61 protein-coding genes and 7 tRNA genes (2 of these 68 only partly in view) are annotated in these 56,551 nt (G+C 46.8%); 56 read left to right on the top strand and 12 right to left on the bottom strand.

Annotation, left to right across the window (positions count from 1 at the left end; all coding sequences use genetic code 11):
* From IT398_01915 to IT398_02030, 24 genes are all read left to right on the top strand, one after another.
* Positions 1–87, top strand: the end of a protein-coding gene (locus tag IT398_01915; GenBank protein ID MCC6290801.1) for a response regulator. It extends 306 nt beyond the left edge of the window; the window shows 87 of its 393 coding nt (coding positions 307–393); its start codon lies beyond the left edge, outside the window; the stop codon is at positions 85–87.
* The gene (locus IT398_01920) at positions 84–1,148 is read left to right on the top strand and encodes a type IV pilus twitching motility protein PilT (protein ID MCC6290802.1); all 1,065 of its coding nucleotides are present in this window, start codon (positions 84–86) and stop codon (positions 1,146–1,148) included. Before IT398_01915 ends, IT398_01920 begins: the two co-directional genes overlap by 4 nt.
* Before the next feature lie 7 nt (positions 1,149–1,155).
* Positions 1,156–2,367 carry a type II secretion system F family protein gene (locus tag IT398_01925; GenBank protein MCC6290803.1) on the top strand — a complete coding sequence of 404 codons (1,212 nt, stop codon included), beginning with the start codon at positions 1,156–1,158 and terminating at the stop codon, positions 2,365–2,367.
* Between the two features lie 152 nt (positions 2,368–2,519).
* Entirely contained in the window at positions 2,520–2,972 is a 453-nt protein-coding gene (locus tag IT398_01930) for a prepilin-type N-terminal cleavage/methylation domain-containing protein (GenBank protein MCC6290804.1), read from the top strand.
* 100 nt (positions 2,973–3,072) lie between these two features.
* Positions 3,073–3,588 carry a prepilin-type N-terminal cleavage/methylation domain-containing protein gene (locus IT398_01935; protein ID MCC6290805.1) on the top strand — a complete coding sequence of 172 codons (516 nt, stop codon included), beginning with the start codon at positions 3,073–3,075 and terminating at the stop codon, positions 3,586–3,588.
* Positions 3,589–3,636: 48 nt separating this feature from the next.
* Positions 3,637–4,227, top strand: coding sequence for a prepilin-type N-terminal cleavage/methylation domain-containing protein (locus IT398_01940; protein MCC6290806.1), 591 nt, complete (start codon positions 3,637–3,639; stop codon positions 4,225–4,227).
* A 27-nt stretch (positions 4,228–4,254) separates the two neighbouring features.
* Positions 4,255–5,031 (top strand): prepilin peptidase, encoded by a 777-nt coding sequence (locus IT398_01945; protein ID MCC6290807.1) that lies wholly within the window; start codon positions 4,255–4,257, stop codon positions 5,029–5,031.
* Positions 5,012–5,683 carry a type II secretion system protein gene (locus IT398_01950; protein ID MCC6290808.1) on the top strand — a complete coding sequence of 224 codons (672 nt, stop codon included), beginning with the start codon at positions 5,012–5,014 and terminating at the stop codon, positions 5,681–5,683. Before IT398_01945 ends, IT398_01950 begins: the two co-directional genes overlap by 20 nt.
* The gene (locus IT398_01955; protein ID MCC6290809.1) at positions 5,674–6,237 is read left to right on the top strand and encodes a prepilin-type N-terminal cleavage/methylation domain-containing protein; all 564 of its coding nucleotides are present in this window, start codon (positions 5,674–5,676) and stop codon (positions 6,235–6,237) included. The genes IT398_01950 and IT398_01955 overlap by 10 nt, the downstream gene beginning before the upstream one ends.
* A gap of 3 nt (positions 6,238–6,240) precedes the next feature.
* A complete protein-coding gene (locus tag IT398_01960) occupies positions 6,241–6,819 on the top strand; it encodes a hypothetical protein (protein ID MCC6290810.1) in 579 nt (192 codons plus the stop codon).
* 1 nt (position 6,820) lies between these two features.
* Positions 6,821–7,357 (top strand): pilus assembly PilX N-terminal domain-containing protein, encoded by a 537-nt coding sequence (locus IT398_01965; protein ID MCC6290811.1) that lies wholly within the window; start codon positions 6,821–6,823, stop codon positions 7,355–7,357.
* 6 nt (positions 7,358–7,363) lie between these two features.
* Positions 7,364–9,331 carry an NAD-dependent DNA ligase LigA gene (gene ligA, locus IT398_01970; GenBank protein MCC6290812.1) on the top strand — a complete coding sequence of 656 codons (1,968 nt, stop codon included), beginning with the start codon at positions 7,364–7,366 and terminating at the stop codon, positions 9,329–9,331.
* Between the two features lie 333 nt (positions 9,332–9,664).
* The gene (locus IT398_01975) at positions 9,665–9,907 is read left to right on the top strand and encodes an aspartyl/glutamyl-tRNA amidotransferase subunit C (GenBank protein MCC6290813.1); all 243 of its coding nucleotides are present in this window, start codon (positions 9,665–9,667) and stop codon (positions 9,905–9,907) included.
* Positions 9,904–11,205: an Asp-tRNA(Asn)/Glu-tRNA(Gln) amidotransferase subunit GatA gene (gene gatA, locus IT398_01980; GenBank protein ID MCC6290814.1), complete on the top strand. Its 1,302-nt coding sequence runs from the start codon at positions 9,904–9,906 to the stop codon at positions 11,203–11,205. Before IT398_01975 ends, gatA begins: the two co-directional genes overlap by 4 nt.
* Positions 11,202–11,744, top strand: a complete 543-nt coding sequence (locus IT398_01985; GenBank protein ID MCC6290815.1) for a hypothetical protein — start codon at positions 11,202–11,204, stop codon at positions 11,742–11,744. The genes gatA and IT398_01985 overlap by 4 nt, the downstream gene beginning before the upstream one ends.
* A gap of 45 nt (positions 11,745–11,789) precedes the next feature.
* Positions 11,790–11,863: transfer RNA gene (locus IT398_01990), tRNA-Met, on the top strand.
* A 13-nt stretch (positions 11,864–11,876) separates the two neighbouring features.
* A tRNA-Met gene (locus IT398_01995) sits at positions 11,877–11,950 on the top strand.
* Positions 11,951–11,981: 31 nt separating this feature from the next.
* Positions 11,982–12,058: transfer RNA gene (locus IT398_02000), tRNA-Asp, on the top strand.
* A gap of 28 nt (positions 12,059–12,086) precedes the next feature.
* Entirely contained in the window at positions 12,087–12,482 is a 396-nt protein-coding gene (locus IT398_02005) for an SET domain-containing protein (protein ID MCC6290816.1), read from the top strand.
* 39 nt (positions 12,483–12,521) lie between these two features.
* Positions 12,522–12,596, top strand: a tRNA-Thr gene (locus tag IT398_02010).
* 12 nt (positions 12,597–12,608) lie between these two features.
* Positions 12,609–12,684, top strand: a tRNA-Thr gene (locus tag IT398_02015).
* A gap of 11 nt (positions 12,685–12,695) precedes the next feature.
* Entirely contained in the window at positions 12,696–13,559 is an 864-nt protein-coding gene (locus IT398_02020) for a PCRF domain-containing protein (GenBank protein ID MCC6290817.1), read from the top strand.
* An 11-nt stretch (positions 13,560–13,570) separates the two neighbouring features.
* Complete coding sequence (gene ftsE / locus IT398_02025) at positions 13,571–14,251, top strand: cell division ATP-binding protein FtsE (GenBank protein ID MCC6290818.1); 681 nt, start codon at positions 13,571–13,573, stop codon at positions 14,249–14,251.
* Between the two features lie 11 nt (positions 14,252–14,262).
* A complete protein-coding gene (locus IT398_02030) occupies positions 14,263–15,180 on the top strand; it encodes an FtsX-like permease family protein (protein MCC6290819.1) in 918 nt (305 codons plus the stop codon).
* 1 nt (position 15,181) lies between these two features.
* On the opposite strand, the gene IT398_02035 is transcribed toward IT398_02030, so the two are convergent.
* Positions 15,182–15,922, bottom strand: a complete 741-nt coding sequence (locus IT398_02035; GenBank protein ID MCC6290820.1) for an ABC transporter ATP-binding protein — start codon at positions 15,920–15,922, stop codon at positions 15,182–15,184.
* The gene (locus tag IT398_02040; protein ID MCC6290821.1) at positions 15,912–16,637 is read right to left on the bottom strand and encodes an ABC transporter permease subunit; all 726 of its coding nucleotides are present in this window, start codon (positions 16,635–16,637) and stop codon (positions 15,912–15,914) included. Before IT398_02040 ends, IT398_02035 begins: the two co-directional genes overlap by 11 nt.
* A gap of 49 nt (positions 16,638–16,686) precedes the next feature.
* Between IT398_02040 and IT398_02045 the strand changes: the two genes are divergently transcribed.
* The 11 genes from IT398_02045 (at position 16,687) to IT398_02095 (ending at position 22,027) form a co-directional block, all read left to right on the top strand.
* Positions 16,687–16,760, top strand: a tRNA-Gln gene (locus IT398_02045).
* Between the two features lie 39 nt (positions 16,761–16,799).
* Complete coding sequence (locus tag IT398_02050; GenBank protein ID MCC6290822.1) at positions 16,800–16,991, top strand: hypothetical protein; 192 nt, start codon at positions 16,800–16,802, stop codon at positions 16,989–16,991.
* A 162-nt stretch (positions 16,992–17,153) separates the two neighbouring features.
* A complete protein-coding gene (locus IT398_02055) occupies positions 17,154–17,846 on the top strand; it encodes a hypothetical protein (GenBank protein MCC6290823.1) in 693 nt (230 codons plus the stop codon).
* 15 nt (positions 17,847–17,861) lie between these two features.
* Positions 17,862–18,032, top strand: a complete 171-nt coding sequence (locus IT398_02060; protein ID MCC6290824.1) for a hypothetical protein — start codon at positions 17,862–17,864, stop codon at positions 18,030–18,032.
* 58 nt (positions 18,033–18,090) lie between these two features.
* A complete protein-coding gene (locus tag IT398_02065) occupies positions 18,091–18,744 on the top strand; it encodes a histidine phosphatase family protein (protein MCC6290825.1) in 654 nt (217 codons plus the stop codon).
* A 318-nt stretch (positions 18,745–19,062) separates the two neighbouring features.
* Entirely contained in the window at positions 19,063–19,584 is a 522-nt protein-coding gene (locus IT398_02070) for an NUDIX hydrolase (GenBank protein MCC6290826.1), read from the top strand.
* A 19-nt stretch (positions 19,585–19,603) separates the two neighbouring features.
* A complete protein-coding gene (locus IT398_02075) occupies positions 19,604–19,837 on the top strand; it encodes a hypothetical protein (protein MCC6290827.1) in 234 nt (77 codons plus the stop codon).
* A gap of 42 nt (positions 19,838–19,879) precedes the next feature.
* Positions 19,880–20,029, top strand: coding sequence for a hypothetical protein (locus tag IT398_02080; GenBank protein MCC6290828.1), 150 nt, complete (start codon positions 19,880–19,882; stop codon positions 20,027–20,029).
* Positions 20,030–20,050: 21 nt separating this feature from the next.
* Positions 20,051–20,677 carry a VTT domain-containing protein gene (locus IT398_02085; GenBank protein MCC6290829.1) on the top strand — a complete coding sequence of 209 codons (627 nt, stop codon included), beginning with the start codon at positions 20,051–20,053 and terminating at the stop codon, positions 20,675–20,677.
* A gap of 41 nt (positions 20,678–20,718) precedes the next feature.
* Positions 20,719–21,495, top strand: a complete 777-nt coding sequence (locus IT398_02090) for an SIMPL domain-containing protein (GenBank protein ID MCC6290830.1) — start codon at positions 20,719–20,721, stop codon at positions 21,493–21,495.
* A 64-nt stretch (positions 21,496–21,559) separates the two neighbouring features.
* Positions 21,560–22,027: a hypothetical protein gene (locus IT398_02095; protein MCC6290831.1), complete on the top strand. Its 468-nt coding sequence runs from the start codon at positions 21,560–21,562 to the stop codon at positions 22,025–22,027.
* A 43-nt stretch (positions 22,028–22,070) separates the two neighbouring features.
* Here the strand turns inward: IT398_02095 and IT398_02100 are convergent, their stop codons facing one another.
* Positions 22,071–22,523, bottom strand: a complete 453-nt coding sequence (locus IT398_02100) for a GatB/YqeY domain-containing protein (protein MCC6290832.1) — start codon at positions 22,521–22,523, stop codon at positions 22,071–22,073.
* 36 nt (positions 22,524–22,559) lie between these two features.
* On the opposite strand from IT398_02100, the gene IT398_02105 reads away from it, so the two are divergent.
* Positions 22,560–25,322, top strand: a complete 2,763-nt coding sequence (locus IT398_02105) for an ATP-dependent helicase (protein MCC6290833.1) — start codon at positions 22,560–22,562, stop codon at positions 25,320–25,322.
* A 168-nt stretch (positions 25,323–25,490) separates the two neighbouring features.
* Positions 25,491–26,093 (top strand): hypothetical protein, encoded by a 603-nt coding sequence (locus IT398_02110; protein MCC6290834.1) that lies wholly within the window; start codon positions 25,491–25,493, stop codon positions 26,091–26,093.
* 61 nt (positions 26,094–26,154) lie between these two features.
* Here the strand turns inward: IT398_02110 and IT398_02115 are convergent, their stop codons facing one another.
* The 4 genes from IT398_02115 to secG are packed head-to-tail and all read right to left on the bottom strand — an operon-like array spanning position 26,155 to position 31,063.
* A complete protein-coding gene (locus tag IT398_02115; protein ID MCC6290835.1) occupies positions 26,155–27,330 on the bottom strand; it encodes an MFS transporter in 1,176 nt (391 codons plus the stop codon).
* Between the two features lie 11 nt (positions 27,331–27,341).
* Positions 27,342–29,096 carry a ribonuclease J gene (locus IT398_02120; GenBank protein ID MCC6290836.1) on the bottom strand — a complete coding sequence of 585 codons (1,755 nt, stop codon included), beginning with the start codon at positions 29,094–29,096 and terminating at the stop codon, positions 27,342–27,344.
* 30 nt (positions 29,097–29,126) lie between these two features.
* Positions 29,127–30,824 (bottom strand): ABC transporter substrate-binding protein, encoded by a 1,698-nt coding sequence (locus IT398_02125; protein ID MCC6290837.1) that lies wholly within the window; start codon positions 30,822–30,824, stop codon positions 29,127–29,129.
* Positions 30,825–30,832: 8 nt separating this feature from the next.
* Positions 30,833–31,063, bottom strand: coding sequence for a preprotein translocase subunit SecG (gene secG / locus IT398_02130; GenBank protein MCC6290838.1), 231 nt, complete (start codon positions 31,061–31,063; stop codon positions 30,833–30,835).
* Positions 31,064–31,154: 91 nt separating this feature from the next.
* Here secG and IT398_02135 point away from each other — a divergent pair, with 91 nt between their 5' ends.
* From IT398_02135 to IT398_02175, 9 genes are all read left to right on the top strand, one after another.
* Positions 31,155–31,454, top strand: coding sequence for a co-chaperone GroES (locus tag IT398_02135; GenBank protein MCC6290839.1), 300 nt, complete (start codon positions 31,155–31,157; stop codon positions 31,452–31,454).
* A gap of 9 nt (positions 31,455–31,463) precedes the next feature.
* Positions 31,464–33,125, top strand: a complete 1,662-nt coding sequence (groL, locus tag IT398_02140; GenBank protein MCC6290840.1) for a chaperonin GroEL — start codon at positions 31,464–31,466, stop codon at positions 33,123–33,125.
* A gap of 31 nt (positions 33,126–33,156) precedes the next feature.
* A complete protein-coding gene (locus IT398_02145; protein ID MCC6290841.1) occupies positions 33,157–35,850 on the top strand; it encodes a right-handed parallel beta-helix repeat-containing protein in 2,694 nt (897 codons plus the stop codon).
* 49 nt (positions 35,851–35,899) lie between these two features.
* Positions 35,900–36,448: a LemA family protein gene (locus IT398_02150; GenBank protein MCC6290842.1), complete on the top strand. Its 549-nt coding sequence runs from the start codon at positions 35,900–35,902 to the stop codon at positions 36,446–36,448.
* Between the two features lie 57 nt (positions 36,449–36,505).
* The gene (locus IT398_02155) at positions 36,506–37,345 is read left to right on the top strand and encodes a M48 family metallopeptidase (GenBank protein ID MCC6290843.1); all 840 of its coding nucleotides are present in this window, start codon (positions 36,506–36,508) and stop codon (positions 37,343–37,345) included.
* A gap of 20 nt (positions 37,346–37,365) precedes the next feature.
* Positions 37,366–37,450 (top strand) — tRNA-Ser (locus IT398_02160).
* 127 nt (positions 37,451–37,577) lie between these two features.
* Positions 37,578–38,681, top strand: a complete 1,104-nt coding sequence (locus IT398_02165; GenBank protein ID MCC6290844.1) for a hypothetical protein — start codon at positions 37,578–37,580, stop codon at positions 38,679–38,681.
* A 10-nt stretch (positions 38,682–38,691) separates the two neighbouring features.
* On the top strand, positions 38,692–39,420 hold the full coding sequence (locus tag IT398_02170) for a hypothetical protein (protein MCC6290845.1): 729 nt from the start codon (positions 38,692–38,694) through the stop codon (positions 39,418–39,420).
* 50 nt (positions 39,421–39,470) lie between these two features.
* Positions 39,471–40,193 carry a hypothetical protein gene (locus IT398_02175; protein MCC6290846.1) on the top strand — a complete coding sequence of 241 codons (723 nt, stop codon included), beginning with the start codon at positions 39,471–39,473 and terminating at the stop codon, positions 40,191–40,193.
* A gap of 17 nt (positions 40,194–40,210) precedes the next feature.
* On the opposite strand, the gene IT398_02180 is transcribed toward IT398_02175, so the two are convergent.
* On the bottom strand, positions 40,211–41,527 hold the full coding sequence (locus IT398_02180) for a recombinase family protein (protein MCC6290847.1): 1,317 nt from the start codon (positions 41,525–41,527) through the stop codon (positions 40,211–40,213).
* Positions 41,528–41,636: 109 nt separating this feature from the next.
* On the opposite strand from IT398_02180, the gene IT398_02185 reads away from it, so the two are divergent.
* The 10 genes from IT398_02185 to yidD all read left to right on the top strand — a co-directional run bounded on the left by IT398_02185 (position 41,637) and on the right by yidD (position 52,515).
* Positions 41,637–43,382, top strand: coding sequence for a type I restriction-modification system subunit M (locus tag IT398_02185; GenBank protein ID MCC6290848.1), 1,746 nt, complete (start codon positions 41,637–41,639; stop codon positions 43,380–43,382).
* A 12-nt stretch (positions 43,383–43,394) separates the two neighbouring features.
* A complete protein-coding gene (locus tag IT398_02190; protein ID MCC6290849.1) occupies positions 43,395–44,192 on the top strand; it encodes a hypothetical protein in 798 nt (265 codons plus the stop codon).
* 2 nt (positions 44,193–44,194) lie between these two features.
* Complete coding sequence (locus tag IT398_02195) at positions 44,195–45,301, top strand: restriction endonuclease subunit S (protein MCC6290850.1); 1,107 nt, start codon at positions 44,195–44,197, stop codon at positions 45,299–45,301.
* The gene (locus tag IT398_02200) at positions 45,298–46,581 is read left to right on the top strand and encodes a DUF4263 domain-containing protein (GenBank protein MCC6290851.1); all 1,284 of its coding nucleotides are present in this window, start codon (positions 45,298–45,300) and stop codon (positions 46,579–46,581) included. Before IT398_02195 ends, IT398_02200 begins: the two co-directional genes overlap by 4 nt.
* Before the next feature lies 1 nt (position 46,582).
* Positions 46,583–49,489, top strand: a complete 2,907-nt coding sequence (locus tag IT398_02205; protein MCC6290852.1) for an HsdR family type I site-specific deoxyribonuclease — start codon at positions 46,583–46,585, stop codon at positions 49,487–49,489.
* A gap of 2 nt (positions 49,490–49,491) precedes the next feature.
* Entirely contained in the window at positions 49,492–50,061 is a 570-nt protein-coding gene (locus tag IT398_02210; protein ID MCC6290853.1) for a M48 family metallopeptidase, read from the top strand.
* 1 nt (position 50,062) lies between these two features.
* A complete protein-coding gene (locus IT398_02215) occupies positions 50,063–50,593 on the top strand; it encodes a hypothetical protein (GenBank protein MCC6290854.1) in 531 nt (176 codons plus the stop codon).
* Between the two features lie 294 nt (positions 50,594–50,887).
* Entirely contained in the window at positions 50,888–51,811 is a 924-nt protein-coding gene (locus IT398_02220; GenBank protein MCC6290855.1) for a DUF2939 domain-containing protein, read from the top strand.
* A gap of 1 nt (position 51,812) precedes the next feature.
* Positions 51,813–52,304: a hypothetical protein gene (locus tag IT398_02225; GenBank protein MCC6290856.1), complete on the top strand. Its 492-nt coding sequence runs from the start codon at positions 51,813–51,815 to the stop codon at positions 52,302–52,304.
* Positions 52,297–52,515: a membrane protein insertion efficiency factor YidD gene (gene yidD / locus IT398_02230; protein ID MCC6290857.1), complete on the top strand. Its 219-nt coding sequence runs from the start codon at positions 52,297–52,299 to the stop codon at positions 52,513–52,515. The genes IT398_02225 and yidD overlap by 8 nt, the downstream gene beginning before the upstream one ends.
* A gap of 26 nt (positions 52,516–52,541) precedes the next feature.
* On the opposite strand, the gene IT398_02235 is transcribed toward yidD, so the two are convergent.
* The 4 genes from IT398_02235 to IT398_02250 all read right to left on the bottom strand — a co-directional run.
* Positions 52,542–54,014 carry a hypothetical protein gene (locus IT398_02235; GenBank protein ID MCC6290858.1) on the bottom strand — a complete coding sequence of 491 codons (1,473 nt, stop codon included), beginning with the start codon at positions 54,012–54,014 and terminating at the stop codon, positions 52,542–52,544.
* A complete protein-coding gene (locus IT398_02240) occupies positions 54,004–54,396 on the bottom strand; it encodes a hypothetical protein (protein ID MCC6290859.1) in 393 nt (130 codons plus the stop codon). The genes IT398_02235 and IT398_02240 overlap by 11 nt, the downstream gene beginning before the upstream one ends.
* Positions 54,383–55,747 carry a DNA modification methylase gene (locus IT398_02245; GenBank protein MCC6290860.1) on the bottom strand — a complete coding sequence of 455 codons (1,365 nt, stop codon included), beginning with the start codon at positions 55,745–55,747 and terminating at the stop codon, positions 54,383–54,385. The genes IT398_02240 and IT398_02245 overlap by 14 nt, the downstream gene beginning before the upstream one ends.
* Positions 55,748–56,322: 575 nt before the next feature.
* Positions 56,323–56,551: the 3' portion of a hypothetical protein gene (locus tag IT398_02250; GenBank protein MCC6290861.1), read on the bottom strand. 80 nt of this gene lie beyond the right edge of the window; the window shows 229 of its 309 coding nt (coding positions 81–309); the start codon falls outside the window, past its right edge; its stop codon occupies positions 56,323–56,325.

Raw genomic sequence — 56,551 nt, forward strand, 5'->3', positions numbered from 1 at the left:
GTGAAGGCGACGGCCACCCCCTCGGAGGTGGTGAGCAAAACGGTCGATATTGCCAATAGTAAGCACGCTAAGAATAAAAAAGTATGACCGATTACAAGCGAGATTTAGAGGAACTGGTTGTCACGGTTGTGAAAGAGGGGGCTTCGGATCTCCACCTCACCGTCGGTCGACATCCAACCATCCGCGTGTCTGGTGATTTGATTCCACTAGTTAATCGCCCGGTGTTAAAGCCAGAAGACACCATTGGCTTAATAACCGAGGTACTTTCACCGGAGAATAAGGAAGAGTTTTGGAAGAATAAAGAGATTGATTTTGCTTATTCTGCTTCTGCCAACGCGCGTTTCCGTGGGAATGGCTTCTTCCAACGCGGCTTTGTGGGTGCCGCCTTTCGCCTAATTCCGAATAAAATTTTGAGTCTCAAGGAGCTTAATTTACCCGAGCGTCTCGAGGAGTTTGCTCGACGGGAGCAGGGGTTCTTTCTCGCCGTTGGGCCTGTTGGTCAGGGTAAGTCCACCACGCTCGCTTCGCTTATTCAGATGATCAATCAGGAGAGAGCCGAGCATATTGTCACGATTGAAGATCCGGTTGAGTACCTCTTCCAGAATGACAAGTCCATTATTGATCAGCGCGAGGTTCGCTTTGATACTATGAGTTTTTCCAGAGCAATGCGCGGGATGTTTCGTGAAGATGTGAATGTGCTGATGTTGGGTGAGATGAGGAGTCCGGAGACAATCGCCGCCGCCGTGACGGCCGCGGAGACCGGTCACTTGGTGCTGTCTACTCTCCATACCAACTCTGCTTCACAGACGATTGATCGCATTATCGATTCTTTCCCCGCGAACCAACAGAACCAGATTCGGATTCAATTGGCCGGTTCATTGGCGGGAATATTTTCCCAACGCTTATTGCCCCGTATTTCTGGTGGGCAGGTACCAGCCTACGAACTTCTAATCAACAATAATGCTATTGCCAACCTTATTCGTGAAGGGCGAACAGCTGAAATTGATGTGGTAATTGAAACTGGTTCCGAGAACGGGATGATCAATCTGAATCAGTCTCTATCGGATCTGATTCGTCGGGGCGAAATTACCCAAGAAACAGCTTATCGTTATTCTCTCAATCCCAAAGGTTTGGGGCGAATGATTTAGAAATCTCATGCTATTTAATTATAAAGCGGTAACTAAGGAAAATCAGGCACAAGAGGGAAGCATTGACGCTCCGGGTTTGGAGTTGGCGATCTCCTCACTTCAACGTCGGGGTCTGATTATTCTAGATATCAAGGCGGCCGATGAAAGGGGGCGCGGTTTTCTCTCGCGTTACTTTATCTTTTCTCGTAAACCCAAGATGAAGGATGTTGTCCTGCTTTCGCGTCAGATTGCCACAATGTTTGAGGCGAAGGTCTCGGCCCTGGCCACCTTCCGCTTATTGGCGTCTGAAGTCGAAAGTCCGGTGCTGAAACGCGCCCTCACCGAGATTGCCGATGAGATCAATAGTGGTGTTCTTATCTCCACTGCGATGACCAAGCAGGAAGAAGTCTTCTCACCTTTCTATGTGAGTATGGTGAAGTCGGGTGAAGAATCCGGTAAATTATCGGAGGCGTTTAATTACTTGGCGGCCTATCTTGAGCGTTCTCACGGTCTGGTGAGCAAGGCCAAGAATGCGCTCATTTATCCAGCCTTCATCATCCTCTCCTTCATTGTGGTGATGATTTTGATGCTTGTTTTCGTGATTCCCAAACTTTCAGCTATCCTGAAGGAAACCGGACAGGCTATCCCAATCTATACTCGGGCGGTAATTGGTTTGAGTCAATTTTTCGTAGATTATGGCTTCTTCCTCTTGGCGGGACTTGTGGTCTTGTCCGTCTTCGTCGGCCGTTGGCTCCGGACAGACTCTGGTCGCCGTTCGCTCTCTTCCTTCAAGCTTTCCATCCCGTATGTGGGCAATCTCTATCAGAAACTCTATCTCTCAAGAATTTCCGATAACTTAAGCACAATGCTTACCTCCGGCATCTCGATGGTCCGCGCCCTGGAGATTACCTCTGAGGTTGTGGATAACGATGTCTATAAGGAAATTATGTTGAAATCAGCCGAATCGGTGAAGAATGGTAATCAGGTTTCTGCCGTAATGTCTAAGTATCACGAGGTTCCCTCAATTCTGGTTCAGATGTTTCGGGTTGGTGAAGAAACCGGTAAACTGGGCTCGATTCTAGAGACGATTGCCCGTTTCTACCAACGCGAGGTCTACGATGCCGTAGATACTCTGGTTGATCTGATTGAGCCGGCAATGATTGTGCTTCTTGGTGCGGGAGTGGGAATCTTGCTTACCTCTGTTCTGGTGCCAATTTATAACCTGGCTAGCGGTATTTAGTTGTCCACAGAGGCGTCTTTTGCCCTTATTCTCCATTGCCGTATAATTAAGCCCGTGATGGTCAAGCAATTTCTCGACGTTGACCGTTCGCCCGGTTTTGTTATTATTAGAAAAGTCGAAAGATTATTAAAAGTTAATCATATATGATGAAATTGAATCTTAAGAAAGGTTTTACCCTGATTGAGCTCTTGGTGGTTATCGCCATCATCGGTATTCTGTCAGGTATTGTGTTGAGTTCGCTCAATACGGCGAGAGGTAAGGGTCGGGATGCCGCTGTTCAGGCACAAATGGCAAACATGAGAAGTCAGGCAGAGTTGTTTTACTCAAATAACAACAACTATGGCACGGCTGTTGCTCTGGGTGCTTGTGTAAGTGCCGCTGGAACATTGATTGATTCTGCCAATACGTCCAGCTTGCACGCTCTGGTTCTTACTGGGGCTATTGCCGGGCAGAGTCCACAGTGTGTTGTTAATACAACAAACGCTGCCTGGGCGGTGTCTGCGCTTAAGCCCACCAATGCAGCGGAAAGTTTCTGTGTAAGTAATACTCAAGCAGTCAGCTCTGGGGGTAACCACATCGCCCAAGCTGCTGGGACTTGCTCCTAATTCGTATTCTTTCTGTTTTTCAAACAAAACCCCTTATGGGGTTTTGTTTTTGTCCACACTTGTTGTTGAATGATTTTAATCAGGATGTTAGAATATGGTGATGATTAAAAAAGGTTTTACAATTTTGGAAATTCTCATAGTTATAGCCATTGTTGGTACTTTGTCTGGGATTATACTCGTCTTTGTTTCTAGTGCTCGTACCAGTGCTGCCGATTCAACGATCAAATCTAGCTTGGGTAGCTTACGTAAGGAGGCGAGTATTTATTTCAATGACAGTTCTTTGGGTAACGGTCGTTACAACACAACGACGTTTTTGAAAAATAGCGTATGCCTGATTCCTGGTAATTCTTTCTGGGATGGTACATTTATTGCGAACGGTTCTCAGGGTGAAAAGTTGATAACCCAAGCTTTGAATGGTAGGGCGGCATCTTTGTCGAGATGTCTTATGGATTCTGCTGGTACTGGCTGGGCTGCCGCGGTAACTAGCGCGTCTAGTAACGGCCAGTATTTTTGTGCCGACCATTACGGCACCAATAAGATTACACAGACTGGTTTGTCACTGCTCACACTTCTTCAGGCGGCTTCGGGGAATGGAGGTATTCCCATTTGTCCGTAGTTCTGGGGCTGGTTTTTGTCCGGGGTGCTATTATCTACACACAGTCTTATGTCAGGAAAAGCAGGCTTCACTCTGATTGAAATCCTAATTGTCATTGCGATAATTGGTCTCTTGTCTGGAATTGTCGTGGTGTTCTTGTCGGGTGCTAGGGGTAGAGGATATGACGTGGCTATTAAATCTAGTTTGAAGGAGATTAGAAATCTGGCAGAAATCTATTATTCGGAGAATGGACAGTATGTCAGTATTCCCTGTGGTGTTTCTGGTATAACACCTGGTATCGCTGGGGCCCTAAGAAGTTGCATTCTTTCTACGGTCAGTACTTATTGTCGACATAGTTCCGTGACACCATTTAGCGTTTTCAAGGACGTTAATGTGCTTGCCCGCGCCAGAGAAGCTTGTAATGCAAGCGGAGGGTCAAATTGTGATACTTCTGGTGGGTCAACTGATAATACCTTTTGTAAGGCCAGTAATAATGACTGGGCTGTAGCGGTTAAATTGCGTTCGGATTCCAGTCAGTGGTGGTGTGTCGACAGTAGTGGTGCGAACATCCAAACATCTGGGAGCAATGCTGATAATGGTGGCTCTGGCTCACTAACTCCAATAAATAGGATCAATAGTGGGCCCGCCACCTGTCAGTAGAGTTTTCTTTTGTGTTATAATAATCCCGTGGCGAGCTTTCCTCATCTAACAGTTTTTGTTCTAGGGTTGATCGTTGGCAGTTTTCTTAATGTTGTAATTTATCGTTACAATACCGGAAGGAGTGTGGCTCGTGGTCGTTCGCGATGTCTGGCCTGCTCGCGCAATCTGCACTGGTTTGAACTGGTGCCAGTGGCGAGCTTCATTGCCCTGCGGGGGCGTTGTCGGCGGTGTTTGAGCGGTATCTCGTGGCAATATCCGCTGGTCGAGCTGGTTACCGGCTTACTCTTTCTTCTCGCCAGTTGGCAATTCGGCATCAACCCCGCTTCTTGGCCTCTGCTTGCGGTTTATCTTGTTATCCTCTCGCTCTTGGTGGTGATTACGGTCTATGACTTTCGCCACAAGATTATTCCGGACGGTCTCGTTTACGCCTTCATCATTTTCTCTATTTTACCTGTTCTTTTCACGCGGGAGGGTGTAATAATTTTTAATCATCTTCTTGCCGGCCTCGCTCTCTTTGCCTTCTTCTTCTTACTCTGGGCGGTTTCTCGTGGTCGGTGGATGGGCTTTGGCGACGCCAAACTGGCTCTTGGGGTGGGCTTCTTGCTTGGCTTAACTGGTGGTGTTTCGGCCATTGTGTTTGCTTTCTGGTTTGGAGCCTTGGTCAGCGTCTGCGTTCTCATCTACGGACAATTGTCTGGTCGGGCGAAGTTTGGTTTGAAGAGCGAGGTGCCCTTTGCCCCCTTTATCGTTCTCGGATTATTCCTGAATCTTTTCTTTCATCTCAATGTCATTGCCCTTTTTTAAAAACAAGAATTTACAGAGCGGCTTCACGCTTGTGGAGATGGTTACGGTCGTGGCGATTATTGTCATCATGACGATTGTCGTTCTCGCCAATTTTCCGGAATTTCGAGACCGTTCTTCTCTCGAGTTGGTGGCGCAAGAGGTGGCGTTGGTTGTTCGGCAGGCGCAGGCCTTTGGCACCAATACGAGGGCCGCTTCTTTCTCCACGCTGGAGTTTCCTTCCTACGGCCTTTATTTCAATGTGAATGCGCCACCCGGTGCCGTATTCCAGTCCAATGATTCATTCCGGTTATTTGCCGACGACCCTAGCCAGACTGGCTCTATTGGCCGCTACAGTGATGGAGAGGTTCCTTGTACTCCGGGCACCACCGAGTGTCGGGAGGTGTATCGTCTTCCAACTGGAATAACTTTCACAAAACTGGAAACATGTCAGAGTTCTGGCCCTTGTAGCAATATTACGGCGACCAATGCTCTAAATATTGTTTTCGCCCGCCCCAATCCAGAGGCGGCCTTCGTCAGCGAATCGGGTTCGAATCTCTGCGGTGGTTCTTGCAGTTATGCTAAAATTACTTTGAGTTCCGTTCGAGCTGGTACGACACAGTGCGTCTACATTTGGGCCACTGGCCATATTTATACCAAACCATCATGTCCATAAAAAAATCTGGCTTCACTCTGGTCGAGATAATGGTTGCCGTTTCCATTTTTACCGTTGTGGCGGTGATTGCGACTGGCGCGGTGATAACCGCCAATAATATAAACAAGAGGTCCCAGGCAATTAAGCTGGTGGTGGATAACCTCAACTTCGCTCTCGATAGTCTGACGCTCAAGTTGAAGCAGGGCGGGGGTTACTACTGCGATAGTGATGCCACCAATGTCTATCCGGTTGGAGCTGATTCCCGTAATTGTTCTGGGGAGTCAAGGCTTGCCTTTAGGGTTGAAGATGGTGCCGGTAGCTACGACTATTACATCTATCTTTTCTCTGGAAATAAACTTCAATTTTCGAAGGGTGTTGGATCAAGCGCGTCAATGTCGCCGCTTGTCCCGATTACGGCCGATGACGTGAACATTAATTCCGGTCGATTTTATGTTTTTGACAACGGCTTACCCGATAAACAACCCCGCGCGCTAATTAGTGTTTATGGTACTGCCACAGCGGGGAAGCAATCCAGTAGTTTCGCCGTTGAGACAACCGTTTCAGATCGACGTTAGAATATGAAAAAAATAAAGAAAAATTTGTCCACCGGTCTCACTTTGATTGAAACATTAGTTGCCATCACTATTCTTGTCGTTGGGGTGTTGGGTCCGCTAAATATTGCCTCCCGCGGAATCGGTGACGGTATCTTCGCGGCCAACCAATTAGCGGCGAACTATCTTGCCCAAGAAGCATTGGAAGTGATAATCAACAAGCGCTATGCCACTATTCGTAAGGCGCAATACACCACGATTCCCGACTGGACTATTGATGCTGGTTTAAGCACTTGTATGTCATCTGGTAACCACTGCGGTGTTAATTCTCTTACCGCTGCTCTTACGGCGGATTGTGGTAGTCTCACGGGGCCATCGAATAATTCCTGTGCACTGGTTTTCAATATCACTAATGGGATATATCAATCGCCCACAACTTTGCCGGTTGAGAATCGTGGCACCGTATTCAATCGCTCGGTGAAGATTTCGGCAGTTGACGCGGCGAGCCCCCCCAACGAAATCAAGGTTACGGTGACGGTAAAATGGAACAATAAGAATGTTCCTAGAACGCTAACGATTGTCGAACACCTATTCAGTAAAGGATAATATGGCAAATAATTATCAAAAAAAACAAGGCGTGGTTATTCTATTCGCGATTCTACTCGTCTCAATTGTTTTAACGGTTGGTTTAACATTACTCAACATTACCTTACGACAATTAATTTTGTCATCACTGGCGCGCGAATCGCAATTTGCTTTTTATGCGGCCGATAGCGCTCGAAATTGTGCCAGGTATTACGACAGTATTGATCCCGCCGACCAGAGGCCGTTTGGCTACTTTACTACCAGTGGCGGATTACTCTATGTTCCGCCGACGTCTACTTCTCTAACTTGCGGTGCTTCGTCCACAATGCTACCAGCTGTTGATGGGTCAGACACCGTTACCTTCAAGTTCGTGGTTGCCTTCAATGATGGGGCTAGCCCGGCAAAAGAGAGTTGCGCGAATGTGACAGTTGTTAAGTTTAAGGCTACTGGAAAAACTGATATTAAATCTCGTGGTTACAATAGTTATGGGTCCAACAATTTCGACTGTTACCAGCCGGGGGATCGCACCGTGGAACGAGCTTCCTCTATGGTATACTAGCTCGCGATGAAAGAGCGAATTGAGAAACTTCGGCGTCTAATAGAGCATCACCGTTATCAGTACCATGTTTTAGATCGACAGGAGATTTCGGATGAGGCATTGGATTCTCTGAAGGATGAGTTGGTTAAGTTGGAGGCTCGCCACCCGGAACTGATTACACCAGATTCTCCGACCCAGCGTGTGGCTGGAATGCCACTGCCCCAGTTCAAGAAAGTGCGCCATCTGATATCGCAGTGGTCGTTCAACGACGCGTTTACGGAGGAGGATATCAAAAATTTTGATGAAAGAGTGAGAAAAGTGTTGGGCTCTCAAGTTGGTTATGTTTGTGAGCTGAAGATTGATGGTTTCAAGATTGTTTTAACCTATAAAAATGGTTTATTGGAGACCGCTGCTACTCGCGGTGATGGTGTGGTGGGCGAGGATGTTACCAGTAATGTGCGCACGATCGAATCTATACCGCTAAGACTAAGAGAGAATCTGGATGTGGTTGTGGAGGGTGAAATCTGGCTCAGTAAAGAGAGTTTTGCACAACTGAATAAGGAAAAGAGGAAAAGAGGTGAGGAATTGTATGCCAACCCGCGTAATGTGGCGGCGGGCACGATTCGCCAACTTGACCCCAGAATTGTGGCCACACGGAAACTAGATAGTTTTATCTACGATTTGTCACAGTCTGGTTCCAGCTTGCCCGATACCCAGAGCGAGGAATTAGAAAAACTTAAAGAGCTGGGTTTTAAGGTGAACAAAAATTTCAAATTTTGTCGAGATATTGATGCGGTCATTAAATATTGGCGGGATTGGGAGAAGAGAAAAGATGCCTTGCCGTATAAGGTGGACGGCATTGTGGTGAAGGTAAATAAACGAAACGAGCAAGAGAGGTTGGGTTATACCGGCAAGGCGCCACGATTTGCCATTGCCCTTAAGTTTAGGGCCGAGGAGGCCACGACCGTGGTAGAGGATATTAGATTCCAAATTGGCCGAATGGGAACGGTCACTCCCGTCGCTTACCTGCGTCCAGTTTTCCTCGACGGCTCGACGGTTTCGCGGGCCACTCTGCACAATGAAGATGAAATAAGAAAGTTAGATGTTCGCATCGGCGATACGGTAATCATTCGGAAAGCGGGTGATATTATCCCCGACATAATTCAGGTTTTGCCGGAGTTGCGCCCAAGAGGTTCTCGCTCTTTCGTGTTTCCGAAAAGCTTGCCCGGTGCCGGGAAAATCGAACGCGTATCTGGTCAGGCGGCGTATCGCGTGGTTGGCAATAATTCAAAGGCGCAGATTAAACGTCGTTTCCATCACTTTGTTTCTAAACACGCTTTCGACATTGATCACTGTGGTCCGAAGATGATTGATCTATTGTTGGAAAATAATTTAATCTCTACCTTTGCCGATATTTTTAAATTAAAACAATCAGACCTAATTAAATTACCGAGGCTGGCAGAAAAATCGATTGGTAATTTATTAACAGCGATAGAGAAGAGTCGAAAGGTAACACTGGCTCGTTTTCTCGTCTCTCTTTCTATTCCCCAAGTGGGTGAGGAGACCGCAGAAGATCTGGCGCAGAATTTTGGCAGTCTTGAAAAGATAAAAAATGCTAGCCAGTCTGACTTAGAGAAAATTGAAAATGTGGGCGGAATCGTTGCTCAGGCGGTGGTTAACTGGTTCGGAGAGCCGGAGAACAAAAAGGCCCTCGCTGACTTGTTGGGTGAAGTAAAAATTGCGAAACAAGAGAAGGCAACACAGAGAAAATTAGCCGGTAAAACTTTTGTCCTTACGGGAACGATGAAAAGTCTCTCGCGCGAAGAGGCAAAAATGGAAATTAAAAATTTGGGCGGAAGCGTATCCGGTTCGGTTTCTGAAAAGACTGATTATGTTGTGGTGGGGGAGAATCCCGGTTTGAAAATGAATAAGGCAAGAAATCTGGGTGTGAGTATTTTGTCCGAGAGTGCCTTCTTGAAAATTCTAGGAAAATAAAAAAACAGCAGGGGAATCAACCCCTGCTGTCCGTGGTGGTTTTATCGGCTGAGAAAGACTGTTAAACAGCAGATGACCGAGACCACGAGTCCAATTGTGCCCGCCAAGCTCGATTTGGCGTTATTCCTGCCGAAAGAAAGTGCGGTGTCAAGGCAGAAAACCAGAAACCCCAAAAGACAGACGACAAACAAAAATGTCTCGGCTCCTTCCGTTATCATCCGTTAATCCTCCAAAGTGGAAAGTCCAATTGTCACAAGCCGTTTATATATTTATCAAATTTATTGACAAAAGTCAAATACGAGAATTATCCTGACTTTGTGTTAAAATGAAATAGTGATTACCAATGACGAGGTAAGGAATCTGGCAAACCTGGCGCGGATCGGGCTAACCCCAGAGGAAGAAACAAAACTGACCAGCGAGCTGGGTCAGATTCTTAATTATGTGGGAGAATTAGGTGCCGCCGTGGGTGAGACGGTGAACGACCTAGGCGAGAATAAGAATAATTTACGAGAGGATGGTGAACCATTGCCGGCCCTAGAGAAAGGGGAGTTTGTGAAAGTGAAGAAAATTTTATGAGTTATCCGGAAATAGACAATGCGCAGCTGAACGCTTTCTTGGAAGTTTTTGCTGATGTCGCGGAGCAGAAGAGAGTTCAATCTGGAGAGACGGGTCCACTTGCCGGCTTGAAGATTGCGGTGAAGGATAACATTTTAATCAAGGGAAGGATTAGCTCATCGGGGTCCAAGATTTTGAGTAATTATATAGCAAGCTATGACGCGACGGTAATCAAGAAGTTGCGTGAAGCGGGGGCAGTCTTTGTTGGCCGTACTAATATGGATGAATTTGCAATGGGAGCATCAACGGAGAACTCGGCGTACGGGGTTACGAAAAATCCGCATGATTTGAGTCGCGTGGCGGGTGGATCATCTGGTGGGTCAGCCGCGGTCGTTGCCGCCGGTCTGGCTGATGCGGCTCTTGGTTCTGATACCGGTGGTTCTATTCGCCAGCCAGCCAGTTTCTGTGGAGTAGTTGGGTTGAAACCAACCTATGGTCGCGTATCGCGCTTTGGTCTTACTGCCCTCGCCTCTTCTCTAGATCAAATTGGTCCAATTGCTAAAACCGTGAACATGGTGGAGAAAATTTATCAGGTGATTGCTGGCTATGACGAGAATGATGCCACGAGTGTGGACGCTAAATTTTTTGAAACAAAAAAAGATGAGAAGCTAAAGATTGGTGTACCTAGACACCTGCTCGCGTCTGGGGTTGATCCGGAAGTTCTTCAAAATTTTGAGGATACGTTGAAAAAATTAGCTCGTTTGGGTCACGAAGTGATTGATATTGAATTGCCCGCCGTGAAATATGCCATTGCTTGTTATTACATCATTATGCCAGCGGAGGCATCCACCAACCTCTCGCGCTTTGATGGCTTGCGTTATGGCCTGAAGAAAGAGGGAGAGAATCTGCTTGATGATTATTTGCAAACACGAGGAACAGGGTTCGGCTCGGAGACGCGACGGAGAATAATTCTGGGTACCTATGTTTTATCCTCTGGCTACTATGACGCTTATTATGGTCAGGCGACACGGGTGCGTGGTTTCATCAAGCAAGATTTCGTCCGAGCCTTCCAGCGGGTGGACGCGATCGCTCTTCCAACCGCACCCACCACCGCTTTCAAAATTGGCGAGAAGGCGAATGACCCACTGCAAATGTATCTGGCCGATGTTTTCACCTCTCCCGCCAATTTAGCCGGTTTACCCGCAATTTCTATTCCCTCCGGTAAGGATAGCAACAATTTGCCGATCGGTTTCCAGCTCATCGCTCCACCGTGGCGTGAAGACAGGTTGTTTGCCCTCGGCCTTCAAATTGAATCATGATTATCAAATATTTTAATCTACAATATTTCTACAATCTAATATATCGGCTAATCACCAGTCCGTGGTATTTAGAAGTGCCTGTCTGGTTTCCGCTCGTTTGGCTTCTTGTCATCATTGCCCTGTGGATTGCCATTGTCGCGATTGCCCTAAAAATATATCGACAACGCAAAGAAGAGTCGGCTGATCTAGAGTTTCTCTTGAAAAATAAGTCAGCCGAGCCGGTGGAGAAGAATGACCGGTGGGAGAAGGTTCTGAAATATTTGGAATCAGAAAATCCAGCAGAATGGAAATTGGCGATTATCGAAGCGGATACAATGCTTGACGATTTAGTTAAGTCGCTTAAGCCGGTGGGGGAGAATCTGGGTGAAAGATTGAAAAGTATTGAACCGAGCGACTTCCTGACCATTCAAGAAGCGTGGGACGCACATAAGGTTCGTAATCGTATTGCTCATGAATCCGATTTTCAACTCTCTCGTCACGAGACCTCACGGGTGATCGGTTTATTCCGCCAAGTGTTTGAGGAGTTCAAATATATCTAGTTCACCTAGCCTTTTTCATTCAATGTGCTAGAATGTAGTCCACTCTGCGGGGTAGAGTAACAGTAATTCGCGAGGCTCATAACCTTGAGATCTTGGTGCAAATCCAGGCCCCGCAACCAGCCAGAAAATTAAGTCGGCGTAGCTCAGTTGGTTAGAGCGTGGGACTCATAAGCCCAAGGTCGCTGGTTCGATTCCAGCCGCCGACACCGTTTTTTAATAGAATTTGAAAAACGAAACGCGGCCGTAGCTCAACTGGTTAGAGCACTCGCCTGTCACGCGAGAGGTTGCCGGTTCAAGTCCGGTCGGCCGCGCCAACGATATCTAGACCAACATACTTTTGATATGGATATTACTAATGAGTTCTCGTTTGTGCTAAAGCCATCGCAACATGGTATTGGAGTTTTTGCTGTTCATAAAATCTTGAAAGATACTCATCTTCGTCTTTTTGGAGATAATGAGACATTGGATTTGCGTTCCATTGCTCGTCCAAAAGAAAATGTTCCAAACCCATTTCACTCTTATTGTATGGAAAGAAAAGGTGCATTGATTTGTCCAGAAGATTTTGGGCGGATGCATGTTGGTTGGTATCTGAATCATTCAAAAAACCCGAATACCCGTCGGGACGAAGATTTTAAATGGTATTCTTCAAGAGATATTGAAGCTGGAGAAGAAGTATTGATTGACTACAATTCTCTTGAAGAGCCAGATGAAGCAAAGGAGGATTATTACAAATCCTAAGATGGCTTTTTCTCGCTTTTTATAGTAAATTTGTGGGGCGCCAGAGTAGTTCAGTGGTAGAACGCCATCTTGGTAAGATGGAGGTCGAGAGTCCGATTCTCTCCTCTGGCTCCAGTTTTTTGAAAAGCCACCTTAGCTCAGCTGGTAGAGCACCACTTTCGTAAAGTGGGGGTCCCCGGTTCAATCCCGGGAGGTGGCTCCAGAGTCAGAATTATGAATAAACAAGAAATTAGTCAGAAAATAGAAGAGTTGGAGAGCGAAATGCAGAAAGCCGGTTTCTGGTCCGACAAGATTAGGGCGCAAGAAGTGATTAAGATGGTGGCGGAGATGAAGCAGGATTTATTGGGGGGAGAGAAGTATGATTCGGGTAATGCGGTGATTACCATTTTCTCCGGAGCAGGCGGAGATGATGCTGAAGATTTCTCGGCCATGCTATTACGGATGTATCAACGTTTCGCTGAGAAGCGCGGTTTCGGTATGAGTCTCATTCATGAGAACCAGAATGACCACGGCGGCTATCGGAATATCACTTTCTTGATGCAAGGAAAAGGGGCTTATGGTATATTGAAGAATGAGTCTGGTGTTCACCGACTCGTTCGTGTCTCACCATTCAACGCCAAGCAGGCGCGGCACACCTCTTTCTCGCTGGTGGAAGTAATTCCCGAGATGAAGAAGAGTGAACTGGTGAAAATTTTACCCGATGATTTGAAAATAGAATTCTCTCGTTCAAGCGGTCCGGGCGGACAGAATGTGAATAAGCGAGAGACGGCGGTTCGGATTGTTCATCTGCCCACAGGACTCTCGGCTCACTCTGGGGCGGAGCGTTCTCAGGAACGTAATCGGGAAAGGGCGCTTCAGATTCTCTCTGGTAAACTTTATCGTCGTCAGGAAGAAGAGCGCGAGGCGAAGGAGAAGGGGATGTATATCTCCAAGACGACAGAAATTGAATGGGGGAATCAGATTCGGTCTTACGTTCTACATCCATACAAGATGGTTAAGGATCATCGTAGCGGGGTAGAAACCAATCAAGTTGATAAAGTTTTGGACGGTGAGATTGATTTGTTTTTGTCTCAATAAAAAATTTCCTAATGATTTACTTTGATAAAGTCAGTAAGATTTATCCCGACAGCTCGGTTGGTCTTGAGGAGGCGACCTTTACCGTTGAGCCGGGACAGTTTGTTTCCATTGTTGGTCATTCTGGCGCTGGCAAGTCCACCCTTCTCAAGATGATTCTGGCGGAAGAGAAACCATCGGCAGGTAAAGTCTTCTTCAACTCATTAGATATTCATGAATTGCCGCCAAGAGAGGTGCCAGAATTGCGCCGGCGTATCGGGAGTGTGTTTCAAGATTTCCGTCTCTTACCGAACAAGACCATTTTTGAGAATATCGCTTTCGTAATGGAGACGGCTGGTCGCACCGACGAAGAGATTGCCGCTGATGTGCCCCACGTGCTTGAACTCGTTGGCCTTGAACACAAGATCTGGAGTTTCCCGTCGCAACTCTCCAGTGGTGAAAGACAAAGGGTCGCAATTGCTCGGGCAATTGTGAATCAGCCGGAACTTCTTCTTGCCGATGAACCCACCGGTAATCTTGATCCCATCAACACCTTTGAAATCATCGATATTATGAGTAAAATTAATGCGCTTGGTACGACGGTAATTATGACCACACACAATAAGGGGGTAATTGATAGTCTCGGACGACGTGTGATCACGCTGGAAAAAGGTCGGATTACTCGGGACGACAAATCTGGTAAGTATGTTTTATAAAAAAATAACAAATGCTAACTACTAAACTTCGTCGTATTGCTTGGTCGGGTTTCCTCAATTTCTTCCGGACACCGGTGGTGGCACTGGCTTCGGTGATTACGCTTACGGTTACCCTCTTTGTGATCGGCTCTTTGGTCCTTGCCAACGCTTTCTTCTCCGCCTCGATAGCGGAAGTTCAGAGGAAAGTAGATATAAGTGTATCGTTCAAACAAGATGTGGAGGAAAGCCGGATTCTGGAGGTGAAGAATTCTCTCGAACTTCTACCGGAGGTTAAGGAAGTGGCGTACAGTTCCCGAGAGCAAGAATTGGCCGACTTTCGTTCCCGCAATGCCAGCAATGCCCTAGAGCTACAGTTACTTGATGAACTTGGTAATCCTTTTGGTGCTAGGTTAAATATTCGTGCCGCCGACCCGGTTCATTATGAGAGTATTGCTAAATTTCTTGATAATGAAAGTGGTTCCGCCAGTAACCTCGCGGTGATTGATAAGATTAGTTTCAAGCGTGATGTGGTGGATCGTTTAATTTCTCTCGTCCGTACGGCCAAGAGAATTGGCTTCGCCACGACGCTTCTATTTGTCTTCATTTCGCTTGTCGTTACGTTCAATACAATTTCTCTCGCTATTTATATCTCACGAGAAGAAATTTCCCTAATGAAACTGGTTGGCGCGAGTCCGAACCACATCCGTGGACCTTTTCTCGTCGAGGGGATTATCTCCGGTGTTATTTCGGCCTTGCTCGCGTTGCTCCTGCTTTACCCTGCGACTATCTGGCTTCGAGATATCACTTCTAGTATTTACGGTGGTTTGAATTTGGCAACCTATTTCTCTAGCCACTTTGCGACCCTGCTTGGACTCTTGCTCGTTTCTGGGGTGATTCTCGGGGTGTTGGCAAGTTTTATGGCTACTCGACAGCACTTGAAACGACAATAGTTTATTGCTCAATCTGGGCGGTGATTCGATCTACAAGTCGATAAAACGATTCACTCCGCTTTTCTCGTGGTCGAGGTAGGTCAATAGAGAAGGTTGCCTTCACCCTGCCCGGTTGAGGCGAGAAGACGATTATTTCATCAGCGAGGGACACCGCCTCCTCAATTAAGTGGGTTACTAGTAGTATTGTCATGCCGTATTTCTGCCAAATTCTAGTAATATCTTCTTGCAGGTGTGTCGCATTAAAACTGTCGAGCGCGGAAAAAGGTTCATCCATCAAGAGAATTTCAGGGTGGACGGCCAGTGCTCTGGCAATACCCACTCTCTGACGCTGACCGCCAGATAACTCGCGCGGGTAAGCGTGGGAGAAATTGGTTAAGCCAACCTCTTCAATTTTGTTACGAACAATACGCTCCTGTTCGTGAGATGGGAGATTTCCCCGCATCTTGAGTCCGAATGCAACATTCTCGCGGACGGTTAGCCAGGGGAAAATGGCGAAGTGTTGGAAGACCATTGCCTCGGTCTCATAGTGGCGCACGATTTCACCGTGTTCGGCTTTAATTAGTCCGGCAATAATTCGCAAGAGGGTGGACTTGCCGCAACCGGAGGGGCCGACCAGAGCAACAAGTTTTCCAGATCGTACCTTGAAACTCACATTGAGTAGACCCCTCAATTCCCGGCGGTGTTCATCGTGGAAAGAATGGGATACATTACTAACTTCTAAAATATGGTTTTTATTCTCCATAAGATTGTGCGCGACGAAGCAGTGGTGTCCAAATTGCCCGGTTTATCACGAAGACGAGAAAGAGGATGAGACCAATACCGGCCCAGAGGACAGCCGTTTCACCCTTCTCCCCAGCTTGAGTGAGGAAGACACCGATACCGTTGGGAAAGCCGATAATTTCAATTCCAATGATTGCCTCCCAGCCGACACTGATACCCACCAGAGAACCAGTGATGATGGCGGGAAAGGAAAGGGGGATGAGGTAGTGCCAGATTCTTTTATTTCCCGTGGCGCCGAAGATGGTGGCCGCTTCATTGAGTTCTGCGCGGGCGAGGTGAATTGCGTTTAGGACATAGAAAAGGATTGGCCAGATGATTGCGGTGGCGGCGAAGACAACGGCCATAGTATTGGTATAGCCAAACAATAAGATAAAGACAGGGATGAGGGCGAAAGACGGTACATTTTGGAGGAGATCAAAAAGAGGGAGAAGAAAAGCGCCCAGTCTGGTTCCGCCGATTGTGACCGCGAAGCCGACGGCGATGACTAAGGAAATGGCGTAGGCTAGGATAAGTCGGGAGAACGAAAGCGCAAGACTGGTAAGGAGTTCGATATTTGTCGCCGCACCAAGTCGTCCGAGCCAGAAGAGAAGAGCGAGTGGGACGAAAAGGGCGATGACGATTAGCCACAAATGGAAGCGATGGCGGTAGATTTTTATACCATGTGAAGAGTGGATCATTACTGACATTTTACCACTCTTGTGATATTGTGGAAATGTTTTTATGTATTACCGGTTCGTCTAATGGTAGGACAGCGGCCTTTGAAGCCGTTAATTGGGGTTCGAGTCCCTGACCGGTAGCCAACACTTTTCAAGCGATAATTCATATTGTAAAATAAAAATATGTCAGGACCGTATATTATTGCAATCACCGTTATTCTCGCCATGATTGCTTTGGCGTTGTCATTTAAGCCAATGAGAAAAACCATAGGATTACTCTTAATAATTCTTGGAGGCCTTGCGTGCATGACTTTTATCGGTGTAGTAATTGGTATACCAATGATTATTATTGGGGGTCTGATGATGTTTGTGTAATGACCAGAGAGGTTTCAACTTCGTGCCAGACAGTTAGCAGTCACATGCTAAGTCGAGAGACTGAGACGCAACAGGTCACTATTCCGAAAATTGCATACCTACTGAGAGCAGTAGCCAGGACAAAAAATCACCTTAGGGGTGATTTTTTGTTAGAATCAAGTAGTGTCTACACCATCAACTAAAAAATCACTACGCTTCGGGATTGTAGATGACAGTGGCTTACGAGCTGCTACATGGAATTTGCGATATCAAGTAAGCAATAAAACCGGCCTGCCAGAGGTTTATTTACTTTGTCGAGAACTTCGAGGTGATATACATGCCAGTATGCATCCTTCCGGAAAATGGCATGTTGCATATCCAGAGGAAGTGTTTGCTCGAAACATTAAAGACATCAGTCCTGAGGGGACAGATAGATTTATCCAAAAGTGGATTAGGCCTAAGGAGATAAAGCCAGGAATCACCCTTGCTTTCCGTATCATTACACCTTTTAGTGCAGTAAAAACCAAAATCGCTGAGGATGAGAAAGAATTTTTTCGTATAGCAAAAGCACCCAATGGCAAGGCGACCAACATCATGATTTTGTTTGTGTCGCCCGACGCCAATTTGTATACTATTAAAGGGTCTGAGGTTATCGGCCGGGTTTTACTAAATAATGGCGAGAAGGTTATTGCTATACACGAGGTCATAGATATCGTGCCCCCGTTCACCGAAAAGCATCGAGCCAGTCCTAGGTATCTAAAAGGTAAAAGCAAAAGTGATTTAAGTGGTCCAGATCTGAAGGCCATCATCTTCGGAGATGCTAGCGACGGCTCTAGAGTTATTTGGGATTGTGCTGTAAATAGTAGTCTTGATTAATCTTAGCTTGCGGGGATGTTTATTGGGACCCCAACTTGGGTAGGAAGAAGGATTATTGATTCTCAAAGTACCTACGAAATTAAGACTGTGTATGCTGTGATTTTACTCGCCGGCATACTTGGGTATCTTCTTAATTTACTTTTCCTGGTTGTGGAGAAAAGGGCATTACACTGGAATGGAAAATAAGCTGGTACCGTTTGGTGGAGAATGTTTTCGGTTTTTTTAGAATTAACCACCGTTTTTTATGATCGAAAAAGAAAATAAAGATTTATGTACTTTATACATAATTCGCCACGGAGAGACGGAATGGAATCTAAAGAATATTGTGCAGGGACACTCTGACTCCGAACTCACCGAAGCTGGTATTATACAGGTTCAAGAGGCGGCCGAGGAATTGAAAGAGATTCATTTTGATGCCGTTTTTTCTTCAGATTCTCCTCGTACTGTGCGTACAGCAGAAATTGTTAGACTCGACAGGGAGTTGATAATTGAAACCTCGAAATTACTTAGAGAAAGAAATTACGGAAGGTTTGAAGGAAAACCCTCGTTTGAATTCAAAGAGGTTCTTCGGAAAAAGCTTGCTGAGCGCAAGGAAATGTCAGACGAAGAACACTGGGATTTTAGGCTTGCCGATGACATTGAAACAGATGGGGAACTAATGACTAGATTTATTACCCAAATAAGAGAGATCTCTGTGGCGTACCCCGGCAAGACAGTTTTGGTTGTAACTCATGGCGGGTGCATTAGAAATTTTCTTATCAGGACCGGGTACTTTAACCGGAGAGATCTCCCCTCTGGTTCGTTTAAAAATGCCGGATATGTTAAGGTCCTTTCAGATGGTGTAGATTTCTTTATTCAATTGGTCAGGGGGGTTGAGACACCCGGGGATAGCAAATAAGGGTCCCAACTTCGTATTGGAGGTTAGTAAGTAAGTTTTCTAGTATAATCACAAACATGTCTTTCAAATCAGAAAAGATCTCATTACTAATATTGGGCATAACAGCTATCCTGTGTTCCAGGGCGATGTTCTGGTTTTTCGATGACCCTGAAGGACCAAATCTTCTAATCGTTATGGTGGTGGCCATGGTGGTATATTTTTTATCTTTGGTGGTGTCTTCCGTTTTTTCATTCACGGGCCTCAAGAGACTCTTGTCCACCATTTTAATTCAGATGATGACGGTCACCAGTTTATATTTCTGTCTGTTATACTTTTAAGATGAAGGTTACATCAGATCTCACGAAGCTTTATCCGGAGATTGATATCAACAGCGATGGTGGTCCCGATGCATACAGAGAGGGGTTGCCCATTGTCGAACGTGATCCCGTGGCGGTCATTATCAAACATCCATCTGAAAATCAGTATCTCCTCGCAGAGTGGAAACAAGCGGAATGGCGCGGATTTCTAACTGGCGGCATTGAAAAGGGGGATTCATTGGAGAAGACCGTTCGTAAAGAAATTCATGAAGAGACGGGGTACAAAAATGTTTCCGAAATTATTGCCACAAATTTTGTCTCCCATGCTTTGTTTTTTCATCCGGTAAAGAATGTTAACCGCCTGGCGCACTATCGTCTTGTCTTTGCGAGACTGGCCGATCTTGAGAGGGAGAATGTTTCTGAGGAAGAAGGTAGGATTGCTGACTTTGTCTGGGTTCCCCACGATGAGGTGCTGGAAATACTGACACGTAGGGACATGAAACTACTTTGGAATTTTTATATAAATAACCTAAAAGATTTTTGACTGTGTTATCATACAAACAATGTTGAACGATGAACTTAAAGCGAGGGTTAGAAACCAGACTACTGGCTATATTGCGGCGGCCCTTTCTCTGGTGGCCGGTCTTGCTTGGAATGACGCCATCAGGTCCCTGATTGAGGTTCTCTTTCCTCTGGATACGTCGGGAATTTTGATTAAGTTTGTGTACGCGATCATTATCACTGTGGTTGTTGTGTTTGTGAGCACTTCAATCCTGAAATCATCGGACAAGAAGTGATTTAATTGTTGGCTGTCTTTCTACGTGGTATGATTTAACACAATGAATAAGTTTCAGAGCCGTACTCCTGTTGTCGTGCGGGGCAGTGTTGGTTGTGGTTCGACCGGTGTTCGGGATTTCGGACTATTTTTAGCCTCGCTCTCGGTTGTGTTTTTCGGCCGAGATCGTTGGTCGGTCGACAGCAGAATCTAGTTTGTCGATCGTTAATCTACCATGATTCTTTCTTTCGTTAATATGGTTACCGTCACTGTTCTAAGTTTCGGCGTGGCGGGGGTTTTTTTGGCTGGGGTGTTGGAGGAGGTTGTTGTGCCCATTCCTTCGGCTTTAACGATGATGGCGGCAGGCTTCTTTTTCCTGGGTGGGCAACCATTGGTCGAAAGCACGCTCATTGTTTTATTTGTTCGTGTGGCGATACCCCTTGCGCTTGGTTTAACTGTCGGGTCACTCTTTACTTATTGGTTGGCCTGGCGTTTCGGCCGTCCGGTCGTAGAGCGTTTTGGGCACTATGTCGGCATTAGTTGGACGGATATCGAGGGGCTAGAGAAGCGCTTAGAGAAAAATCGGAGTCAATCTGTCACCATTTTTAGTTTGCGAGTTTTTCCACTTTTACCAAGCGTGGTCATTAATATTTTTTGTGGCCTCACGAGGCTACCGTTTTGGCGTTATTGTTCCATTACTTTTAGTGGAGTGGTTATTCGGTCCTATATACTTGCTCTTGTCGGTTGGCAACTTGGTTCGGTCTACCACCACTATGCCCGCTATTTCGAGAAGATTGAGTTTATTGGTTTAATTATCGTCGTCTTTTTTCTGGTTTTTTTCTACATCAGGCGTAAGAAATAGGACTTCTTGCGCTTGCTCGGAGAAAAGCTATAATAATCCTTATGACTGATAAACTAAAAAATTATTTGGGGTGGGTAATTATTATCGTTCTCTTTATCTTGGCGGGCGCCGCTTGGCGTTATTCGGGCGCCTACGCACGTTCAATTCAGCCGGGCTCCTTTCGAAGTTTTGCCGCTAGCGGTCAGGGCAAGGTCGTCATTGTGCCAGATGTTGCGGAATTCTCCTTCAGTGTTCTCACTGAGGGGTCGTTAGATATTGCTAAGTTGCAGGCCGATAACACCAGTAAGATTAACCAGGCGATTGATTTTCTAAAACAGCAAGGGATTGAGGCGAAGGATATCAAGACTGCCGGTTATAATCTATCACCCAGATATCAAACTGGTTTTTGTCGCGAACTTTGCCCGCCACCCTCAATTGTTGGTTATTCCATCAATCAGACGGTTGAGGTCAAAATTTTGAAGGATAGTTTTGTGAAGATCGGAGACATTCTGGCTGGAGTAGTTAAACAGGGTGCAAACAGTGTCTCACAATTGAATTTTACCGTGGACGATCGCCTGGTCGCTGAGAATGAAGCAAGGTCAGAGGCAATTACTCAGGCGAAGACGAAAGCGAAAGCCATTGCCAAAGCGGCCGGTTTCTCACTTGGTGAGTTGCTGGCGATTGAGGAGGGATTTAATGATTTTCCCCGGTTTTATGGTTTAGAGGCAAGTAAGATGGGTATGGGGGGCGACATGGTTGCTTCTGCGCCTGCGCCCGTGGTTGAACCTGGGTCACAGGAAATTGTGGTGAATGTGACCCTTCGCTACGAGATTGACTAGGCTAGCGACTACTGCTAGTCTCAAGACAGACCGCTCATTTTAACAAGAAAGGAGGTGAGGTCTAATGCCCTGGTATATTTGGGCGCCAGCCCTGCTGATTTCAATTGTGGTGACTGGTTTTGTCCTGTGGCCACGCCTGTGGCCACGAAGTTATAGCCGGGCTGATCTTGAACCAGTTGCACAGCCCGATCCGGTCGTTGAACCGATCTCGATTTCTCCCGATTTCGTCTTGGTTGGTGGTCGGATGGTTTGTTTCCGTCGTCTACCTAAAGAGATGAATGATACCGAGATTCGTTCTATGTTGTCTGACCTGGGTTTAATCGAGTCTACTCGAGAAGTTTTGGAACGAGTGTTGGAAGATCATCCAAACTTCTGTCCTCGAGGAAGGATCCTTCTTCTGAAGGAAGACGGCAACAACGGAGCCGCTTTTGTGTTTATCAAACCGGAAAACGGGGGACTAGGGGTTAATTTGTTTCCTTCGGGTTTTCCCCGTATACACCCTGAGGGAGACTGGATTATCGCAATGGCGTAAGGCCGTCCACAAATGTGCCCACTGGTAAAACAGTGGGCATTTTTTATAGTAAAATTTCGTCGACGGCCGCTTTCACATCTGCGCCGTCAGCCTTACCCTTCAGGTCTTTCATTAGGGCGTTCATTAGTTTACCGGCATCAGCTCTACCTGTAATAGCCAATTCAGTTTTCTTAGCCTCGGCAAGTTTCTTTATCTCATCGCGACCCATTAGTTGAGGGAGGTAAACTTCAATGAACTTTAATTCGGCCTTCTCACTTTCGGCCAGATCTGAACGACCGCCAGTCTCAAATTGAGAGATTGAGTCCTTGCGTTTCTTGGCTTCGCGACGGATGACGGCAAGTGCCGATTCATCGTCTAGCATTTCATCTGGTCTTTTCTTCTGGGACACCAGTTCATTGGTGAAGGCGGAGAGCAGACCTCTGATTACCCCAAGACGGACTGCTTCTTTGGCTAGCATCGCCTGCTTCATTTCTGATTTTATATTTTCGTGTAACATAATCACTAGTCTAGCAGATTTGCTATAATCCAATCAATGACAAGTCGAGGCGACAAATTTGGACAGCTATATGACCAGCTCAACGAGGCCCAACAAGAGGCGGTGGACACGATTGAGGGGCCGGTCATGGTTGTGGCTGGGCCAGGTACAGGCAAGACCCAGGTGCTTACCCTCCGTATTGCCAACATTTTGCGGGAGACCGATACACCGCCGGATGGAATTCTCGCCCTCACATTTACGCAATCTGGGGTTCATGCTATGCGAGAGCGTTTGGTGGAGATTGTGGGCGCCCGCGGGTATCGAGTGAACATCAACACTTTCCACGGCTTTTGTAATGAAGTTATCCAACGTTACCCAGAAGAGTTCCCACGTATTATCGGTTCGCGAAGTATTACGGACGTAGAGCAGATTAAGATCTTGGAAGGAATTATTCAGGATCCCAAGATTCGCTTGGAAGTTTTGAAACCCTACGGGGCACCGTTTTATTATTTGCCAGCTGCGCGGAGTGCGATTGAGAAATTGAAAAAGGATAACCTGAAGAAGTCAGATCATCCAGAATTGGATCTGATTTACCGTGAGTATGAGAAAGCTTTGCGGAAGGGCCAGTTATATGATTTCGCCGATATGATTATGGAGGTGATTGCCATCCTGCAGAAAAAGAAAATTTTTCTTCGGAAATTGCAAGAAGAATATTTGTATCTTCTGGCGGATGAGCATCAGGATGCTAATCGTTCGCAGAATGAATTGCTCGCCCTCCTGTCTAATTTTCATCAGAACCCCAATTTATTCATCGTGGGCGATGAGAAGCAGGCGATTTTCCAATTTCAGGGAGCCAGTCTAGACAACTTTAATTATTTTAAAAAATTATACCCGCAAGCGAAACTTATCTCCCTGACACACAGCTATCGTTCGCACCAGATCATTTTAGATGCAGCGCACAGCTTGATTGATTCTGGTAAATTGTTGGCGGGAAGAAAGTTGGCGCCAGAGAAGATCAGAATTATCTCTTGCGTTAATAATTCAGCCGAGCAACAGTTTATCGCCCGAGAAATAAAGGCCAGATTAAAGGGGGGAATCTCTCCAGACGAGATTGCTGTTATCTATCGTGATAATGCTGATGCGGGCCCAATTGTGGAGGCGCTGGAGCGATCTCTTGTTCCCTTCGTCATTCACTCCCAATCGGATTTATTAGCGGACGCAACGGTGGGAAAGGTAATCCTTATTCTAGAGGCGGTTCATCACTTTGGCCGGAATGAGTATTTAACCCCGTTTCTTCACTTGGATTTTCTTAACCTAGACAGTTTGGCGGTTTACCAGACCAAAACTTATGACGATTTTAAAAAAGCGAAAGGTGAGCTGGGAAATATCTATCAGAAGTTAGAAAAATGGTATCGATTTGGTCACAACCAGAATCTGACCGATTTGTTTGGCCTGATTCTTGAGGAGACGGGGTTGCTGGAATATCTCTTGCGCGAGCCACAGGCGGAGGAGAAATTGTCCAAGTTGCAGAGTTTCTACGAGGAACTGAAAGAATTATCAAGTAGTCATCCTCAGTTTCGGCTAGCCGACTTTATTGATTATCTAGAAACGCTACGCCGACATAATTTAGGTTTACTACAAACAGTTCCATCTCAACGGAGTGGGGTGCGTTTACTAACCGCTCATCGGGCAAAGGGGTTGGAATTTGACGAGGTTTATATTATCGGGGCGGCGGACGGACATTTTGGTAATCGTCGGGCCAGGACGACTCTCGATCGAGAAAAAGAGAACGATGACAATAGTGAAAGGCGACTCTTCTACGTGGCGCTTACGCGGGCCAGGAAAAAGGTCACAATCACTTACGCGAAACAGGGTAGCGGCGGTAAACCAAAATTGCCAAGCCAGTTTGTGGAGGAGATTGATAAAGCTCTGGTGGAGAGAATAGATTTGGAGCCAGAGAAGATAAAACCAGAAGAAGTCCTGCGCCCAAAGCCGATTGCTAAATCATCTCTGGGAGAAAAAGCCTATCTAAATAAAATATTTTTAGAGCGCGGATTGTCCGTGACGGATCTCAACAATTACCTCTCTTGCCCGTTGAAATATTTTTACCAGAATCTGTTGCGACTGACCCAAGTGCAAGAGAAGCATCAACTCTACGGTACGGCGGTGCATCAAACACTGAAGGAATTCTTCGACCAATATCGGGAAGGTAAGAAGTGGCCAGGGGTGAAATTGTTTACCAGATTTAAGTATCACCTTTCTCGCCAGGCATTCTCACCGAATGATCTGGAAGCTAGTTTGGAAAAAGGGGAGAAGGCGCTTGCTGGTTATCTTAAATTCTATAAATATCGTTGGCCGAATCGGATTCTTAATGAATTCAGTGTGCGAGGAATTTTTCTCAATGAAAAAATAAAATTGAATGGCAAAATAGACAAATTAGAGATTAGTGAAAGTGGTGAGACGCGCGTGGTGGATTACAAAACGGGCAAACCGAAAACTCGCAACCACATCATTGGTCTCACGAAATCGGCTGGCAGTGGCGACTATTTTCGTCAACTGGTCTTCTATAAGATTCTTCTAGAAAACCTGGACCGCCAGAAATATCACGTTACCTCCGGTCTAGTGGATTTCATCGAACCTGATGATAAAGAGAGATACAAACAGGAGGAGTTCGCGCTCAACGATTCAGATGTGGTGGGACTCTCGGAACAGATCAAACAAGTGGCGGAGGAGATTCTAAGTTTAGAATTCTTGGATAAGGGTTGTGGGAAAAAAGATTGCGAATGGTGTCGCCTAAGGCAACTGACGAAAGGGTCTTGACAAACAGTTCTCACTATGCTAGATTCTAGCCAGTAGTTCTTTTACACCTAACTTGCAATGTGGTCATAGCCAAAAGGTGCTTATTTCTAGGCATTTTCTGGCTATGACCACTACGGTCCATGGTGCCTCCTCGGCGTAGAGGGAAATTAAATACGAAAGGATGACACTATGGCAACAACATTGGTATCAGAAATGTCGCTCGAGGAGATGTGTAGACAGTTGCTTTCTGTGGCGGTTCGTGATGGCTTGGTGAGCACCAGAGACGGAGTGGTGCCGACAGATCTCTCGTGTGGTGACTTGGTCGGCATGGCCAACTACCTTTCCGTGCTGTTCACCGCGAACCTCACTGTCCGCAAGGTCAAAGTGAACCGCAACCGCTCTCCGCAAGAGGCGATCGAAGCCACTGGCCGCACGCAATACACGGACCGCCAGGTCGTGAATGCGATGCCGAAAGGTGAAGGCGATGAAGCCGAGATCGTGTTCTTCAAACCTGACCTCTCGGAGCGCAACAGTTTCATCTCCGATGACGACCTAGAAAAAGAGTTCGAGCTGCGTGGCCTCAAGCCCGCTGACCCAGTCTCTGTCGCCGCCGTGAATGAAGCCGACCCTGCCTTTGCTGACCAGGTGCCTCACGGCACTCACTGGAAAGATGACAAGGGCAACTGGTGTCACGTCACGTTCCACCTTTGGTTCGACGAGCGCGAGGTGTGCGTCGGCCGCGGATACGGCGGCTGGCACGATGATGCGTATTTCGCCGGTGTTCGCAAGTAGTTTGCCGCCATTCCTTAGCTCTGTTCCGATTCGTCGGAGCGGGGCTTTTTTGTTCTAAAAACTATCTCGTGTCTCTAAGACCAGAAGCGACGGGTAAGCCGATGATGAGGAATAAACCAAGGAAAGTGAAGAGATAAGAAAGGGGAAGAAAAGAGAGGAAAATGCTCGCAATAATCGGCGCGAAGATGTAGGCAATTGGGTACATACTGCGGGAGATGAAGACAAGGTTAGCGTCGCGACCGTCGATAATCTTGAAGAGGTAAGTCTCTTTCATTGCTTCAACCGTCGCCGCACCGATGCGCGAGAAGAAGAGGACACTGGCCCAGATTACCACACTGGCACTCGAAATCTGGGTGATAATCAGGCAAGCGATGATTATTATCGTCAGGCCGGCGAGAAGAAGTTCCCGCTCGCCCCACCAGAGATCGGCGATTCTGCCGAGCGGGAAATCTAGTAGCACGAAAGGGATGAGCATAATGGTGAAGATGACACCAATTTGGGTCCAAGCGAGACCAATGTGTTGGTGGAGATAGATTGGCATGTAGATAACCATCATCGCAGAAAAGAAATTAAGTAGGAGATCTATTGTCATGATTCGTCGAAGATCGGGGTTATTTGATGCGAAAACTCGCCCTAGGCCACTAGCTAAGCTTAGATTCTCCCCACCTCTTTTTACCACCTCCTTCAGCTGGCGAACGGAAATGTAGATAAAGGGAAGTAGGGCGGTGGCGGCAATGGTGTAGACCAAGGAGAAATCAGAACCAGACGTGAGACGACTGGCCAAAAAAGGGGAGATGAGCCAGGCTAGATTATTGACGGTCAGGAAAACACCACGAATCCGCCCAGTAATCTGATTGTCGGACAGCTCCTCCAGATAGATGTCTAGATTGATGGCGGTAAGGAAAGAGAGGACGATATAGGCCACGACCAACCAAATACCGGAATAGTGGCCATTGCCGAGTGCCAGATTACCCAGAACAAGGAAATTGGTGACACCCAGAAAAATAATTGATCGACGATTACCGAAGCGACGAAACAGGCGTAGCCCTTGCCATGAGGCGAGAAGTGAAATCGCGGCCGCGAACGAGTAGAGGAGTCCAACCCGTTGCTCGCCCACGAACTGGGAGATGAATGAGGAGTTGATGTAAGCTCCTATCGCCGTGGAGAAAGACAGGAAGAAACCAGCACCGTAGGCCAATAACCGTAATCGATGTTTCTCTGCTGGGGAATGGTTCATTTTTTAATCTCTTAGACCTCGATCAACACGGGCAAGATAATTGGACGGTGGTGCGTTTTCTGGAAAAGGTAACGACCGACTTCTTCACGGATTACATTCTTAACATAATCAAAGTTTATCGGATGCATCGCCGCCGTGGATTCCTCGATTTTTTTCTTTGCGAGGGAGCGGGCATGATGGAGCAATTCTTGCGAATCTTTCAGATAAACGAAGCCGCGCGAGATAATATCTGGCGATTTACGGACACGGCCTGTCCGGGCATCCACGATGGCCACAATTACGAACATTCCTTCCTGCGACAGCATTTGTCGATCACGGATGACGACTTCTTCGACATTATTTTGACCAAGGCCATCTACCATTACCACGCGGTTGGAGACACCTTCTTTTAGTATCTGGATTTTCTGTCCCTTGTCGGTAATCTCAATCACACTGCCATTATCAGGAACGATGATGTTTTTCTCCGGCATGCCAAGCTCTAGAGCCAAGTCTTCATGTTGGCGAAGCTTGTGGTGGGAACCGTGGATTGGTATGAAAAATTTCGGTTTGATTTTTTTGTGCAGCCATTCAATCTCGCCACGATTACCATGGCCGGAAGAGTGGATGTATACATCCGAGGTGCGGTAACTGATAATCTTGGCGCCTTGTCGGGCAATATTGTCTTTCAGTTTCTGTACGGCGATTTCGTTTCCGGGAACAATAGAAGAGGAGAGTAAGACGGTGTCGCCCTTCTTGAAACGGAGATATTTGTGAGTTTTATTGGCCATGCGCATTAAGGCCGCGAATTCTTCTCCTTGAGCGCCTGTCGCAAGCACAACCACCTTATCTTCAGGGTACTTACTCGCATCTTGCATCGAGATGACGGTATCTTTCTTCAGTTTCCAGAGCCCGGCCAGTTGGGAGATTTCCATGTTGGTCTTCATACTTCTTCCCTCAATCACTAATTTTCGACCATATTTTTCTACAATCTCCACAATCTTAATCATTCGTTCTAGCTGGGAAGCGAAAGTACCGATGAAAAGACGCCCCTTGATACTTTTGATGATTTCCTCAAGGTTTTTATGAGTTTCGCGTTCGGGGACGGAGAAACCGGGATTTTCAATATTGGTGGAGTCGGCCAGGAGCAAAAGAGTTTTTTCTTTCTCAAAGATGCCGTAGCGCTTTTCTTCTTCGTTCGTTGGTTTACCATCGACTCCGTCCAGATCTAATTTGTAATCACCCGGATTAACGATTAGGCCGTAGGGTGTTTCTATGATTATCCCGAAAGAATCCGGAATAGTATGCGTGACACCGAAGAACCGGACGGTAATCTCGCCCAACTTAATCTTGCTTTCGTTTTCCACTACCCGCATATCAAGCGGTGGAAGGTGGGGGAATTCATCCATTCGTTTTTTAATAAACAGGGAGGTCAAATTGCGGGTATAGAGCGGTGGATTACCGATTCGGCCCATTATGTAAGGAATCCCGCCGGTGTGATCGAGGTGTCCGTGGGTGATCACTACCCCCCGAACTTTCTCTTTATTTTTTTCAAGATAGGTGACATCGGGGATAATGTAGTCAACCCCCGGCATTTCTTCGGTGGGGAAAGCGAAGCCGATGTCGATCACGACGATGTCGTTTCCCATTTCGATGGCGGTCATGTTTTTCCCGATTTCTTCCACGCCGCCCAGTGGGATTATCCGAATATTTCCCTCAGCAAGTGGGGGTACAGTTTTCTCTGCTGATGTGGCTCGAGGCGCTCTCCTCATTCTTGGTGGTGGTTTCATATATTTAATTATTCAATTTATTTTAATTTTTTAAATCTGATTATTTTTATTCGCAAAAATTGGCCAAACCCTATCGGTTTTAATATGCCAGCGATAGATATTTAGAAATCTATCTGCCGCCGTATTAATTGTTGGAAAGGTTACGTTTTTTATCTCGGTCGGTAAAAGATAGAGAAATTCCGGGGCGTAGACGAAAATTGCTGGTGTGTCAGACGATACGGTGTCATTAAATTTCTGGTAAAGGGAGGCGATTTTCTCCTGGTCACTTGACCGTCGTACCTCCTCCAGGATTTTATCTGTCGCGCTATTTGTGTACAATGCGATGTTTAATCCCGGGTCTAGCCTTTGTGAAGAATGCCAGAAGGCGAAGGTGTCCATATTGCGTCCCAGAATTTCTCCGAAAAAGAGGGCTTCATACTGTCGTGGACGGATTACATTCTGATTCAAGTCGCCGATTTCAAAAATTTTCAAATCTACCGCCACCCCTAGTTGTTTCCAAGTGTCGCGAATAATTTCCGCCGCTTTCTTCAGCTCCGGGGTGTCAGAGGTCGTCAGTGTAAATGAGAGGGTGAGGGTTTCTTTCTTTGTTTTTTTCTCCCAAGTTGTGCTCGTCTCATTAAACTCCCAGCCGCCATTCTCTAGAATGGCACGAGCTTCGCTAATACTTGAGGTTGACATCGAAGAAGAAAAATTTGGCAGGGGCCCGGTAATTGGCTGACCGTAACCGGAAAGCGCGCCGTCAATAACCACACTACGATCAAGGGAGAGATTAAGTGCCTTGCGCACTTCGGGATTCGCCAGAACTGGAGCACGGCTTTGGTTCAAGAATACACCAAAAACCCGGGGGAGAGGTGAGCGTAGCACGCGAGATCCCAGCGCCTCTAATGCCTTGGCGCTCTCGGCTGAAATGAGGCTCGCAGATGTAATTTTGCCTTGACGGTAGGCATTCATTAATTCCGTTTCGTTTGGGTAGAAAAACAAACGCAGGTTACTGATCTTTGCTTTCCCGAGCGCAAAATTTTCGAATGGTACGAAATCGTAATACTCAGGAATTCCAAGAGCGTCCTTCTTAATATTTTTTACTTTGTAGGGGCCAGAACCAATACCCTCGATATTGAATTGGTTGAGGGCGAACACCTCTGGGTCTAGACGACCCCAGATGTGCTTAGGCAGAATTCCCATTGTGGCGTTATCCAGAAATGGTGGGTAGGGTTGTTTGAGGTGGAAGCGGATTATCTTATCATCAACCCTCTCAATCCTTACTCCCTCCCATGAGGCACGCTTAACACTCTTTATAATTGGGTTTAGGGTGCTTGTGATTGTGAACTCAACATCCGCGGTGTTCAGTGGCGCACCATCGTGCCAGGTTAGGTTGTCTTTCAAGGTGAAAGTGTAGGTAAGTCCGTCTTCGGAAACTTCAACTTTTTCTGCCAGATCTGGTTCTGGCTTATTTTTCTCATTTACTCGCATCAATCCAGAATAGACAAGAGTGGAGAGGTCTCGATCAGCGTCCGAGATTGCCAGAAGTGGATTGATAAAGCGCGGTGATCCAATGATGCCCTCACTGAGACTGCCACCGGGAGCAGCAACGGTAATAGAGAAAATCTGGTTGATTCCGCCCAAGAGCCAAAGCGTCCCGACAACACCGACGAGCGCAAGAGTGATAAAGAGTCGCCACTGGCGTCGCGAGAGCGAACGAAGGGCAAGGATAATCTTCTGACTAGACACGGGTTTATTTAGAGGAAAAGATTGAGAATGTTCGCAATAATAAATAGTCCCGCCAAGATAATCGTGCCCAGGAACAGGGTTTTTTCAAAACCGCGTTTAGCATGGAAGACGCCGCCAGAATTGCCGCCACCAAAAGCGCTTCCAAGACCCTCGCTGGATTGTTGCAGAAGGATTGCCACGACCAGAAGCACGGCCAGCGCAACCTGCAACCAGGGCAAGATATTAGCGAAGAATAACATTAGCAGTGAGTATAGCAGAAGATAAAAATAGAGCAAGTGATCCTTAATATTATCTTGACTCGGCTTTTTTCCCGAGTATAATGTCGGCACTATGAGTAACAAAATAAAACCTTTGGGTGATAGAGTGCTAGTTGAGTTGATTGATGATTCAACTAAGAAGACAAAATCGGGAATTATTACCCCAGACACCGTAAATAAAGAAAGGGGTGAACAGGGGAAGGTGGTGGCAGTGGGAGAGGGGCGCCGCACGGACGATGGCAAACTGATTCCCGTTGCGGTAAAAAAGGGCCAGCAAATAATTTTTTCTAAATATGGCCCGGACGAGGTAAAGATTGACGGTAAAGAGTACTACATTATTAGCGAGTCCAACATTTTAGCGATAGTTGAGTAAATAACAATTATGACGAAACAAATTATTTTTGGTGATGACGCACGGAAGGCACTCAAGCGGGGCATTGATCAGGTGGCAGATGCGGTGCGAATTACAATTGGTCCCAAGGGACGCAATGTCATTCTAGACAAGGGTTATGGCACGCCAACTATTACCAATGATGGTGTTTCCATTGCGAAGGAGATTGGTTTGAAAGATAAGGTTGAGAATATGGGTGCCGAAATTATCAAAGATGTGGCCCAGAAGACAAATGATGCGGCGGGTGACGGCACAACGACGGCGGTTGTCTTGGCGCAAGCTCTAATTAGTGAGGGCTTTAAGAAAACGACACTTGGTGTCAATGCGATGGGTTTACGAATTGGAATTGAGCACGCGGCTCGTGAAGTGGTTGCGGCTCTCCGTGATCTGGCTAAACCGATTAAAAACAAAGAGGAAATTAAACAAATTGCAACAATTTCAGCCGAATCAACCGAATATGGCGCAATTATTGCCGAAGCAATTGAGAAGGTTGGGAAGAACGGTGTGGTGACAGTGGCAGAGTCTCAAAGTTTCGGCGTGGAGTCAGAATTAGTAGAGGGGATGCAGTTTGAAAAGGGTTATCTCTCGCCCTATATGGTGACAGACGCTGAAAGGATGGAGGCGGAATATCGAGATGCTCTGATTTTAATTACCGATAAAAAAATCTCGAGTATTAAAGACATCCTACCACTCTTGGAAAAAGTCGCGCAGGGTGGAAAGAAGGAGTTGGTAATTATTGCCGAAGATGTGGACGGTGAGGCTCTGGCCACTCTGGTTGTTAATAAATTACGCGGGACATTCAATACCCTTGCCCTCAAAGCACCGGGTTTTGGTGATCGGAAGAAAGAGATGTTGGAAGATATTGCGATACTAACTGGTGGGCAGGTAATCTCTGAAGAGGTTGGACGTAAGTTGGAAAGTGTCGACTTGAAAATGCTTGGTCGGGCTCGGAAGATTGTGGCGACGAAAGAGAATACGACAATTGTTGGTGGCGCAGGGAAGAAGGCGGATTTGGAAGCACGGATGAGTCAGATTAAAAAACAAATTGCCCAGAGTGACTCCAAGTATGATCAGGAGAAGTTGCAAGAGCGCTTGGGTAAGCTTGGTGGCGGTGTGGCCGTAATCAAGGTTGGTGCCGCAACCGAGGCGGAAATGAAATATTTGAAACTGAAAATGGAAGACGCCGTGGAGGCAACCAAGGCGGCGATTGAAGAAGGAATTGTCGCTGGTGGCGGTGTGGCCCTAGTACGGGCAGGAGTGAAGGTTGCGGGTAAGACGCTCAAATCACCGTCCGCGGATATCGCTCATGAATTTGAAGTTGGCGTGAAGGTGCTTCTTAAGTCATTGGATGCGCCTCTTCGTCAGATTGCGATCAATGCTGGGAAGGATGATGGCGAAGTAATCTTAGACAAAGTAAAAAACGGTAAGGGTAACGAAGGTTATGATGCTAATGCCGATAAGATTGTGACCGACATGTTCACGGCGGGGATTATTGATCCAGTGAAAGTGACTAGGACTGGACTGGAGCGGGCGGCAAGCGCGGCAGCGATTCTTCTGACCACCGAGGTGGCGATTACGGATGAGGTCAAAGAAGAGAAGGAGAGTCCAATGGGTGGTGGTATGCCAGGCGGAATGGGGAGCATGGGCTACTAATCTAACAAGGGTTGTTGTATTATTGGGGTAAATGTCTAATCCTTCATTGCGTCGAAGGGACGAGTTTATTTTGGGTGTTTTATTGGTATTTATTGTTGTATTTGGGTTTTATTATTTTTCTAATTCTTCGACGCCCGATGGATTATTTCCTAGTTTGCAACTGGCACAGATTAGTGGCCAGAAGGTTGAGGTTGTGGGACAAGAAACTATCCCGCCCACGACCCAGATTACTTCTCCTGGTGGTGGGGAAGTATTGTCTGGCCTGGTAACTGTCACCGCGACGGCCAGTGACAATGTGTCGGTGAACAGGGTCGAGCTTTGGAAGGATGAATCGCTCTTTAGAAGTACGGGTTCTCGTCCATACAACTTTATTTGGGACACAACTGCCTCTTCCAATTCTACCCATACACTACAAACAAGAGCCTATGACGCCGCCGGGAATGTTGGATTGTCGCCGACGGTGACGGTCAGCGTCTCTAATACTGGGACTCCGCCGCCAGCGGGGGATAATCCTGGCGGTAGCTCCAATTCTGATCCGAATAATCTCGCTAACGGTTCAAGTGTTCTCTTCGTTGATAAAAATAATTCTAATTGCAGTGACCAGCACTCTCGAAGTCAGGCACTTAACCCGCAGACACCGTGGTGTGGTCTCGCTGGCTTAACGGAAAATCACGGTTTAACCGTTCGCCCTGGCGACACGGTCTACTTTCGAGCGGGAGATTATACCGGACGCGAAGCGGGAATTATTTCTGACGGCACTCCGAGTGGTCGCATCACTATTAAGCCATATCCTGGCGATATGGTGATTTGGCGTGGCGGGTCTACTTCTTATGAAAGATTGTTTTCAGCAACAACAGACTATCTAACACTAGAAGGATTTACCATTGTTGGACATATTGATACATCGGAGGGCTCATTATACATGCCCGTGCTCCTATCTTTCTCTAATAACACTGGACTTGAACTGCGTAACCTAACCATAGAACCCTTCCAGTCTGTTAACGATATCGGATTCGGTAATCGCTGGCCGAGTGATCATAGTAGGGAAGGTTGGGGACACGCGGTTAAATTATACAATTCTGATAACTTCAAGATTCAAAACATAAAGATAACCTGTCAGGCCAGTACAGATGTTTACCCCGCCTTGAAATTCAACGGAGACGGACTCCAGCTTGATAACGTGAGAAATGGCGTGGTTGAGAACAGTGAGTTTAAGGATTGTGCCCATATTCCACTGACTACAAGATTCAATTCCTATGGCGTAACGATTCAGAACAATGTCATCTCTAACGTTTTTCACACGGGCATGGCATCTGGTGTTGGCAGTCACAATAATATAATTCGCAACAATATTATAAAAAACTATAATTCTATTCCCAATGATCTATCCAACCGCTCTCACGGGATTGAACTATTGGGTGAGAATGACAGCTTAATCTACAACAATATTGTCTATAATGGAGCCAACAACGGCAATGGGATTTCTTTGGGAAATTCTCAAGATTCCAATTTTTCACAGAACAATAACAATAAAATTTTTCATAACACTGTCTACTCTACCAATTACAACAATATCAGCTTGGGGAGCAATGGCCTGTTTGGTACCAATAATTGGGTTAACAATAATCAGATAAAGAACAATATCACTTATGGCATCCAGCAGTATCAAAGTGAAGGACAATTCCTGCACGGGGAAATTCGAGTGTATGGTTATGACTATGAGGGTAACAACGGTTACGGCAATATTTTCCAAAATAATTTGGTGAAAGATTTCCGTCCCGAAGAAAAGCCAATCGTTAGTCGTAACTTTAGAAACAACACCTATAATCGTTACTCGGTTGCTGAATTCAATAGTTTGCCCTGGGCTTCGGGAAATATCGAAGGCGATCCCAAGTTTATTAATCCCAGCGCGGGAGATTTTCACCTGCAAGCGACGAGTCCCGCTATCAATGCGGCACCTTGTTTGCCTGAGGTCACTGTTGATTTCGACGGCAGAAGTCGTAGTGCTGGTGGCGGTTGTACGATTGGCGCTTTCGAACTTGATCTGGTAAATCCGCCCCCGCCCCCGCCAGTTTTGGAAGAGGAACCGGTAGTTGAGGTTGAGCCACGGACCGAGGACGAGGAACCAGAATTAATCACCCCCGCTGCTTGTGGGGACGGTGTTCTCGATGCCGGAGAACAATGTGACGGTAATCTGATGGGTGGTTTAAGTTGTCGGTTGCTTGGTTTCTTGGGCGGCGGGAGTTTGCGCTGTTATTCGGGAAGTTCACCGCGGGCTTGTCGGCTTGATGTTGAGAAATGTTTACTCGCCCCCAATCAACCACCGCCAGTAAGGCAAGTCCCCGAGACAATCCCAGCCACAAAATCATCACCAGTGTCCGGTACAACCGAATCGCCAGAATTGTCCACCTGCCGAGAACGTTGGCTGTGTCGACAGGGCTGGAGTGAATGCGTGGATGGTAAGCAGACCCGTGAGTGCGTGGAACTGACCCAGTATGGCACCACCTCTTGTCGGCCAAGGGTGGAACGAGCTTGTAATGAGAACGATCTAGCTTCGGATGTATTAGATACGAAGGCGATTGGTGAACAGGAAAAAGGGTCTTCTGTTGTTGCTAAATTGAATTTAACTCCTGTTCAGACCAAGGCCTTAGCGGTACTTGTTCCCACCTTCTTCGCAACACTAGCGATACTTGCAACGGTGATTATTCGAACTTTTATGCTATAATCATCCTAATATGAATAAATCAGACAATTTAACAAAAGAATAAAATATTATGTGGTTACTTATAATCATTGCAGTCGTTCTCGCTTGGTTAATCTTTAGTTACAACGGGCTTGTCACATATCGCCTGCGGGCTGATGAGGCGTGGAGCGATATTGATGTACAGATGAAGCGTCGTTACGATCTCATTCCCAATTTAATGAACACGGTCAAGGGTTATGCCACACACGAACAGACAGCGTTTGAGAAAGTGACCCAAGCTCGCAGTGCGGCGATGGGGGCAACGGGGCTGGCGGCCAAGGGTGAGGCCGAGAATATGCTTACTGGTGCCCTGAAATCAGTTTTCGCTATCGCCGAAGCTTATCCGGAACTGAAGGCCAATCAGAATTTCTTGCAATTACAAAACGAGTTGTCAGATACGGAGAACAAAATTCAAGCAGCCCGGCGATTCTACAATAGCAATGTTCGCGACCTCAATATCAAGATTGACACTTTTCCCTCCAACTTGGTCGCCAACCTTTTCCACTTTGTGAAGAAAGAATTTTTCCAATTGGAGGCGGGGGATGAGGTGGCCCGGAAACCAGTTGAGGTGAAGTTCTAAATAGTGGCAACTCTCTATACTCATCAAGCAAGTAATGTTCGGAAGACCTGGGCGCTGATGCTCGGCTTTTTCCTCTTTCTTATCGTGCTTGGGTGGGTTTTTTCTCAAGCTTATGATAATCCGCTGATTCTCTATGTTTTTGCGATGTTTTCTATTTCTCTAAACCTCGTAAGTTACTGGTATTCTGATAAGATTGCCCTTGCTCTGGCCCGCGCTCGGCCCGCCTCTCGCGAGGAATTCTTCGATCTCTTTACGGCGGTAGAGAATCTGGCGATTACTGCTGGACTGCCTCGACCGGCGATTTATGTGATTGATGACCCGGCGCCAAATGCTTTCGCTACCGGTAGGAATAAAGAGCATGCGGCCGTGGCAGTGACAACGGGCCTGCTTCAGATGATGACCAAAGTAGAACTGGAGGGCGTGCTGGCCCACGAATTATCTCATATCGGCAACCGCGATATTCTTATCTCAACGGTCGTTGTGGTGCTTGTTGGACTTGTGGCCATGATCTCCGATATCTTCTTGCGCTCAATGTTTTGGGGTGGGAATCGTCGTCGTGGTGATGACGATAGGGGGTCAGGGGTGTTTCTGTTTTTAGGGATTATTGCGGCAATTATCTCGCCGATTGTGGCGACGCTTATCCAGCTCGCCGTTTCTCGCCGTCGAGAATTTCTTGCCGATGCCTCTGGAGCGCTTCTCACCCGTTATCCTGAAGGCCTTGCTTCCGCTCTGGAAAAGATTGGGCATTATTCGTCACCGATGAAGAGGGTTAGCACGGCAACCTCACATCTTTTCATTTCCTCTCCGCTTGGAGGTAAATCTGGTGGCCTATCAAAACTTTTTCTCACTCATCCATCGATTGAGGAAAGGGTCAAGATGTTGCGAGAAATGGCCTAATTTCGTATCCTAGGGTAACGGGAGGGTTCGCATAGCGGTCTAGTGCGCACGCTTGGAAAGCGTGTGTGGGGCAACCCACCGAGAGTTCGAATCTCTCACCCTCCGCCCACAGTATTTAGTATCGGCAGACGCGAGTGCCCGCAATATAGTTAGATACTTACCTGGGTTGACATTTGCGATACAAACTCTAGGATTAGCTCCGGCTGCACTTTTACAGAAAGGAGTGAAAATCATGTCTAGGCCCGTGGTAGTAACATTGCCAATTACACCCCGCCATACTCCCGGACTCGGCCTGATGCTGATACCGCTGGTAATGGACATTATCAGACAGCAGATGGACGGCACCGGCGTGTTGGCCCTAAACGTCAATGGCTCAAAACTTGGAAGCGTTAATGTTGAGCCACACGTACTCGGATATCTCAAGGTCTGCCAGCAGGTTGGTATCGTACCGAACGTTGTTTGGCGCGACGATCAGCAGGAAAACGTTTATTGGATCAACCAATTCTTCAAGCAACTTACCGACGCCGGACTAATCTTCCGGGCCAAAAGGGCAGTTAAGCGCTGTCCCTGCCGGATTGTAGAGACTCTAGCCAATGCCGAGAATTTTTCGGATGCCAGAAAGTTGTATCACTGGACTGGCAATGTTTGCTTGTGCAAAATTTGCCAATTGCCAGTGTATGAGGAAAGTGATGATGTCTACCTTTTTAGGCTACCAAAGCCAAAGAAGGGGTTTGTCGTTACACCCGAATTTACTCAAGGGGAAATTGCAAATCTGGCCAGTAGATTTACTGGAGCAGAGTTGCTGATCTCTCGAACACGTCAATCGGCCATACCTTTATGGGTTGGTCGGGAGCGAATTTTCCTTGACCCCGACTTTACCTGGCAGCTATATCTCCCGATTCTGTGGCATTGTGGTCATCGTCCAACGGTCATGATCGGTAGCCAGAAGAATCTCTTTGGTTGCTATTTGGCCATGCTTCTGTTGGAAATCTTGGTTGGTGATCAAGTAAACTTGGTCATACCAGCTTACTGCCAGACCAAAAGTCCGGCGGATGCCACAATCATGGGACGCTTCCTTGAGTGGAACAGATCAACTGTTCGTTTGTTTCTGGCCGCTCACGTGGCCTACCATGTCAAGGATACTCGTTTTGATGTTTCGCTCTTGCGGAATATCCAGAACCTTAGTCTCATCCTTGGTGGCCAAGTAGCTACGTCATCGGGAGCTCGATCGCTCGAACAAAGCCTGTCTCGGTCAAGCGCTCGGCAATTGCGTCAGCGTCTGCTCGAGGCTCGGCGATCAGGTGTAATTGATTCACTAATCTTGGAACTTTCGTAAGGAGCCAGTGATGAAAGAATTGGAATGGTTAGTAAGTGGATGCGAACGTGTCTTTGGAAACAACTTGCGTTGCATTCTTCTCTTGGGTTCGGTTCAGCACGGCGACACAACGCCGTTCTCCGACACCGATCTCGTTGTCGTAATTGGCAGCATGAGTCTGGCGGAGACGACACAGTTTCGGACGCTGGTCCGATCAGCCGAGATGTTGATTGATTGTTCCCTGGTTTGCCAAGATGAACTTCCGGTCAGTTCAGACCATTTTCATCTTGGTTCGCATGGTTGCTATCACCTAGAGTTGGTGCTTAAACACACCCGCTGTCTTTGGGGCAGAAATATCCTTCTGGACTTACCCAGTCCAACTGAAGAAGCCATACGGCATAGTGTGGCCGAGAAAATCTCTGAGTACACTTGGTGGGTTCGGCGAATGTTCGTTGAGTCGAATCGCCAGCGTTCGCTTGAGACAAACTACCAACTGAACAGCCGTCTGATCAAGGTGGTGCGAGATCTACTCTATCTGACAGACCACCACGGTCTCGACCAGTCCTTGGGGGAAACGATTGGGTTGTTTTTGAACAAGTATGGAGAACAGCTCAGTGAAGCAGAGCGGTTGGCCTTGCTTGGGCTAGCCGATTCTGGTCGCATTGCCAGCAATGTTGCCAACATGAGCGAGGGATATCTCGCAACACGATATTCACTGGTCAATTTTGTCTACAAACGAATGACCGAATTGGCCCTCTGAATCAAGCCCGAGACTTGCGAGTCTCGGGCTTTTTCTTTATTCTTACTTATATGATTTACCGTGGCCGTCAAGGCGACATCGTATTTGAATTTTCTGTTTCCCCGGCTTCACGGGCGACAATTATTCTTTGTGACGGTCTACCTAGTGTACCTAAACAGCGTCAAGTGATGGATTTGTTGCAAGCTAAGGGCTACAATGTTTTTTTCCCACGATATCGTGGAACTTGGGAAAGCGGCGGTAATTTTCTGGCCCAGTCTCCAGCCCTAGATATACTAGAGTTGGTCGCCCTGATTAAAAGCGGGTCGGTAACGGAGCTGTATAGCAATCAAAAATTTAGTACCAATCCTAGGCTTTATTTGGTTGGAAGTAGTTGGGGAGCTACGGTGGCGTTGTCTTTGGCCGACAACCCTGATGTCGCCAGAGTTATTGCCTTTTCACCGATTGTTGACTTTGTTTCCCATCAACAGAACAGCCAAGGCCAAAATCTGCAGTGGCTTAAGCAGTTTATTCGGCGAGCGTTCTATCAGGGATACCGCTTTGAGGATAAAGATTGGGAGCGAATGTTGTCTGGGGAATTATTTAAGCCATCGCTTAAATTGAAACCGGAAACAACCACCATTGTTTATGACCGGTCTGACGAAGAAATTAGTTCTACCGACATAGAAACGTATTGCCAAATCGGCGGAGCCACGGCCGTTCAAGTTACTGGTATTGGCCATTTAAGTTTTTCTAAAATACCACCAGAACTTTGGGACCAAGTTCTGGTGGGTTGAGAAGTTGGCTGTCGGCTTTATTCAATAGTCACCACCTTTTTGGTTAACTTAATCCGCGATTTGAAGCAGCTCATAAGTTCTCGTTTCTCCTCGTTAGTGCCATCTTTGAGAATGTACTTGGCATAGGTTTTGAGATCAATTTCCTCATGCTTGGCTTCGGGATCACGTACGCCCAGCACGCCAGACTGAAATCGGTTATGCCGTTTCAGCTCTTTCTCAAACTTTATCTGCACCCCAGTCTGATTCAGGTCGATCTGGTCAAGTGTTTTGGTTAACTGTTCGGTTAGCTCCTCCTCCCGCAAGTATGGATTCTTGCAACTTCGGTCTTTGGAGCGACCGCAGCCATAGTAAATATACTTAGCCGTCGTGCCATCCTTGAGTAGCTTGTATTTCTCCTCGGCCGAAATGCCCGAGCCACACAGGCCACAAATCATGAGTTTGGTGAAGGCGAATTCGTGACTCTGGCGGACGATATTGTCCCGCTTTAACTGCTCCTGCGTCTTGTCGAATAGTTCTTTCGTGACTATCGGCTCATGTTTGCCCCGATACCAGTTGCCGCTTCTTTTTGGATATTCAAAGGTGCCATAGTAAAAAGGGTTTTGGAGGATTCGAAATATATTACCAAGTGCTAAGTTGTGGTTACCGACTGTCTTGAAGTTGAGCTCAAATTTGAGCCAGTGGTGAATCTTCCGCCCGCTCCACTTCTCGTAGGCCATTTTCTCAAAGATTTTCTTGATAATGGGAGCTCTCGTGGCATCCACTATTACCTGACACTTTTTATCCATCAGTTTCTGGTTCAGATAACCGGCGGGAGCCACTCCTGGCCATAACCCCATCTCCACTCGCGTTCTCAAACCACGCTTCACATTGATGCCTCGATTGTCATTCTCCAACTTAGCCTGCGATCCCAGAATCATTAGCAAGAACTTCTCATTTGGATTGTTACTAAAACGCTGGCCAAAGGTACGGATTTCCATGAGTTTACCGGAGTCCATTAAGTCCACGATCTTGCCGAGGTCACCAGCGTTTCTTGATATCCGATCTGGCGCCCAGGTGAGAATGCCATTAAACTTACCCTCTTTTATCTCTTCAACAATTTCATTGAAGACTGGTCGCTGACCAGTCTCTTTGGCTGAGTGCGATTCTCGCTTCATGGTGACGACCTCCAGATTCTCTTTCTCGGCCAGCTGGAGCATCTCCTTGATTTGGCTATCAATGCTCAAGATTTGGCGTTCTTCGGACTCTGAACTTTTACGGGCATAAAGGCAGTATTTTACCCTTACAGGGATTGCTACTTTGGCCGCTACCCCTAACGGCGATATGGCTATGGTCATACCCTAAGGAATGACGCAACCGCCCGAAGGAGTCCAGAGCGTCCCGAGTAGGTAACCTGTTGGTAACTAAATTGCCCTTATTTTGCAACGCAAGCTAGGATATTGACCTATGAAGACCTATGAACACTTGACTTGTTATTTACGTTCTGATAGGATGGCCCGTATCAGCATGCGCAAGGATATCCAAGCAAAACTTAAAGAAATGCCAGAGTTACTTTCCATCAGCCAGGTGGCAGAAATTTTCTCTATCCACCAGGACACCCTCCGCAACTGGGAGAAAGAAGGCATCCTGGTACCGCTCCGAGCTGGTAAGCGCGGGGACCGCAAATACCGCCCGCAAGACATCCAGACAATTGTCGACAAGATGGGTAGCAAGCTCACCCTCCCGCAACTCGAGCAGTTTCTCTGGAAGAGCGCCGACATCCTTCGGGGCAAAATCGACAGCTCTGACTACAAAAAATATATCTTCGGCCTCCTCTTTTACAAACGTATCAGCGACGTCTGGGACGAGGAATACGCGAAGGTGATGGATGAGTTCAAAGACGAGACGATTGCTCGTGCCGATTATAATCACCGCTTTCAGGTGCCGAAGGAGTGTCGCTGGTCGGTCGTGGAGGAGCGGGCAGAAAATATCGGCAAGAAGCTCAACGAGATTTTTGAGAAGCTTGCCAACGCGAACAGCCCGAAGCTCGACAGGATTTTTGAGGACCTCGATTTCGCCAACAAGGATCGTTTCCCGAATGAGACGACCCAGCGACTCATCAACCACTTTTCCCAATACAATTTTGGCGACACTTATATAAACTCTGACCTCTTGGGCGACGCATACGAGTATCTCATCAAACAGTTCGCGGCGGACGCCGGCAAAAAAGGCGGCGAGTTCTACACCCCGCGCGAAGTCGAGCGTGTCATCATCGAGATCCTCAAACCCCACAAGAAAGACCACATCTACGATCCAACTGTCGGCTCTGGCGGCTTCCTTCTCGAGGCTTTCCATTACCTCAAAGAAAAAGAGAACGAGCAGGTGGCACGCACTCTCTATCTCTACGGTCAGGAAATAAACATCGGCACCTTTGCAATCGCTAAAATCAACATGTTCCTCCACGGTCTTGATAGCGCCGATATCCAGCGTGGGGATACGTTAGCCAATCCGCAGTTCCTTAATCCGAACGGCTCTCTCAAAACATTCGACATCTGCGTAGCCAATCCGCCCTACTCAATCAACGACTGGGAATACGAGATGTTCAAATCCGACAAATACGGTCGGATAGACGGGTACGAACTACCGCCAAATAAAAATGCGGACTACGCCTTCGTCCTCCACATTATAAAGTCCATGAACTCAAATGGTCGCGCGGGCATCGTACTCCCGCACGGTGTGCTCTTCCGTGGCGGTTCCGAGGGGCGCATCCGCGAACAGATACTCAAGAACGACCTTATAGAAGCCGTCATCGCGCTCCCGCCGAAGCTCTTTTATGGCACGGGCATCCCTGCGGCCATCCTCATTTTCAACAAGAACAAGCCGAAGGAACGTCAGGGCAGAGTGCTTATTATTGATGCCGAAAAGGATTTTTCCGAAGGCAAGAACCAAAACTCACTCCGCTTTCAAGACATACAGAAAATTGTTAAGGCCCACGCTGGGTACAAGGATGTAGAAGGATACGCTCGCGTCGTCGGCTTCAAAGAGATTGAGGAGAACGAATTCAACCTCAACGTGCGGCGCTACATCGAGAACGGCGACAAGGAGGAAGAGGTAGATGTGTCAGTGGTCCGAAAGGAGCTCGCCGTTCTCGAGAAGGAACGTGAGGAGATAGGTAAAAGGGTTGAAAAGTATTTAACAGAGTTGAAGTATTAACATATGACAAACATGGACATACAACAAGAAAAAGAGGAGAAGTTCGTCGACAAACACGATTTTTACTTTGAGGCACCTTTGTATGAAGCTATCGAAGTGAGCAGGTTGGAGGGTGACATATTCAGTGGTGATGTGGATGCGTACAACACCGCAAGTGGTTTTGACACCACTTATGAAATAAAAACGGGTCATATCGGGTATCACGATAACGACTTCCGAGGTTTTTATACAGTTGTCCTAACCTGCAAAAGAAAGGGTGAAGATAAGTTGCGTTTTTTTGTTTACAGAAGTAAAGAGTTAGTTATTAAACTCGGTCAATTTCCGTCTTTGGCAGACATACAGTTCGCTGAAATCGGAAAGAAATACGACAGCGTGTTGCCGAAAGAAGATTTAAAAAATCTCAAGAAAGCTATCGGCCTCGTTGCGCACGGCGCGGGTGCCGGGTCATTCGTATATCTTCGGCGGATTTTCGAGAATCTTATACTCGCAACATTCAAACAGAACATGGCTGCTGTCGGTGTCTCCGAAGCGGACTTCAAGACCAATCGTATGGAAGATAAAGTGGAGGCGCTGAGGACGTTTTTGCCTAGCCAGCTCCTTGAGATGAAATCTATCTACGGAATTCTGAGCAAGGGCGTGCACGAATTGAGCGAAGAAGAGTGCCTCAAGTACTTCTCCCCGTTGAAGCTCTCAATTGAACTCGTCCTCGATCAAAAGATAGAAGAGGCGACAAAGCGCGGACGGGACGCGCTTGTTAAAAAGCAGCTACAGAATATTCATCAAGAGCTTTCTAACGGTGAGACTAAATAAGTATGGCTACTGCGCCCCAAAAAAATATTCCCAACGGTTGGCAACAAGCAAGACTCGGGGATATTTCTGATATCACAAATGGAAAGACCAATACGCAGGATGCTGTTACTCACGGGGAATATCCTCTCTTCGATCGCTCGGTCGCAATAAAGAGGAGTAATAAATATCTTTTTGACGACACCGCCGTCATCCTCCCGGGTGAGGGAGCAGAGTTTGTGCCCCGCTACTACAGTGGCAAGTTCGATCTGCATCAGAGAGTGTATGCTATTTTCCCGAACGAGACGGTTTATCCTCTATTTTTATATCAATATTTGTACGCAAATCGTGCAGTCTTCGCACAAAATGCAGTCGGGAGTACGGTGAAGTCTCTCCGCCTCCCAATTATTCAAGCGGTCGATGTTTTACTGCCCACTCTTCCCGAACAAATGAAGATCGCGGAAATTTTATCCGCGGTCGATGCAGAAATTCAAAAGACAGACGAAATAATCACCTCTACAGAGAAACTCAAGCACGGGCTTATGAAGCAGTTTCTCTCGGCCAATAAAAGTTCTACAAAGAAGAGGTTCTCAGAATTGGCGAGTCTCAGAAAAGAAGCCTTCGATCCGAAGACAGAAGCGTCTGAAAAGTATGTTGGGTTAGAACATATTGATCAAAACTCAGGAGCATTGCTCGGATTTGGTGACTCCATTGAAACGGCAAGCATAAAAACAAGATTTTATGCCGGTGACATTTTGTTTGGGAAGTTGCGCCCCTATCTACGGAAATACTGGAAAGCAAACTTTAGTGGAGTTTGTACTACGGAGATACTCGTCTTCCAGCCTAAAGAAAAGAGAGACGCCGAGTTTATTTTTTACCTTACTCAGTCGGATCAGTTTATAAATCATTCAAACTCGAAATCGTTTGGTACCAAAATGCCTCGAACAGATTGGAATATCGTTTCCGAGTTTGAGTTTTTCGCTCCCTCTCCAATAAAGAGACAGGAAATTGGGACCTTGCTGACTCTTATCGATCAAAGAACCTCAATCAACCGAAAAATGAGAGGACGGTTAGTTCTCCTTAAGAAAGGTCTTATGCACGATCTTTTGAGCGGTAAGAAAAAAACAATATGACCACTGAAACGCTAAAGAATAAGACAAGGACGAAGGAGATATATCATGCGGCTAATACCGACCCCGTTTTCGATGTTAAGTCTCGTGAGGTAATGAGAGGGAAACTTTACGAGATCGTTTTTCCTTTCAATCGCCAGGGTAAGCAGAAGTACTCACTCATCTCGGAAATTCACTTCGATGGGGTGAGCCGTCTCGATCTCAAGGGTATGAGGGGTATGACGCGCGGCTATGGCTTCACGCAGGACACCGTCCCCATTGTATCGACTTTGAACGAAACTTTCCCCGGTGTCACAAAGATAATAATTTCTACTAAAACAACATCGATAAACCTACGGAAGAGCGAGCTCGTGTTGAATGTCGACGACTATAAGACTATTTATTCCACAATCCGTCCTAAAAATCAGAAGCACTCTAAGGATCAGAAGGTTACGATCCATAATATTTTGGCACAAACAGGTGGACTAGGTCTTAAGGCAAAGAAAATTCCTTACGTTGCAGGCACAATTAAGGGAATTTTGAGAGAAGTTTCTTCCTCGGGCGGGAAGTTATCAGATGTCGACTCCGGCGCGCTACTTGATTTTGCGCAGAACAAGATTGAAAACTATGACGTCGACGCCGCTACGCTAATCCATACGAAGGAAAAAATAGACAAGGTCTATTTTGAGAAAGTCATCGCGCGGTTTGAGAAACTGCTTGCCCTCAAAAAAGGGGTCGGCGCAAAGAAGCTGGAACAACGGTGGCACAATTTCTTCAAAGATAACTCTTGGATCTTCTCGTACTTGTTTGCCGCGCCCCATTTTCTTTTCCAGGATGAGTATTATGTTGGTGGGCAAAAAGGCACGGGCAAAGAAGCGCGATATGCCGATTTCATTTATAAAAATAAGCTGACGGGCAGCGCAACCATAATCGAAATTAAAACTCACAGAACGAAAACGCTTCACAACACAGCCTACCGCTCTGCCGGGAAGGTATACCCGATTTCTTCAGATATCACGGGAGCAATAAATCAGGTCCTAGATCAAAAGAATACCCTCCTCAAGAATTACTCGACCGTAGCGCAAGGCGATTTTGAGATCTTTGATCCGCGCTGCGTCATCGTTGTTGGCAACACCAAAGATATTCCGAAGGAGAGGGTAAAGAATTTCGATATGTTCCGATCGAATTTGAGGAATATAGAAATTATTTGCTTTGATGAACTTCTAGAAAAAGCGAAGCTGCTTTTGAGCCATTTCATTAAGCCAAAGGGCTCCAAGAAGAAGAAAAATAAGAAGATAAAGTGATATGAAATTCAACGAACAATACACGGTAGAAAATCACGTCATCAAGTTTCTCAAGGAGAGGCTCGGTTACGAATACATCAAGCCGCAAGAGTTTGCTAAGCTCCGCGAGTTTGAGAATGAGTACATCATTACCCCCCCACTGCTTGAGGCGGTCAAAAGGATCAATGGCATTGACGAAGATGGGGCGCTCTCTGTCGTTCGTGAGGTGAAGAAGATTGATAACAACGAGGCGTTTCTTGAAGCGCTTCGCTATGGCGTAAATCTCAAGGATCCGCAGACCGGCAAAATGCGGGACTATCTCATTGTTGACTTTGATAACCCTTCTAATAACCATTTTGTCGTCACAAACCAGTTCTACTTTGAGGGCAACTCCGAGAATATCCGTCCAGACGTAATGGTGTTTTTGAATGGACTCCCGGTTGTGGACATCGAAGCAAAAAGTCCGACAGCCGCAAGTAGTGTGGATTACTCGAAGGCCGTAGGGCAGATAAAACGCTACGAGCGCAATGCCTTTAAGCTCTTTTGGACTAACTGTTTCAACATTGCGACCGACGGGCTCCAGACGGTGTACGGCGCGACCCATGCTCCTGCGCAGAATTTTCTGCACTGGAAGGACGAGGAACTTGAAAAGGCCGAGGGTGGCGAGCTAGAAATGACGCTGGTGGCTCTGCTTGAGAAGAATCGTCTCTTGGATGTTGTCCAGAACTTTATCGTCTTCGAGAAAGAGAAGGAGCAGACGGTTAAGAAAATAGCCCGCTACCAGCAACTTCGCGCGACGAACAAGATCGTCGAGCGAGTACTTGGTGGAGAAAAAAAGCGTGGGCTCATCTGGCACACTCAAGGGTCAGGCAAATCGCTCACGATGTACTTTACTGCCTGGAAACTGCGCTTCAATAAAGAACTCAAGAACCCTAAGGTGTTTATTCTCGTTGACCGCATCGACCTGGACGACCAGATTTACGAAACATTTATTAATTGTGGCGGGAAGAATGTGATACGCGTCGAGTCACGCGTCGATTTGGAGCAGAAAATCCAGTCTCCCGAGCGCGGGATTTTCATCTCTACGATCCAGAAGTTCTCGGAGCTCGGTGATTCGATAAAGAGTTTTGATGAGAATGTGATTGTGCTCTCAGACGAGGCCCACCGTGATAACGAGGGTATCTCCGCTATTAATTTGCGGAGTGCCATGGGCAGTGCCTTCTTCTTTGGCTTCACCGGAACGCCCATCGACCGCGTCACTCTCAATACACACCGCAATTTCGGGCAGGACGGCGAGCGATATTTGGATTACTACTCTATTCAGCAAGCGATTGACGACGGTGCGACGCTTCCGGTTACCTACGAGGCGCGACTCTCAAAATTCTTCATTGACGAGGAGAAGCTCGATAAGCAGTTTGAAGAGCTGACTCAAGGGCTCTCAGAAAAAGAAAAGGACGCGGTGGCTAAGAAGTACGGCAAGAAGGAAGCAATCGTGAAGCTCGACAGACGCATGGAAGCCGTCGCCCGCGATATCGTTGAGCACTACCGACTCTACGTAGAACCGGCGGGATTTAAGGCACAGATTGTCTGCTACGACCGCGAAGCGGTAGCGAAGTATAAGAAGCTCTTGGATCAGCTGGTACCCAAGGAGTGGTCGGAGGTGGTGTATTCGCCCGGCGATCCAAACACCGACACGGAAGACCTGCGCAAGTACAACACGACCAAGGCAAAGCGAGAGAAGATTATCAACGAGTTCAAGGACCCTGCAAGTCCTCTCAAATTCCTGCTGGTCTGCGACATGCTTCTTACGGGCTTCGATGCTCCGGTTGAACAGATAATGTATCTCGACAAGCCGCTCTGGGATCACAATCTCCTGCAAGCAATCGCTCGCACAAACCGCGTCTACCCAAACAAAGGCGCAGGAAAGGTAATTGATTACTACGGCGTCACCAAGAGTCTCTACAAAGCGCTCGATTTTGACGAGAGTGTGGTCGACTCGGCCATGATCAACATCGATAAGCTCAAGGAAGAGTTTGTTGAAGTGCTTGAGGAGATTATGAATATCTTTACGGGCATCAATATCGAAGACCCGTCGATTGATAACCTGCGTCGCTGTCTCAAGATATTTGCTGAGAATTTGGACAAACAGAAATTTCTGCGTAGCAAGTATGCGCGGCTCAAACTGTTGTTTGAGATACTCTCTCCCGATCCGTTCTTGAAGGAACACGTGCGCGCCTTTGAGTGGCTTACCAGCGTGTATTTGGCTTTCGATAAAGAATATGGGGCAAAGATGTCCGATGCAGAACTTCTCGCTGAATATGGTGAGAAAGTAAAACAGCTCATCCAGCAACGCGTTGACTACGAGGGTATCACTAAGAACTTCCGCGAGCTTAACGTGAACGATCTCTATGTGATGGAACGGCTTAACAAAATGGACGATGAGGAGAAAGCTCTCAATCTTGAGAAAATGCTCAAGCAGGAAATCTCCATCAACGTCGATACCAATCCAGCGTACAAAAAATTCAGCGAACGACTTGCCCTCATCCGCAAGGAGTTTGAACAGCACCAGATTGACCTCTCCGAGCGCATCAAGCGCTATCAGCAACTCCTCGAGGACATAAAGAAAAAAGGAGACGAGGCAAAAGAGCTTGGATACTCGCTCAAGGAGTACGGACTATATGTCATTTCTACCGAATTTATTGAGGGGGACAAGGATGTGATTCGAGAGTTCATTAAGGAGATGACGAAGCGGCTTGAGGATATACTCGACGAAGGATGGCAGGAGTCGTCTAAGCGTGAAGAATTTCTCAAGGAGGTAAAGCGTATCGTGCAGGAACTTGTGCTCAGAGAGTATAAGGACCGCATAAAAGCCGCCGACTTCCAAAAATATCTCAATCGGCTGGTTGATATTGTGATCAAAAAATTCTAGCCATGAAAAGAGAAATCGCTCTTCAAAATAAAAAGGTCACCTACACTCTCCGGAAGAGCAAGCGAGCTCGAAGAATGCGTCTCGCCGTGTATTGTGACGGTACAATAGTTGTTACTACGCCGTTTGATCTCAAAGAGACGGTTGCGGAGAGGTTTATCCGAGAGAAAAGCCAATGGCTTTTCTCAAAGATAGCGTTTTTCGAGCAATTCAAGGGTCTTGCAATTACTCGTTACTCACACGAGGACTATCTTAAAAATAAAGACCGCGCTTATGAGCTTGCGATTGAGCGAGTGCAGTATTTCAACAAAAAGCATAAGTTCATTTTTAACAAGATCAATATAAAGAATCAGAAGACTCGCTGGGGCAGTTGCTCTAAAAAAGGAAACCTAAATTTTAACTATAAAATTGTGCTGCTTCCGCAACGGCTTGCCGACTACATCATCGTTCACGAACTATGCCACCTCAAGGAATTTAATCATTCCAAGAAGTTTTGGAATCTAGTCGAGAAAGTAATTCCTGATTATACAAGGATTAGAGATGATCTGAAGAGAAGTGGCGTCACTTTTTACTAACATGATTCATAAAATCAGAAATTTTATCCAAAGTTTAGAGAAGAGGCAGATTATCGCTTATATCGTCTTTTTGCTACTCGCCACAATCGTGTTCGTTGGAATGACCTTCTTTAAGGAGACGTTTCAAAAGATTGGATACACGTTACTTCTCATTGAACTCATTCTTCTAGTGACCGTTGCTTGGGCATTGGCCGGGCATGCGGTAATGAAATCACTCTTTGTTGTCGGCGCTAGTTTATCGCTGATCATTTTTCTCTCGCAAGCATACTGCGGAGCCCCCAATCTTTCTCAGGCAGGTAACGATGCGCTCAAGACACTTATTGCTTTTGGTTTTATATACATCGCCACAAATTTTCTCCGAGCACTATACAAAGAAGTCACTGATAGGACCAAGGTCCTGAGGCAAGTAAATGGCGGGAAGAGCCCGTGGTTCTTTCTTGTGCCATTTGCGTTGTTTGTCGGCTTGTTTGTATGGCAGATCGTTCAGATCATTATGCCAATTTTACAAAACCTCTGTATTTACCAAATTTGAACCTGTTGGTAACTAACGCTTCGCAATATCTCCTGATTAAGCTAGGATGCTTCACGATAGCCAAATGTGCTATCATGCTCCTGACAATTGAATAAGCAAAAGTAGCCTAAACTCGGCGTTGCCGGGCATGGTGAAAAGTCCTATCAAGCCCAGAAAACCCATCATGGGGTCGCTTGATAGGCCATATCGGGAAACTGATATGAGTGGCCGAAAGGCTGCTACCCGTGGTGGGCTTTCTGTTTTTAAATAAAAACAGAGGTTCATCTCGGCAGATTATTAGTAATTTATAAAACTATGCCGAGAAATAAACTTTTTAGTTTGATTATAGGAATTGGAGTTTTCATTCTAGTTGCTGGCGGAGGATATTATTATTGGTGGGCCGGAACTCCTCAATACTCGCTCATCCAAATCAAAGGAGCTGTTGATAACAAAGACGTTACTACAGCTCTTTCTTATTTCGACACCGACGCTATTTTTGAGAATCTCTGGACAGATATCCAGGCCCAGGTAGCCGAATCAGCAGTTAAAGATTTGAAAGACAATCCTTTCGGGGCTCTCGGTGCCGCCCTGGGACAAAGCATGTTGAATAATATGAAGCCAGCTATGAAGCAGAAATTCTCGGATAGTCTTAAAGAGTCTCTGACAAATCCGTCAACAGCGACTAGCAGTATTGCAACGACAATCCAAGGCAAGAGAACTATTAAGGTAAACGGAGACACTGCTATTGTTACCGTCGAAAATGGTTTAGAGATGAGGATGCTAAAACAAAGTGACCGCCGGTGGAAAATTATTGCTTTGAAAGGATTGCCTAGTATCGATAATCTAATGTCTAAAGACACCGCCCAATCATCTGAACCAAGCAATGATTTAAGCAAGAAAGTTAGTCTGGAAATTACTAAGAAGGGATTCTCTGATGAAAATTATCAAACCAAAAATACGCTTGTCTTACAGCTCAACAATCTTACTGGCAAAGATATTCAGGGTGTGAAGGGGAGCATTGTTATTAAAGATCTTTTTGGAGATGCGATTAAGCACATCGATATTTCCTATGACGGTGGATTAAAACAGGGAGAGAGCAAACTCTATTCTATTGGCGTCGAATACAATCAATTTATGGAAGAAGATATTAAGTTGCGTCAAACTGCATTAGAAAAACTGCAATACGATTGGGAACCAAGCACTATTATCTATGAGGACGGGACAAGAGAAAATTCCTAATATGTCAAAGAATGGCAACGGAAGATCATTCAGCCGAAAATTTGTATCGATAGTTTATTATTTGCCGTCGATCTTTCTCATTATTTTGGGTTTTGTTTTTGCCTCTTCTGGCTCACCTGGATTAGGAACAGTCGTGTTTGTTGTTGGTGTTTTTTCCTGGCCCCCTCTTGCTAGAGGGGTGAGAAATATAAAATTTCCGTCAATGCCGCGACGGCTGACTAACAACGAGAAAAAGGAGCTTCATAGAAATAAAGAAGTCCGCGAAACCAAATGTACCTGTGTGGCTTGTGATAACGTGTGGTTTTACGGAAAATCAGACATTCGATTAGAAAATCAAAAGAAGGCCGGGAATCAACTAAAGGTCATGGCCTGTTGTAGTGGTTGTTGGTTACCCGCGATTGCCCTGCCACATCAACGGGTAATAGATCTTGATAAATGTCCTAAGTGCGGTTCTAAGTCTGTGAAAAAAGAGGAGGTGGTTCATTATGTCTAGCTTTCTTGTCTATTTAATAATCGTCTACCAAAACACCCTGTCTCCGTTTCTTTACCATCGTGGAGTAAGATGTCGGTTTTATCCAAGTTGTTCTGAATATGGTATCTTGGCGATAGAAAAATACGGGTCTGTCCGAGGCACCATCAAAACATTTAGGAGAATCCATTCCTGTCGTCCCAATAATTTTAGTAGTTGCATTGACTTTCCCTAATACTACGAAGGCGCAGAGGACTATCGCTAGCCAATCCACGCCGACCCGCCATTGCTGTCGACAAAATCAAGCCAAGCGTTGAATGACCTTTGATTCTCGCTCGTTTCGATAGACCCCATGACCGCCATCGCAAAAGCGTCCGCAAGATCATCGTGGTGTTCGACCCCGAACCCAGTTAGTTGGGTAATGAGCGCCTCTGCCCCGCGAGCGGGAAATTGAATCATTCCGCTTTGGACGTATTGGGAGGTGAGAGCCAGTCTGGTGCGCTTGTCAGTCGTATTCTTGACTGACTCGACCTCAATCCCTTCTATGTCTAACTGGTCGGCATAAATCTGCTGGAAACCATTGGATTCGACTACCACAGTCGGCGCTACCTCATAGTTAAGGTTTTTTACAACGGCCTTGATTGTCTGAATCGTTTCCGGATAGGTCATCCGGCGATTCACGACATTGGGCAGAACAAAGAGTTTGAGTTCTCCTTTGTGGCTATAAAGAATAAGGGTAACAATGGCTGTATAATCGGCGGTTTCTTTCTGTGAAATGGCAAGATCAACACCGACATAGACTCCAACCACTCGCTCTTTCGCTCCTTTCGGCAGCTCAGCGTAATACTGAATCCATTCGGGGAAAATCACCCGGCTGGAGTCGGAGACGATTCTCAGGAGATATTCCTGTTGCCAAGCGAATTCGTTGGCAACACCCCGCCTGAGGGTGTCGATTTTTTCTGGCGCATCGAATTTCTCCGGCCAGAGACAGCGGCCTTCTTCATCAAGCAGAGGAAACCAGCGATAGACACCTTTTATGTCCCCGGTATCCATCTTCTGCTTCAGGCGCATCATCAGAGAATCTTCATGGAGCAAATTGCCCACTAGAACGACTCGCGTCCCGATATCGCCGAGCGGGATGACCTCGCGAGTGAACCAATCGAAAACCTTGTTTCGCCCCTCAATGGTTTTGGTGGAATTTAAGTCTTCGACATCATCCAGAATCAGCAGATCGGGACGATGTTCATGGTGCCGAATGCCACGGATGCTTTGCTCGGCTGAAGCAATCATGATGCGAGCGCCGGTGTTCTGGAAAACCAAAGACGAAATTGCCCAGTCGCCGCCGCCCGTTTCCTCCCGAAATGGGCCTAAGTCGCTTTTTAACAGCCGGTTATTTTCTAGCTCGAATTTCAGGTTAAGCATCTGTTGGCGAGCCTGAGCCTGAGTGCGGCAGATAATGAGCACGAATTTCTTCTGCTGTTCGCCCAGAATCGACCATAGGGAATACGACAGAGTAATTAGGGTTGATTTGCCCGAGCCTCGGAAGGCGACGATACAGGTCAGATTGTTGGAACGGTCTTCGGTCAGTCGGAAAATATCTTTCTGAAATTCGGCAGTCGGATATTTCACATAGTGGGGCAGATAGATGTGGAAGAACATCAGATGGCTTTGCTTTGCGACCTGTTGTCTGACTAGCCGGTCCCGCGCCAGCGACTCAAAGAGATTAGCTTCCATTTTTTTCTAGGTTAATTCTGGCTAGGGCCAACGCTCGGCGAATCAATTCTTTTTGTGGTGAGGACAGTTCCTCGATTACCTCCAGTTTACCGGCCAATTCGAGGCGCGTGCGGTAGCTGGGATGGTGGTTCTTTAGCCACATATTCACCGCCCGCAGGTCACGATTCTTGATTGCCGCAATCAACTGGCCCTCGGCCATATCGTTCATCAGCAACACGCCATCAGTCATGGCCCGATCGACCTCAGCAGAAAATTCAGGATCATCTTTTTTCCACTGATAGAAGCTGGTCCGTCCGACCCCAGTTTGTTTACAGGCAATCTCCACGATTGGTGTCTTGCGTAATTGTTCAAGCACGGCACTTTTTAGTTTATGCCTTTTCATGGATCAGTTTCGGCTTGAGCCCAGTTAGTTTCGACCAACGGTGCAGAATGACTTCAGCATAGACCGGTGATTTTTCCATTAGGTAACAGCGCCGCTTCATTTTGGCGGCCGCGATTAGAGTGGAGCCACTGCCGCCAAACGGCTCCAAGATAAGATCGTCGCGCCTGGTCAGCACCTTGATATACGGAATGAGAATTTCCAGGGGCTTGGTGCCGAAGATGATTCCTTGTCCGCTAGACTTTTCATCGGCGGCCTTGTAATCAATGAAGTCAGTCGGGCAGATTTTCTTGCCCTTTTCATACCCTTCCCAGTGCGGTTTACCGCTGGTGGCGAACAGAGCGTTCTCATACTCGGTCTGAAGTAGCTCGTCCGCTTCCGGTTCAGGGTTCTTTAACTTCAGGCCCGGGCTGCTACCAACTAGAGCAATATCCTGTTTATTGAAGAATTTGTATTTGGCCGCGAACCCTTGAACGCGGTTCGGCAGATGCCAAGTAATGGTGTTGCGGTATTTCCAGTGCTTCTCCAGCTCGTTCCAGATCGTCCGCAGGTTCTTGGGGTGCTCGAAGACGATAATGGAGAAGTCCGGCTTTTGGACTTTGGCGACGTTGGCCATCCAGCGCTCGGTGAAGTCCGGCGGCAGGATATCGGTTTCCAGATAGCGCCGGTTCTTCTTGGAACCGAAACCGACTGTCGGTTTGCCGTTCCTGGTCTTGCCTCGCAGATAGTCGAGAATATATGGCGGGTCGGTGAAGCACATATCAGCTCGTTCGTTCCCCATCAGCGCTAGCATATCCGCTTCCACCGTGGAGTCACCGCAACGCAATCGGCTACCGCTCAAGTCGTAAATGTCGCCCTTCTTAACGTTGATTTTCTTGATGTCCAGTTTGGCTAGTTCTTTTTCTAGGTCAAACTGTTCCTCGTTGTCGCCGATCCCGAAGATGTCATCCAACTCTTCCGAGTCAAAGCCAATGTCAGCCAGCAGCTTCTCGTCAAATTCGGCCAGGAGCGCTAGATCAAACTCACCGGAATTTTTGTTCAAGCGCAGGTTTAATTCTTTTTCCTTTTCAAGGTCAGGGATATTGACGTAGACTACCGGCACTTCTCTGATATCCATTTGTTTGAGCACTGTGGCCCGGAAGTTGCCACCGACAATGATTCCCTGGCGACTGGGCGCGGAGTTAACCACCAGTGGGTCAACTACGCCGTAACGAGTAATGCTTTCTTTTAGCTGTTCGGTCGCTTCCTTTGACCAGCGGCGAGGGTTGATCTCGGGGTGGCGTAGGGAAGCAAGGGGAACATAGTCAATCTGGAGATTCTCTGACGGAACCTTAGATTTAATTGTTTTATTCATTTTATTAACTTAATTGACTAATAAATGGACGCAAAAACGCCCGGACATAAGCTCGTGCTGTTTTGGCACAAACGTATGTCCGGGCGTTCCGAACGATGCTCTATCTAATTTTCAACCAACGATTCTATTTTACACCCCCGAATCTTTGTTAGCAAGCACCTTGACGCTATCTCTAATCGACAATGATTCCCGAAACTTTAGGTGGGCAAAGCCCCGTCCGCAAACTGGGCATTTGACCCTAATCATGTCGCCGAAATCAACATTGATTTTGACTGGCTTGCCGTTGTGGAATCTCATTATTTGGTAACTGCCGTCTTCCATTTTGCGCGCTAACGGGATACCACAGTTACAAACGAAGAGTCCACCTGGTTTGACAAAGCCGGTTGTTGGGGAAAGTGGCATGGCCGTTTTATTTTTTATCCTTAACCCACTCAACTTTGCCGGGGTGATTCTCGGCGTAGCGCCGCGTGGTGATTTCTCCTGTGTCGACGTGGTGCGGCTTTTCCTTAGTCCAGTTATGATTTTTCTTGCCCATAATTAATGTTTTAATTAGTTATTAATTTTCTTACCTAATCTTACTTACCGACCTTATTATACTTCGGCTGGTACTTTTTTATTTCCTCCGCCTCGTGCCGTTCGGCTTCCGCCACAGTATCACAGCGGTGATAACCAAAGTGGGTAGCGTCCGGCCAGTAGTCATCACGAAGATGATCTAGTAACCGAACCCGTATTCCGCCATCGCTCGTTCCCTTGCCGATGTACAGAATGGTCAGTTTCCCGTCAGTCGTCAACATACCACAGTAA

The sequence above is a fragment of the Candidatus Nomurabacteria bacterium genome, from assembly GCA_020847275.1.
Taxonomy (GTDB): Bacteria; Patescibacteriota; Minisyncoccia; order Phycocordibacterales; family JACOZG01; genus JADLCI01.

Excerpts from the sequence above, each read along its gene's own strand:
- IT398_01920 (MCC6290802.1), top strand. The coding sequence starts at position 84 with ATGACCGATTACAAGCGAGATTTAGAGGAACTGGTTGTCACGGTTGTG.
- IT398_01925 (MCC6290803.1), top strand. The coding sequence starts at position 1,156 with ATGCTATTTAATTATAAAGCGGTAACTAAGGAAAATCAGGCACAAGAG.
- IT398_01935 (MCC6290805.1), top strand. The coding sequence starts at position 3,073 with ATGATTAAAAAAGGTTTTACAATTTTGGAAATTCTCATAGTTATAGCC.
- IT398_01940 (MCC6290806.1), top strand. The coding sequence starts at position 3,637 with ATGTCAGGAAAAGCAGGCTTCACTCTGATTGAAATCCTAATTGTCATT.
- IT398_01950 (MCC6290808.1), top strand. The coding sequence starts at position 5,012 with ATGTCATTGCCCTTTTTTAAAAACAAGAATTTACAGAGCGGCTTCACG.
- IT398_01955 (MCC6290809.1), top strand. The coding sequence starts at position 5,674 with ATGTCCATAAAAAAATCTGGCTTCACTCTGGTCGAGATAATGGTTGCC.
- IT398_01960 (MCC6290810.1), top strand. The coding sequence starts at position 6,241 with ATGAAAAAAATAAAGAAAAATTTGTCCACCGGTCTCACTTTGATTGAA.
- IT398_01965 (MCC6290811.1), top strand. The coding sequence starts at position 6,821 with ATGGCAAATAATTATCAAAAAAAACAAGGCGTGGTTATTCTATTCGCG.
- ligA (MCC6290812.1), top strand. The coding sequence starts at position 7,364 with ATGAAAGAGCGAATTGAGAAACTTCGGCGTCTAATAGAGCATCACCGT.
- gatA (MCC6290814.1), top strand. The coding sequence starts at position 9,904 with ATGAGTTATCCGGAAATAGACAATGCGCAGCTGAACGCTTTCTTGGAA.
- IT398_01985 (MCC6290815.1), top strand. The coding sequence starts at position 11,202 with ATGATTATCAAATATTTTAATCTACAATATTTCTACAATCTAATATAT.
- IT398_02005 (MCC6290816.1), top strand. The coding sequence starts at position 12,087 with ATGGATATTACTAATGAGTTCTCGTTTGTGCTAAAGCCATCGCAACAT.
- IT398_02020 (MCC6290817.1), top strand. The coding sequence starts at position 12,696 with ATGAATAAACAAGAAATTAGTCAGAAAATAGAAGAGTTGGAGAGCGAA.
- ftsE (MCC6290818.1), top strand. The coding sequence starts at position 13,571 with ATGATTTACTTTGATAAAGTCAGTAAGATTTATCCCGACAGCTCGGTT.
- IT398_02030 (MCC6290819.1), top strand. The coding sequence starts at position 14,263 with ATGCTAACTACTAAACTTCGTCGTATTGCTTGGTCGGGTTTCCTCAAT.
- IT398_02035 (MCC6290820.1), bottom strand. The coding sequence starts at position 15,922 with ATGGAGAATAAAAACCATATTTTAGAAGTTAGTAATGTATCCCATTCT.
- IT398_02040 (MCC6290821.1), bottom strand. The coding sequence starts at position 16,637 with ATGATCCACTCTTCACATGGTATAAAAATCTACCGCCATCGCTTCCAT.
- IT398_02050 (MCC6290822.1), top strand. The coding sequence starts at position 16,800 with ATGTCAGGACCGTATATTATTGCAATCACCGTTATTCTCGCCATGATT.
- IT398_02060 (MCC6290824.1), top strand. The coding sequence starts at position 17,862 with ATGTTTATTGGGACCCCAACTTGGGTAGGAAGAAGGATTATTGATTCT.
- IT398_02065 (MCC6290825.1), top strand. The coding sequence starts at position 18,091 with ATGATCGAAAAAGAAAATAAAGATTTATGTACTTTATACATAATTCGC.
- IT398_02070 (MCC6290826.1), top strand. The coding sequence starts at position 19,063 with ATGAAGGTTACATCAGATCTCACGAAGCTTTATCCGGAGATTGATATC.
- IT398_02075 (MCC6290827.1), top strand. The coding sequence starts at position 19,604 with ATGTTGAACGATGAACTTAAAGCGAGGGTTAGAAACCAGACTACTGGC.
- IT398_02080 (MCC6290828.1), top strand. The coding sequence starts at position 19,880 with ATGAATAAGTTTCAGAGCCGTACTCCTGTTGTCGTGCGGGGCAGTGTT.
- IT398_02085 (MCC6290829.1), top strand. The coding sequence starts at position 20,051 with ATGATTCTTTCTTTCGTTAATATGGTTACCGTCACTGTTCTAAGTTTC.
- IT398_02090 (MCC6290830.1), top strand. The coding sequence starts at position 20,719 with ATGACTGATAAACTAAAAAATTATTTGGGGTGGGTAATTATTATCGTT.
- IT398_02095 (MCC6290831.1), top strand. The coding sequence starts at position 21,560 with ATGCCCTGGTATATTTGGGCGCCAGCCCTGCTGATTTCAATTGTGGTG.
- IT398_02100 (MCC6290832.1), bottom strand. The coding sequence starts at position 22,523 with ATGTTACACGAAAATATAAAATCAGAAATGAAGCAGGCGATGCTAGCC.
- IT398_02105 (MCC6290833.1), top strand. The coding sequence starts at position 22,560 with ATGACAAGTCGAGGCGACAAATTTGGACAGCTATATGACCAGCTCAAC.
- IT398_02110 (MCC6290834.1), top strand. The coding sequence starts at position 25,491 with ATGGCAACAACATTGGTATCAGAAATGTCGCTCGAGGAGATGTGTAGA.
- IT398_02115 (MCC6290835.1), bottom strand. The coding sequence starts at position 27,330 with ATGAACCATTCCCCAGCAGAGAAACATCGATTACGGTTATTGGCCTAC.
- IT398_02120 (MCC6290836.1), bottom strand. The coding sequence starts at position 29,096 with ATGAAACCACCACCAAGAATGAGGAGAGCGCCTCGAGCCACATCAGCA.
- secG (MCC6290838.1), bottom strand. The coding sequence starts at position 31,063 with ATGTTATTCTTCGCTAATATCTTGCCCTGGTTGCAGGTTGCGCTGGCC.
- IT398_02135 (MCC6290839.1), top strand. The coding sequence starts at position 31,155 with ATGAGTAACAAAATAAAACCTTTGGGTGATAGAGTGCTAGTTGAGTTG.
- groL (MCC6290840.1), top strand. The coding sequence starts at position 31,464 with ATGACGAAACAAATTATTTTTGGTGATGACGCACGGAAGGCACTCAAG.
- IT398_02145 (MCC6290841.1), top strand. The coding sequence starts at position 33,157 with ATGTCTAATCCTTCATTGCGTCGAAGGGACGAGTTTATTTTGGGTGTT.
- IT398_02150 (MCC6290842.1), top strand. The coding sequence starts at position 35,900 with ATGTGGTTACTTATAATCATTGCAGTCGTTCTCGCTTGGTTAATCTTT.
- IT398_02155 (MCC6290843.1), top strand. The coding sequence starts at position 36,506 with ATGCTCGGCTTTTTCCTCTTTCTTATCGTGCTTGGGTGGGTTTTTTCT.
- IT398_02165 (MCC6290844.1), top strand. The coding sequence starts at position 37,578 with ATGTCTAGGCCCGTGGTAGTAACATTGCCAATTACACCCCGCCATACT.
- IT398_02170 (MCC6290845.1), top strand. The coding sequence starts at position 38,692 with ATGAAAGAATTGGAATGGTTAGTAAGTGGATGCGAACGTGTCTTTGGA.
- IT398_02175 (MCC6290846.1), top strand. The coding sequence starts at position 39,471 with ATGATTTACCGTGGCCGTCAAGGCGACATCGTATTTGAATTTTCTGTT.
- IT398_02180 (MCC6290847.1), bottom strand. The coding sequence starts at position 41,527 with ATGACCATAGCCATATCGCCGTTAGGGGTAGCGGCCAAAGTAGCAATC.
- IT398_02185 (MCC6290848.1), top strand. The coding sequence starts at position 41,637 with ATGAAGACCTATGAACACTTGACTTGTTATTTACGTTCTGATAGGATG.
- IT398_02190 (MCC6290849.1), top strand. The coding sequence starts at position 43,395 with ATGGACATACAACAAGAAAAAGAGGAGAAGTTCGTCGACAAACACGAT.
- IT398_02195 (MCC6290850.1), top strand. The coding sequence starts at position 44,195 with ATGGCTACTGCGCCCCAAAAAAATATTCCCAACGGTTGGCAACAAGCA.
- IT398_02200 (MCC6290851.1), top strand. The coding sequence starts at position 45,298 with ATGACCACTGAAACGCTAAAGAATAAGACAAGGACGAAGGAGATATAT.
- IT398_02205 (MCC6290852.1), top strand. The coding sequence starts at position 46,583 with ATGAAATTCAACGAACAATACACGGTAGAAAATCACGTCATCAAGTTT.
- IT398_02210 (MCC6290853.1), top strand. The coding sequence starts at position 49,492 with ATGAAAAGAGAAATCGCTCTTCAAAATAAAAAGGTCACCTACACTCTC.
- IT398_02215 (MCC6290854.1), top strand. The coding sequence starts at position 50,063 with ATGATTCATAAAATCAGAAATTTTATCCAAAGTTTAGAGAAGAGGCAG.
- IT398_02220 (MCC6290855.1), top strand. The coding sequence starts at position 50,888 with ATGCCGAGAAATAAACTTTTTAGTTTGATTATAGGAATTGGAGTTTTC.
- IT398_02225 (MCC6290856.1), top strand. The coding sequence starts at position 51,813 with ATGTCAAAGAATGGCAACGGAAGATCATTCAGCCGAAAATTTGTATCG.
- yidD (MCC6290857.1), top strand. The coding sequence starts at position 52,297 with ATGTCTAGCTTTCTTGTCTATTTAATAATCGTCTACCAAAACACCCTG.
- IT398_02235 (MCC6290858.1), bottom strand. The coding sequence starts at position 54,014 with ATGGAAGCTAATCTCTTTGAGTCGCTGGCGCGGGACCGGCTAGTCAGA.
- IT398_02240 (MCC6290859.1), bottom strand. The coding sequence starts at position 54,396 with ATGAAAAGGCATAAACTAAAAAGTGCCGTGCTTGAACAATTACGCAAG.
- IT398_02245 (MCC6290860.1), bottom strand. The coding sequence starts at position 55,747 with ATGAATAAAACAATTAAATCTAAGGTTCCGTCAGAGAATCTCCAGATT.